This window comes from Planomonospora antibiotica (genome assembly GCF_014647955.1).
Lineage (GTDB): Bacteria > Actinomycetota > Actinomycetes > Streptosporangiales > Streptosporangiaceae > Planomonospora > Planomonospora parontospora.
Genome location: NZ_BMQE01000034.1, coordinates 1 through 56441, shown reverse-complemented (window position 1 = coordinate 56441; position 56441 = coordinate 1). Strand labels below are relative to the sequence as shown.

The 56441-nt window shown below is 72.6% G+C and carries 50 protein-coding genes (1 of these 50 running past the window's edge); 30 read left to right on the top strand and 20 right to left on the bottom strand.

Going from position 1 to position 56441, the window contains the following annotated elements; genetic code table 11:
* Positions 1 to 421, top strand: partial view of an FtsX-like permease family protein gene (locus IEZ06_RS25790; RefSeq protein ID WP_229798679.1) — the 3' end only. Its footprint begins 1601 nt before the window's first position; the window shows 421 of its 2022 coding nt (coding positions 1602-2022); its start codon lies off the left edge, out of view; it ends in the stop codon at positions 419 to 421.
* A gap of 12 nt (positions 422 to 433) precedes the next feature.
* On the opposite strand, the gene IEZ06_RS25785 is transcribed toward IEZ06_RS25790, so the two are convergent.
* On the bottom strand, positions 434 to 1468 hold the full coding sequence (locus IEZ06_RS25785; RefSeq protein ID WP_189239265.1) for an LLM class F420-dependent oxidoreductase: 1035 nt from the start codon (positions 1466 to 1468) through the stop codon (positions 434 to 436).
* Between the two features lie 103 nt (positions 1469 to 1571).
* Between IEZ06_RS25785 and IEZ06_RS25780 the strand changes: the two genes are divergently transcribed.
* Positions 1572 to 3089 (top strand): sulfatase family protein, encoded by a 1518-nt coding sequence (locus tag IEZ06_RS25780; protein ID WP_203872181.1) that lies wholly within the window; start codon positions 1572 to 1574, stop codon positions 3087 to 3089.
* 90 nt (positions 3090 to 3179) lie between these two features.
* On the opposite strand, the gene IEZ06_RS25775 is transcribed toward IEZ06_RS25780, so the two are convergent.
* Entirely contained in the window at positions 3180 to 3902 is a 723-nt protein-coding gene (locus IEZ06_RS25775) for a FadR/GntR family transcriptional regulator (protein WP_189239264.1), read from the bottom strand.
* Positions 3903 to 3990: 88 nt separating this feature from the next.
* On the opposite strand from IEZ06_RS25775, the gene IEZ06_RS25770 reads away from it, so the two are divergent.
* Genes IEZ06_RS25770 through IEZ06_RS25760 form a run of 3 tightly spaced genes read left to right on the top strand, consistent with a single transcriptional unit; the run spans position 3991 to position 7137 of the window.
* Positions 3991 to 4929, top strand: coding sequence for a (Fe-S)-binding protein (locus IEZ06_RS25770; protein ID WP_189239263.1), 939 nt, complete (start codon positions 3991 to 3993; stop codon positions 4927 to 4929).
* Entirely contained in the window at positions 4926 to 6485 is a 1560-nt protein-coding gene (locus IEZ06_RS25765; protein ID WP_189239262.1) for a lactate utilization protein B, read from the top strand. The genes IEZ06_RS25770 and IEZ06_RS25765 overlap by 4 nt, the downstream gene beginning before the upstream one ends.
* 25 nt (positions 6486 to 6510) lie before the next feature.
* Complete coding sequence (locus tag IEZ06_RS25760) at positions 6511 to 7137, top strand: LutC/YkgG family protein (protein WP_189239261.1); 627 nt, start codon at positions 6511 to 6513, stop codon at positions 7135 to 7137.
* Positions 7138 to 7242: 105 nt separating this feature from the next.
* Here the strand turns inward: IEZ06_RS25760 and IEZ06_RS25755 are convergent, their stop codons facing one another.
* The gene (locus IEZ06_RS25755) at positions 7243 to 8316 is read right to left on the bottom strand and encodes a baeRF2 domain-containing protein (protein WP_189239260.1); all 1074 of its coding nucleotides are present in this window, start codon (positions 8314 to 8316) and stop codon (positions 7243 to 7245) included.
* Between the two features lie 162 nt (positions 8317 to 8478).
* A complete protein-coding gene (locus IEZ06_RS25750; RefSeq protein WP_189239259.1) occupies positions 8479 to 8901 on the bottom strand; it encodes a DUF2795 domain-containing protein in 423 nt (140 codons plus the stop codon).
* Between the two features lie 199 nt (positions 8902 to 9100).
* Here IEZ06_RS25750 and cbiE point away from each other — a divergent pair, with 199 nt between their 5' ends.
* The 11 genes from cbiE to IEZ06_RS25695 all read left to right on the top strand — a co-directional run bounded on the left by cbiE (position 9101) and on the right by IEZ06_RS25695 (position 23906).
* Entirely contained in the window at positions 9101 to 10324 is a 1224-nt protein-coding gene (gene cbiE / locus IEZ06_RS25745) for a precorrin-6y C5,15-methyltransferase (decarboxylating) subunit CbiE (RefSeq protein ID WP_189239258.1), read from the top strand.
* An 84-nt stretch (positions 10325 to 10408) separates the two neighbouring features.
* The gene (locus IEZ06_RS25740) at positions 10409 to 11236 is read left to right on the top strand and encodes a sirohydrochlorin chelatase (protein ID WP_189239257.1); all 828 of its coding nucleotides are present in this window, start codon (positions 10409 to 10411) and stop codon (positions 11234 to 11236) included.
* A 245-nt stretch (positions 11237 to 11481) separates the two neighbouring features.
* On the top strand, positions 11482 to 12651 hold the full coding sequence (locus IEZ06_RS25735) for a nicotinate-nucleotide--dimethylbenzimidazole phosphoribosyltransferase (RefSeq protein WP_189239256.1): 1170 nt from the start codon (positions 11482 to 11484) through the stop codon (positions 12649 to 12651).
* A 156-nt stretch (positions 12652 to 12807) separates the two neighbouring features.
* Complete coding sequence (cobA, locus tag IEZ06_RS25730; RefSeq protein ID WP_189239255.1) at positions 12808 to 14043, top strand: uroporphyrinogen-III C-methyltransferase; 1236 nt, start codon at positions 12808 to 12810, stop codon at positions 14041 to 14043.
* Positions 14040 to 16277 (top strand): GTPase, encoded by a 2238-nt coding sequence (locus tag IEZ06_RS25725; RefSeq protein WP_229798677.1) that lies wholly within the window; start codon positions 14040 to 14042, stop codon positions 16275 to 16277. The genes cobA and IEZ06_RS25725 overlap by 4 nt, the downstream gene beginning before the upstream one ends.
* 157 nt (positions 16278 to 16434) lie before the next feature.
* On the top strand, positions 16435 to 18081 hold the full coding sequence (locus IEZ06_RS25720; RefSeq protein WP_189239283.1) for a YfjP family GTPase: 1647 nt from the start codon (positions 16435 to 16437) through the stop codon (positions 18079 to 18081).
* A 283-nt stretch (positions 18082 to 18364) separates the two neighbouring features.
* Entirely contained in the window at positions 18365 to 19126 is a 762-nt protein-coding gene (locus tag IEZ06_RS25715) for a single-stranded DNA-binding protein (RefSeq protein WP_189239254.1), read from the top strand.
* Between the two features lie 391 nt (positions 19127 to 19517).
* On the top strand, positions 19518 to 20819 hold the full coding sequence (locus tag IEZ06_RS25710) for a GGDEF domain-containing protein (protein WP_189239253.1): 1302 nt from the start codon (positions 19518 to 19520) through the stop codon (positions 20817 to 20819).
* A gap of 26 nt (positions 20820 to 20845) precedes the next feature.
* Positions 20846 to 22510, top strand: a complete 1665-nt coding sequence (gene ettA / locus IEZ06_RS25705) for an energy-dependent translational throttle protein EttA (RefSeq protein WP_189239252.1) — start codon at positions 20846 to 20848, stop codon at positions 22508 to 22510.
* 68 nt (positions 22511 to 22578) lie between these two features.
* The gene (locus IEZ06_RS25700) at positions 22579 to 23040 is read left to right on the top strand and encodes an acyl-CoA thioesterase (protein ID WP_189239251.1); all 462 of its coding nucleotides are present in this window, start codon (positions 22579 to 22581) and stop codon (positions 23038 to 23040) included.
* 44 nt (positions 23041 to 23084) lie between these two features.
* A complete protein-coding gene (locus IEZ06_RS25695; protein WP_189239250.1) occupies positions 23085 to 23906 on the top strand; it encodes an arylamine N-acetyltransferase family protein in 822 nt (273 codons plus the stop codon).
* Between the two features lie 101 nt (positions 23907 to 24007).
* Here IEZ06_RS25695 and IEZ06_RS25690 read toward each other — a convergent pair whose 3' ends face one another.
* From IEZ06_RS25690 to IEZ06_RS25675, 4 genes are all read right to left on the bottom strand, one after another.
* Positions 24008 to 25537 carry a glycoside hydrolase family 13 protein gene (locus IEZ06_RS25690; protein WP_189239249.1) on the bottom strand — a complete coding sequence of 510 codons (1530 nt, stop codon included), beginning with the start codon at positions 25535 to 25537 and terminating at the stop codon, positions 24008 to 24010.
* 45 nt (positions 25538 to 25582) lie between these two features.
* Complete coding sequence (locus IEZ06_RS25685; protein ID WP_189239248.1) at positions 25583 to 25981, bottom strand: globin; 399 nt, start codon at positions 25979 to 25981, stop codon at positions 25583 to 25585.
* A gap of 47 nt (positions 25982 to 26028) precedes the next feature.
* Complete coding sequence (locus IEZ06_RS25680; protein WP_229798675.1) at positions 26029 to 27060, bottom strand: mechanosensitive ion channel family protein; 1032 nt, start codon at positions 27058 to 27060, stop codon at positions 26029 to 26031.
* A 386-nt stretch (positions 27061 to 27446) separates the two neighbouring features.
* Positions 27447 to 27635, bottom strand: coding sequence for a hypothetical protein (locus IEZ06_RS25675; protein ID WP_229798673.1), 189 nt, complete (start codon positions 27633 to 27635; stop codon positions 27447 to 27449).
* A 437-nt stretch (positions 27636 to 28072) separates the two neighbouring features.
* Here IEZ06_RS25675 and IEZ06_RS25670 point away from each other — a divergent pair, with 437 nt between their 5' ends.
* The 4 genes from IEZ06_RS25670 (at position 28073) to IEZ06_RS25655 (ending at position 32615) form a co-directional block, all read left to right on the top strand.
* Positions 28073 to 29635 carry an NsdA family TPR-like regulatory protein gene (locus IEZ06_RS25670; RefSeq protein WP_189239247.1) on the top strand — a complete coding sequence of 521 codons (1563 nt, stop codon included), beginning with the start codon at positions 28073 to 28075 and terminating at the stop codon, positions 29633 to 29635.
* Positions 29632 to 30123 (top strand): GNAT family N-acetyltransferase, encoded by a 492-nt coding sequence (locus IEZ06_RS25665; RefSeq protein WP_189239246.1) that lies wholly within the window; start codon positions 29632 to 29634, stop codon positions 30121 to 30123. Before IEZ06_RS25670 ends, IEZ06_RS25665 begins: the two co-directional genes overlap by 4 nt.
* A gap of 729 nt (positions 30124 to 30852) precedes the next feature.
* Positions 30853 to 31470, top strand: coding sequence for a TetR/AcrR family transcriptional regulator (locus IEZ06_RS25660; protein ID WP_189239245.1), 618 nt, complete (start codon positions 30853 to 30855; stop codon positions 31468 to 31470).
* Positions 31467 to 32615 (top strand): FAD-dependent monooxygenase, encoded by a 1149-nt coding sequence (locus tag IEZ06_RS25655; protein WP_189239244.1) that lies wholly within the window; start codon positions 31467 to 31469, stop codon positions 32613 to 32615. Before IEZ06_RS25660 ends, IEZ06_RS25655 begins: the two co-directional genes overlap by 4 nt.
* Before the next feature lie 73 nt (positions 32616 to 32688).
* Here IEZ06_RS25655 and IEZ06_RS25650 read toward each other — a convergent pair whose 3' ends face one another.
* Both IEZ06_RS25650 and IEZ06_RS25645 read right to left on the bottom strand, forming a co-directional pair.
* Positions 32689 to 33321 carry a DUF47 domain-containing protein gene (locus tag IEZ06_RS25650; protein ID WP_189239243.1) on the bottom strand — a complete coding sequence of 211 codons (633 nt, stop codon included), beginning with the start codon at positions 33319 to 33321 and terminating at the stop codon, positions 32689 to 32691.
* Positions 33318 to 34256: an inorganic phosphate transporter gene (locus tag IEZ06_RS25645; RefSeq protein WP_189239242.1), complete on the bottom strand. Its 939-nt coding sequence runs from the start codon at positions 34254 to 34256 to the stop codon at positions 33318 to 33320. The genes IEZ06_RS25650 and IEZ06_RS25645 overlap by 4 nt, the downstream gene beginning before the upstream one ends.
* A 346-nt stretch (positions 34257 to 34602) precedes the next feature.
* On the opposite strand from IEZ06_RS25645, the gene purU reads away from it, so the two are divergent.
* Positions 34603 to 35454, top strand: coding sequence for a formyltetrahydrofolate deformylase (purU, locus tag IEZ06_RS25640; RefSeq protein ID WP_189239241.1), 852 nt, complete (start codon positions 34603 to 34605; stop codon positions 35452 to 35454).
* A gap of 89 nt (positions 35455 to 35543) precedes the next feature.
* On the opposite strand, the gene IEZ06_RS25635 is transcribed toward purU, so the two are convergent.
* On the bottom strand, positions 35544 to 37616 hold the full coding sequence (locus IEZ06_RS25635; protein ID WP_189239240.1) for a prolyl oligopeptidase family serine peptidase: 2073 nt from the start codon (positions 37614 to 37616) through the stop codon (positions 35544 to 35546).
* 317 nt (positions 37617 to 37933) lie between these two features.
* On the opposite strand from IEZ06_RS25635, the gene IEZ06_RS25630 reads away from it, so the two are divergent.
* From IEZ06_RS25630 to IEZ06_RS25620, 3 genes are all read left to right on the top strand, one after another.
* Positions 37934 to 38443, top strand: a complete 510-nt coding sequence (locus tag IEZ06_RS25630) for an HNH endonuclease (protein WP_068903643.1) — start codon at positions 37934 to 37936, stop codon at positions 38441 to 38443.
* A gap of 52 nt (positions 38444 to 38495) precedes the next feature.
* Positions 38496 to 39317, top strand: coding sequence for a GNAT family N-acetyltransferase (locus IEZ06_RS25625; RefSeq protein WP_189239239.1), 822 nt, complete (start codon positions 38496 to 38498; stop codon positions 39315 to 39317).
* 98 nt (positions 39318 to 39415) lie between these two features.
* A complete protein-coding gene (locus IEZ06_RS25620) occupies positions 39416 to 39625 on the top strand; it encodes an FmdB family zinc ribbon protein (RefSeq protein WP_189239238.1) in 210 nt (69 codons plus the stop codon).
* A 153-nt stretch (positions 39626 to 39778) separates the two neighbouring features.
* On the opposite strand, the gene IEZ06_RS25615 is transcribed toward IEZ06_RS25620, so the two are convergent.
* The 5 genes from IEZ06_RS25615 to pepN form a co-directional block, all read right to left on the bottom strand.
* Positions 39779 to 40264 (bottom strand): helix-turn-helix transcriptional regulator, encoded by a 486-nt coding sequence (locus tag IEZ06_RS25615; protein WP_189239237.1) that lies wholly within the window; start codon positions 40262 to 40264, stop codon positions 39779 to 39781.
* Between the two features lie 155 nt (positions 40265 to 40419).
* Positions 40420 to 42258 (bottom strand): dihydroxy-acid dehydratase, encoded by a 1839-nt coding sequence (gene ilvD / locus IEZ06_RS25610; RefSeq protein WP_189239236.1) that lies wholly within the window; start codon positions 42256 to 42258, stop codon positions 40420 to 40422.
* 207 nt (positions 42259 to 42465) lie between these two features.
* Positions 42466 to 43278 (bottom strand): nuclease-related domain-containing protein, encoded by an 813-nt coding sequence (locus IEZ06_RS25605; protein ID WP_229798671.1) that lies wholly within the window; start codon positions 43276 to 43278, stop codon positions 42466 to 42468.
* Positions 43279 to 43409: 131 nt separating this feature from the next.
* On the bottom strand, positions 43410 to 44393 hold the full coding sequence (locus IEZ06_RS25600) for a hypothetical protein (protein ID WP_189239234.1): 984 nt from the start codon (positions 44391 to 44393) through the stop codon (positions 43410 to 43412).
* 229 nt (positions 44394 to 44622) lie between these two features.
* Positions 44623 to 47196, bottom strand: coding sequence for an aminopeptidase N (pepN, locus tag IEZ06_RS25595; protein WP_189239233.1), 2574 nt, complete (start codon positions 47194 to 47196; stop codon positions 44623 to 44625).
* A 223-nt stretch (positions 47197 to 47419) separates the two neighbouring features.
* Here pepN and IEZ06_RS25590 point away from each other — a divergent pair, with 223 nt between their 5' ends.
* Together IEZ06_RS25590 and IEZ06_RS25585 are read left to right on the top strand one after the other, a co-directional pair.
* Positions 47420 to 48040, top strand: coding sequence for a mycothiol-dependent nitroreductase Rv2466c family protein (locus IEZ06_RS25590; RefSeq protein ID WP_189239232.1), 621 nt, complete (start codon positions 47420 to 47422; stop codon positions 48038 to 48040).
* Between the two features lie 382 nt (positions 48041 to 48422).
* Positions 48423 to 49832, top strand: a complete 1410-nt coding sequence (locus IEZ06_RS25585) for an aldehyde dehydrogenase family protein (protein ID WP_189239231.1) — start codon at positions 48423 to 48425, stop codon at positions 49830 to 49832.
* Positions 49833 to 49965: 133 nt separating this feature from the next.
* Here IEZ06_RS25585 and def read toward each other — a convergent pair whose 3' ends face one another.
* On the bottom strand, positions 49966 to 50454 hold the full coding sequence (gene def / locus IEZ06_RS25580; RefSeq protein WP_189239230.1) for a peptide deformylase: 489 nt from the start codon (positions 50452 to 50454) through the stop codon (positions 49966 to 49968).
* 99 nt (positions 50455 to 50553) lie between these two features.
* Here def and IEZ06_RS25575 point away from each other — a divergent pair, with 99 nt between their 5' ends.
* A complete protein-coding gene (locus IEZ06_RS25575; RefSeq protein ID WP_189239229.1) occupies positions 50554 to 51021 on the top strand; it encodes a ribose-5-phosphate isomerase in 468 nt (155 codons plus the stop codon).
* Here IEZ06_RS25575 and IEZ06_RS25570 read toward each other — a convergent pair.
* Positions 50985 to 51203, bottom strand: a complete 219-nt coding sequence (locus tag IEZ06_RS25570; protein WP_189239228.1) for a hypothetical protein — start codon at positions 51201 to 51203, stop codon at positions 50985 to 50987. The two genes, IEZ06_RS25575 and IEZ06_RS25570, sit on opposite strands and share 37 nt — an antisense overlap.
* Before the next feature lie 80 nt (positions 51204 to 51283).
* A complete protein-coding gene (locus IEZ06_RS25565; RefSeq protein WP_189239227.1) occupies positions 51284 to 52513 on the bottom strand; it encodes a GNAT family N-acetyltransferase in 1230 nt (409 codons plus the stop codon).
* 118 nt (positions 52514 to 52631) lie between these two features.
* Here IEZ06_RS25565 and IEZ06_RS25560 point away from each other — a divergent pair, with 118 nt between their 5' ends.
* The 3 genes from IEZ06_RS25560 (at position 52632) to IEZ06_RS25550 (ending at position 55842) form a co-directional block, all read left to right on the top strand.
* A complete protein-coding gene (locus IEZ06_RS25560) occupies positions 52632 to 53747 on the top strand; it encodes a PP2C family protein-serine/threonine phosphatase (protein WP_189239226.1) in 1116 nt (371 codons plus the stop codon).
* Between the two features lie 96 nt (positions 53748 to 53843).
* The gene (locus tag IEZ06_RS25555) at positions 53844 to 55148 is read left to right on the top strand and encodes a M50 family metallopeptidase (protein WP_229798667.1); all 1305 of its coding nucleotides are present in this window, start codon (positions 53844 to 53846) and stop codon (positions 55146 to 55148) included.
* 49 nt (positions 55149 to 55197) lie between these two features.
* Positions 55198 to 55842 (top strand): MarR family winged helix-turn-helix transcriptional regulator, encoded by a 645-nt coding sequence (locus IEZ06_RS25550; protein WP_189239225.1) that lies wholly within the window; start codon positions 55198 to 55200, stop codon positions 55840 to 55842.
* Here the strand turns inward: IEZ06_RS25550 and IEZ06_RS25545 are convergent.
* Positions 55829 to 56335, bottom strand: a complete 507-nt coding sequence (locus IEZ06_RS25545; RefSeq protein ID WP_189239224.1) for a DinB family protein — start codon at positions 56333 to 56335, stop codon at positions 55829 to 55831. The two genes, IEZ06_RS25550 and IEZ06_RS25545, sit on opposite strands and share 14 nt — an antisense overlap.
* Between the last annotated feature and the right edge of the window lie 106 nt (positions 56336 to 56441).

The following is a 56441-nucleotide window of genomic DNA, read 5'->3' as shown; positions in this document are numbered from 1 at the left end:
CATCGCCGACGACGACCGGTTCGGCCACGTGCTGATCGGCGACATCGGCACCGGGACGATCGTGGTGCTCACGGTCTCGTTCCTGGTCGCGGTGGTCAGCGCCGGGATCACCGCCGTCTCCTCCGTCCTCGACCGGCGGCAGACCTACGCGCTGCTCCGCCTGGCGGGCACCCCGCTGCAGGTCCTGGACCGGGCCCGGCGCGCCGAGACGCTCATCCCGCTGGCCGTCATGGGCGGCGGCTCGATCGCGGTCGGCCTGTTCTGCGCGCTCCCGTTCGCGATCACCGGGCTGGACGCCGGCGGGCTGGCCACCCTGCTCGCCTGCGTGCTCCTCGGCTTCGCCGGGGTGGCCGGCGCCGGGGCCGCGAGCGCCCCGGTGCTCCGCTCGGTCACCGAGAACCCCGCACCGCGCCCGGACTGACCGGCTTCACCGTCAGCCCAGGACCAGGTCGCGGACCGTGCGCAGGGAGGGCTCGTCGCCGAGTCCCATGACCAGGAGGCTGGTCACCGGGCTCTTGCGCCACGCCTCCAGCCGCTCGCGGATGCGCCCGGCCGGGCCGACCAGGGAGATGCCGTCGGCCAGCTCGTCCGGGACGGCCGCGAACGCCTCGTCCCGCCGCCCGGACAGGTAGAGCTCCTGGACCTCGGCGGCGGCGTCGGCGTAGCCCATCCGGCCGATGATGTCGGCGTGGAAGTTGCGGTCGCGGGCGCCCATGCCGCCGATGTACAGGGTGAGCATCGTCTTGACCCCGTCGAGGGCCGCCCGGACGTCGTCGGTGACCAGGGTCAGGACCATGGCCGCGACGTCGAAGTCCGGTCCGGCGGCGGCCAGCGACGGCCCGTACATCTGCTCGATCTTCTCGGGGAAGGCGAACAGCGGGAGCCAGCCGTCGGCGATCTCCGCGGCCAGGGCGACGTTCCTGGGGCCCTCCGCGCCGAGGTAGAGGGGGATCTCCGGACGCAGGGGGCGGGTGATGAGCTTCAGCGGCTTGCCCAGGCCGGTGACCCCGTCGCGGGCGCCCGCGGGCAGCGGGAGCGGGTAGTGCTCGCCACCTGAGGTCACCGGCCCCTCCCGGCGCCAGATCCGGCGCATGATCTCGGCGTACTCGCGGGTGCGGGCGAGCGGGCGGGCGAACGGCACGCCGTACCAGCCCTCGACGACCTGGGGACCGGACGCGCCGATGCCGAGCAGCAGCCGGCCGCCGGTGAGGTGGTCCAGCGTCATCGCGGTCATCGCGGTCGCCGCGGGGGTCCTGGCCGCGATCTGGGCGACCGAGGTGCCCAGCTTGATGCGCGAGGTGCGCGCGCCGTACCAGGCCAGCGGGGTGAAGGCGTCGCTGCCGTAGGCCTCGGCGGTCCACACGGAGTCATAGCCCAGCCGTTCGGCGGCCCGGACGAGCTCGGTGGCGTCGGCGGGGCCGCGCTGCCAGTAGCCGAGGTTCAGGCCGAGCTTCAGGTCGGTGCTCATGGTCGGGCCTCTCGTCCGGGTGCGCCATCGTATTGGAACACGTTCTATTTCACTTTGCGAAAGGCCCGGTGTCGAGATCGGGGCTTTGGGGAAACGTGACACTGTGCTGAACGCCGCCCGTAAGGCTCTGTGCCTGTTTCCTCTGCTCATCCTGGTTTCAGCCGCGGTTCCGGCCGCGGCCGAGGCGCCCCGGCGCCCCAACGTCGTGCTGATCCTGGTCGATGATCTGGGGATGGGAGATCTGGAGAAATTTCCGAACATCTGGAACGAGTTCGTCCGATCGGGTGCCGGTTTCAGCCGGTTCTTCGTGCCCAACTCCTGGTGCTGCCCGTCCCGTGCGTCCATCCTCCGCTCCCAGTACGTGCACAGCCACGGCGTGCTGACCAACACTCTCCCCAAGGGAGGGTTCGGGAGGTTCTACCGGAAAGGTCTGGAACGTTCCACCATGGGGACCTGGATGAAGAACGCCGGCTACCGGACCGGCCTGATGGGCAAGTACCTCAACCACTATCCGGGCCCCGCCCCCGCCACCCACGTGCCCCGGGGCTGGGACGAGTGGCACGTGCCGGTGCGCAGGCTGTACGACGAGTACGGCTACACGCTGAACGAGAACGGCAGGCTCAGGGCCTACGGCTCCGCGCCCGAGGACTACCTGACCGACGTGCTCAGCGCGAAGGCGGACGCGTTCGTCTCGCGGGGGGACGACCCCTTCTTCCTCTACCTCGCGCCGGTCGCCCCGCACCTGCCGGCCAACCACGCGCTCCGGCACCGCGACGCCTTCACCGGCCACACGGCCCCGCGCCCGCCCTCCTTCGACCAGGAGGACGTCGCGGCCGAGCCGTTGTGGCTGCGCTCGCGCAAGCGGTTGACCCCCGAGCGGATCGAGCGGACCGACGAGATCTACCGCGACCGGCTGCGCGCCATGCTCGGAGTGGACGACATGGTCGGATCCCTGGTCCGGAGCCTGCGCGCCGCCGGGAAGCTGGACGACACCTATCTGTTCTTCGGCTCCGACAACGGGTTCCACCTGGGTCAGCACCGGCTCGGGCAGGGCAAGACGACCCCGTTCGACGAGAGCATCAAGGTGCCGATGTTCGTCCGGGGACCGGGGATCCAGCCCGGCCGGACCGTCACGGAGGTGGCCTCCACCGTGGACCTCGCCCCGACCTTCGCCGGACTGGCCGGCGCCCGGCTGCCCGGCTTCGTCGAGGGCCGCTCCCTGCTGCCCCTGCTGCAGGGCCGGACCCCGATCGGCTGGCGCCGGAACGTGCTGGTCGAGTTCCACCGGCCGGGGAAGGCGAAGCCCTCGGCTCCGGCCCGGATCCCCGCCTACCAGGCGATGCGCACCGCCGGCCACACCTTCGTCCGCTACGCGACCGGCGAGTACCAGCTCTACGATCTCGCCTCCGACCCCTACCAGCTGCGCAACCTGGCCGAGAGGGTGCCCCGCTCGGTGATCGACCGGTTCGAGCACCAGCTCGACGCCCTGGTCGCCTGCTCCGGCGCGTCCTGCCGCATCGCCGACGCCGCCTCCCCACCGGAGTTCGCCGTCCCGTTCCCGGAGTTCACCGTCCCGTTCCCGGAGGTCGGGGGCTCCGTCCTCCCGCGCTCCGCCCGGTGAGCCGTCCGTGAGGCGGGCTCGGGTCCCGGCGGTACGGCCCGCCGCCCGGCGCCGTGCCGCCGGGCGGGACGAGGGCCGTCCCGGCCGGGATCAGCCGGTGCGGTCCGGCCGGTCCGAGGGGTCCGGAAGGTCCGGGTAGGCGCGGGTGAGGTGGTCGGCGATCGCGGCGGCCGCCTCCTCCGAGTCGCCGGACGCGACCGCCTCGTAGATCCGCCGGTGGTCGTCCATCAGCGGGTCGGTGACGCCGAGCCGCTCGACGGCCTCGACGGCGTGGCGCTGCACCGTGGCGCGCAGGGCGTGCATCGTGGCCGCGAGCAGGCGGTTGCCGGACAGCTCGGCGATCGTGAGGTGGAACTCGGCATCGTGCAGGACGAACTCGTCGGCGCTCATGGCCCGGTCCATCCGGGCCAGCGCCGCCCGGAGCCGGTCCAGGTGGCCGGGGGTGACGTTCCCGGCCGCGTGCCGTACCCCCCACTGCTCGATCATCATCCGGGTCTCGGCGACCTCGCGCATGGAGAGGCTGGACAGGCCCACGTGCAGCCGGAGCAGGTCGGCGAGGGCTTCGGCGGGGCGGGCGGTGAGCACCGCGCCCGCGTCGGGGCCCCGGCCGACCTGCGAGGCGACCACGCCCAGCGTCTCCAGCACCCGCAGCGCCTCGCGCACCGACGAGCGGCCGACCTGGAGCTGCTCGGCGAGCTGCCGCTCACCCGGCAGCCGGTCGCCGACCGCGAGGCCGTCCTCCGCGATGCGCCGCTCGATCTGGGCGATCACGTCCTCGAACGCCCGGGTGCGCCGGACCGGCTCCCATCCCATGCCGCCTCCCTCGCCGTGGTGGGGTGGTCCTTGTCGGGACCTTTGGTCTGACCATACTATGGTCAGACCAAAGGACGGAAGGAGCGCCGTGCGCGTCGCCCTGTTCATCACCTGCGTCAACGACACCCTCTTCCCCGGCACGGGCCGGGCGGTCGTGACGCTGCTGCGCCGCCTGGGGTGCGAGGTCGACTTCCCCCGAGCCCAGACCTGCTGCGGCCAGATGCACGTCAACACCGGATACCCGCAGGAGGGGACCCGGCTGGCGCGGCACTTCGCGGACGTCTTCGCCGGCTACGACGCGGTGGTCACGCCCTCCGGATCGTGCGCCGCCATGGTCCGCGAGCAGTACCCCCGGCTCGCCCGCACCGCCGCGGCGGCCGGCCGCTCCGCCTCCTCCGGGACCGCCCGGGGCGCCGGTGGGAGGGCCGCCGGACGGACGGCGGACCCCTCCTTCGCCGAGGAGGTGGCCGCGCTCGTGCCGAAGGTCCACGACCTCTCGGAGTTCCTGGTCGACGTCCTCGGCGTCACCGACGTCGGCGCCTACTTCCCGCACCGGGTGACCTACCACCCGACCTGCCACTCCCTGCGCGGCCTCCGGCTGGGCGACCGCCCCACCCGCCTGCTGGAGCAGGTCAGGGGATTGGAGCTGGTCCCGCTCCCCGGCGCGGAGGAGTGCTGCGGGTTCGGCGGCACCTTCGCCGTCAAGAACCCGGCGGTCTCCGCGGCCATGTGCGCGGACAAGGCGCACAACGTCATGGCGACCGGGGCCGAGGTGCTCTGCGCGGCGGACAACTCCTGCCTGATGCACATCGGCGGCGCCCTGGGCCGCCAGCGCACCGGGATCCGGGTCATGCACCTGGCGGAGATCCTCGCCGCCACCGAGGGCGGCGAGACCGCCGCGGCCCTCGCCGGGCCCGCCGCCCGGACCCTCGCCGCACCCGCCGGGGCGACCTCTCCCGGGCCGGCCGCGGGCACCCCCCCGGAGCCGGGTCCGGCGGTGCACGGGCGGACGGGGGAGGAGCGATGAGCGCCACCTTCCTCGGCATGCCCGCCTTCCCCCGCAACGCCGCACGGGCCGTGGGGGACTCGCAGCTGCGCTTCAACCTCCGCAAGGCCACGCGCACGATCCGCGGCAGACGGGCCGCGGTGGTCGGCGAAGTGCCGGGCTGGGAGGGACTGCGGGCCGCGGGCAAGCAGATCAAGGACCACACCCTGCGCCATCTGGACCGCTACCTGCTCCAGATGGAGGAGGCGGTCACGCGGGCCGGCGGGCGGGTGCACTGGGCCGCCGACGCCGACGAGGCCAACCGGATCGTCGCCGGCCTCGTCGAGGCCACCGGCGAGACCAGCGTGGTCAAGGTCAAGTCGATGGCCACCCAGGAGATCGGCCTCAACGAGGCGCTCGCCGCCCGGGGGATCACCGCCTACGAGACCGACCTCGCCGAGCTGATCGTGCAGCTCGGCGACGACCTGCCCTCGCACATCCTCGTCCCCGCCATCCACCGCAACCGCTCCGAGATCCGTGAGATCTTCCGGGAGAAGATGGCCGAGTGGGGGCGGCCGGCGCCCGAGGACCTCACCGACGAGCCCCGTGCCCTGGCGGAGGCCGCCCGGCTCCACCTGCGCGAGCGCTTCCTGTCGACGAAGGTCGCGGTCTCCGGCGCCAACTTCATGATCGCGGAGACCGGCACCCTGGTGGTGCTGGAGTCCGAGGGCAACGGCCGCATGTGCCTGACCCTGCCCGAGACGCTGATCAGCGTGGTCGGCATAGAGAAGCTCCTGCCGACCTGGCAGGACCTGGAGGTCTTCCTCCAACTGCTCCCGCGCTCCTCCACCGGCGAGCGGATGAACCCCTACACCTCCACCTGGACCGGTGCGTCCGAGGGACAGGAGTTCCACCTCGTCCTGCTCGACAACGGCCGCACCAGGGTCCTCGCCGACGAGGTCGGGCGCCAGGCGCTGCGCTGCATCCGCTGCTCGGCCTGCCTGAACGTCTGCCCCGTCTACGAGCGCGCGGGCGGCCATGCCTACGGCTCCGTCTACCCCGGGCCGATCGGCGCCATCCTCACCCCGCAGCTGCGCGGCCCGGAACCCGGGGCCTCCGCACCGCCCGGCGGCGGGCCGGCCGCTGCGACCCCGGCGCCGGGCGGTCGCATGCCGGCTTCTGCGACCGCTGTGTCCCGCGGTCGCATGCCGGCTTCTGCGACCGCTGTGTCCCGCGGTCGCATGCCGGCTTCTGCGACCGCTGAGCTGGACGCCTCGCTGCCGTACGCGTCGTCCCTGTGCGGAGCCTGCTACGAGGTCTGCCCGGTCGCCATCGACATCCCCGAGGTGCTCGTCCACCTGCGGGCCAAGACGCCCCACCCGCGCGCCGAGCGTCTGGCCATGCGCGCCGCCGGTTGGGTGCTCGACCGCCCCGTACGGCTGGCCCGCGCCCAGCGCCTGTCCGGCCGCCTGCGCCGGTTCGTCCCCAGACGCCTGCCCGGCCCGGCGGCGGCCTGGACCGACACCCGCGACATCCCCGACATCCCCGCCGAGTCCTTCCGCGACTGGTGGGACCGTACCGACGGAGGCACCCGATGAGCTCCCGCACCGGTGGAGGCACCCGATGAGCTCCCGCGACCTCATCCTGTCGCGCGTCCGCGCGGCCGTCGCCGGGGCGCCCGACGTCCCGCACACCCGGCCCCGCGCCACCCCTGCCGCGGCGGGGGAGCGGACGGTGGAGCTGTTCGCCGAACGGATCGCCGACTACCGGGCCGCCGTCCACGTGGTGGAACCCGCGGAGGCCGCCGGGGTGATCACGGCGGCGCTCACCCGCCGGGCGGCCGGGCGCGTCGTCGTGCCCGGGGGCCTGCCGGAGGAGTGGGCGCACGCCGTGCGGGCGCACCTGGGCGACGGGGCCGTGGGAGACGATCCGCCGCTGTCGGCCGCCGAGCTGGACGCCGTCTGCGGGGTGGTCACGGGCTGCGCCGTGGGGATCGCGGAGACCGGCACGATCGTGCTCGACACCGGTCCGGGACAGGGCCGCAGGGCGCTGACCCTGGTGCCCGACTACCACCTGTGCCTCGTGCGGGCCGGGCAGATCGTGCCGGGGGTGCCCGAGGCGGTGGCCGCCCTCGACCCGGCCAGGCCGCTGACCTGGATCAGCGGCCCCTCGGCGACCAGCGACATCGAGCTCGACCGGGTCGAGGGCGTGCACGGCCCGCGCACGCTGGAGGTCGTCGTCGTCCGCTGACGGCCGGCCGCCGGAACCGAGGCCGGGCGGCCGCCAGGCGTCGGCGGCCGCCCGGGGAGCGCCGGACCAGGCGGCCGGACGCGGAACGGGGAAAGAGCGGCAGGGTCAGAATCGGAGCACGGCGCCGACACCGTCGGGGGCGTCGAGCTCGGGGACGAACCACAGGGCGGCGTCCGTCACGCAGACCGCCCGGGCCAGGGCGGCGTCCGCGCGGTCCTGCCAGGGCTCGGCCACGCCCCACTCCTGCATCTCGTCGCGCTCCACCGCCAGCTGCGTCCCGTCGGGGCCGACCCACAGCAGGCCGTCCGCGTCGGGCCGGTCGACGAGGAGCAGGGTGTCCACCCGGCCCTCGCGCAGTGCGCGCGCCGTGGCGGCCAGGCCGGAGACGGCCAGTTCCTTGGCGGACCCCTCCCGGTGGCGCTCCAGCAGCTCCTCCCGCCTGCGGTCCAGCCAGGAGTCGATCGCCGACTCCACGTCCTGGTTGAACGGGAGCGGATCACTGCCCGTGGCCCTGCTCCCGTGGTCCACCGTGACCAGGACGGCGGAGGCCTCCTTGCCGAGGCCGTCCTGGAGCAGCGGCCGGGACTGCGGGTCGCCCGCCACGATCACCAGCTCGGCCCCGACGCGGCGGACCTCCTCGTCCACCGCCTCGGCGACCGCCCTGGCGTTGCGCGCCCAGGTCTCCTCCACGTTGTTCTCGTAGTGCCGCTGCGACCATCCGCCCTGCGCGGTCTTCTGGTGCGGCCAGTCCTGCACCTGCACCGCCGTACGGCGGTGCGCCCCCGAACCGACGGTGATCACGTCCGCGCCCAGGTGGTCGATGACCACCCGCACATGCGGCACGTTCTCACCCCGCTGGGCGAGCAGCGGCATGACGTGGGGCAGCGCCGACCAGCGGGCGGTCGCCCTGCGGGGCGGCTCCGCCAGGGCCTCGGTGTGCAGGATCTCGCCTCCCGCGGCGAAGGCCGCGCGGCCCGGCGCCGCCGCGTTCACGTCGGTGAACAGCTTCTCCAGGGCCGACAGGGTCGCCTCGTCCGCGCCGGCCAGCTGCTCGCTCAGCGCCTCCCAGCGCAGCTGGACCTGGTCGCCGCCCTGCTCCATGGCGCGGTCGGTGTTGAGGTACGCCGAGGCGAACGGCCCCTCGCGGTCGTACAGGGATCGGAGCATGTCCAGTTTCATCAGCACTCCTCAGCGCGGATACCCCGTCCTCGGAGTCCTCGGACGGGAGAGACGGATGCGCCCGCCTTCAGCGGGGGGAGGAGCGGTGAGAGCGGGAGCCCTGGCGGGCGGATGCGGGCCTCCCCCCTCGCGAACGGGGCGGCGAGGGGGGAGGCCCGCAGGTCAGCCCTGGTCCTTGTCCTCGGTGCCGTATCCGAGCGCCTGCGCCACGTCCGCCATGTTGGTGAAGGTCGCGTTCGGCAGCGACCGGACGGCGGAGATCACCGAGTCCGGGGCGCCCTGCTCCTGGGCGCGGGCCAGCAGGGTGTCGCGGTCGGCGGGGAACACGCCGGTGCCGCTGATCCACTTGGCCAGGTTGCCGCGGCGCTCCACGTCCGCGGGGGTCATGCCGCGCGGAGCACCCGGCTCGCGGTCGGAGGGCCGGGACGCGGACCGGGACAGGCCGCCTTCGCCCGGAGCCGGCATGGGCTCGGGCTCCTTCCACTCCTCGGCGTGCGTGGTGCCTCCGCTGCGGGTCATCCCCTGGGTCTCGTGCTTCTGCTGCTCGTCCAGTCGCGAACCGTGCTTGGCGCTTCCGCGTTCCATATGGAGCCACCCCTTTCAGCTGCGGATAATCCACACCCATACCCGGCGGCTCCGGGGCAAACATCCGGGCCGCTTCCGGAGCGGCCGACTTTGACCTGGGAATTCCGCGAGAAGAGGAGAACATGACCGCCGTCCGAGAACCGCTCTGGCCTGATCACCGCGCGACCGCCACTCTGGAGGACGAGGGCGGTGAGCATCGATGATCACAGTTGTCGGGGTCGACGGACGGGCGCTGTCCCCGCTCGCGCGGGCCAGGCTGGAGGAGGCCGCCGTGCTGGCCGGGCCCGACCGGCTCCTGGAACGCGTCGGCCCGCTGCCGGGCGGGGCCCGGGTGGTCGGCGGCCCGCTCGGCCGGGCGGTGGAGGCCCACCGGGAGCACGGCGGGCGGCTGGTCGTGCTCGCCGCCGGAGACCCCGGGTTCTTCGGCGCGGTCGCGGAACTGCGCGGGCACGGCGTCGTCCCGGAGGTGCTCCCCGCCCCCTCCCTCGTCTCGCGGGCCTTCGCCGGGGCCGGGCTGGCCTGGGAGGACGCCCTGGTCGTGACCGGTGAACGGCTCGACCGGGTGGCGAACGCCTGCCGCGCCCACCACAAGGTCGCCGTGCTCGCCGCACCCGGAGCCGGCCCCGCCGAGATCGCCAGGGAGCTGGCCCCCACCACCCCCCGGGCCCTGATCGTCTGCGAGGACCTCGGCGGCCCGGACGAGCGGATCACCCACAGCCGGATGGGCGAGGCCACCACGCGGCCGTGGAAGAACCCCGAGGTGGTGCTCGTCCTGGACCCGCTGCACCGGAGCCCGGACGAACCCGTGTGGGCGGCCGGCGCCCGGCCCGGTCCCCCGGGGTGGGCGCGGGACTTCGCGGGCGCGGGTCTCGATCCCGTGGTCCGGGCGTTCGTGCTGGCCAGGCTCGGCCCCCGGCTGGGAGACCTGGTCTGGGACGTCGGCGCGGGCGGCGGGGAGATCGCCGTGGAGTGCGCCCTGCTCGGTGCGGCGGTGGTGGCGGTGGAGCCCGAGGAGGAGGCCTGCGCCCGGCTGCGCCGCAACGTCATCGCCCACGGGGTGAAGGTCGCGCTGACCCGCGGCCGGGCGCCCGCGGCCCTGGAGCCCCTGGCCGCCCCGGACGCCGTCTTCGTCGGCGGGGGCGGGGCCGAGACGGTCGCGGCGTGCGCGGCCCGCGGCCCGCGGTCCCTGGTCTGCGCGCTCAGGACGGCGGAGGAGGCCGACGCGGTGCTGGAGGTCCTCCGCGAGCACGGTTACCGGGCCGAGAGCGTGCGGATCGAGGCGTCCCGGACGGCCGGTGGGAACCGCGGGGAGACCGGGGAGGAGACCGGCGGGGGCGGCGTGGGCCACCGGGCTCCCGGTTCCGGACCGATCTTCGTCGTGTGCGCCGCCGGCCGGGACCTGGAGAAGATCATCACTCCATGACCTGTCCGGGACGAACCATCATCGGATATCCTCGCCAGTCGCCGTTGCGTAATCCCAGGTCAAGGTCATTGGAGTCCTCCTCACATGAAGCCGCCGCTGCTGCTCATCGGGCAGGGCTCACTCGATGACGGCGGATCCGCCGAGTTCGGCAGGTTCGTCCACCGGCTCCGATGCCGCCTCGACAGGACCGCCGCCGACGTCTCCGGCGGTTACATCGCCAAGGCCAGGCCGCGTCTCAGCGATTCGATCGCCTCGCTGGTCGCGCGCGGGCACCACCGCATGGTGGCGCTCCCGCTGAGCCTGGCGGGAGACCTGCGGACCGGCACCGAGATCGCCGCCGCGATGGCCCGGGAGCAGGAGCTCCACCCGACGCTCGCCTGCGACTACGGCCGCCCCCTGGGCTGCGACCCGCGACTGCTGTCGCTGCTCGCCGAGCGGCTGGCCGACGCCGCCGCCGAGGTGCCCCGGCTCCGGCTCGTCGCGGCGGGGGGCGGACTCCTCGACGAGGAACCCGAGGAGATCGGGCTCGGCGAGACCGCCGTGGTCCTGGTCGGAGACGGTTCCGGTGACCCGATGGTCAACGCCGACGTGCACGGGGTCTCGCGCCTGTTCTGGGAGACCCACGCTCCCGAGTACATGACCGTGGAGACCGCCTTCGCCTCACTGGCCCGGCCGGGCGTCCCCGGCGGGATCGAGCGCTGCCGCCGTCTCGGGGCCCGGCGGGTGATCGTACTGCCCTATCTGCTGTTCGCCGGGGGCCTGCTGGAGAAGGTCTGGGGCCAGGCCATGGCCTACGCCGCGGGCCACCCCGACCTGGACGTGCGCTGCGCGGAGGTGATCGGCGACTGCGAGTGCCTGGCCGACGTGGTCGTCGAACGCTACGAGGAGGCGCTCGAAAGAGCCTCCCGCTGACCCCCGCGAGGACTCCGCTGACCCCCGCGAGGACTCCGCCGGCTCCCGCGAGGACTCCGCCGGCTCCCGCGAGGACTCCGGGGCACCGCGGGAGTTTCGGGAGGACTCCCGCAGGGCGCCGAGGAGGCTTCGGGGGTCCCGGGAAGGCCCGGCGAGGACACCGCGAGAGCCGCATGAGGGCTTTTGCGGGACTTCGCGGGGACTTCGCGGGGACTTCGCGGGGGCTTTTCCGGGACACTGATGGCATGACCATCCTTGAGCAGACCCTCGCAGCGATCCGGCCCGCCGACCCGGAGGCCGTCGCCGAGGCGCGCGCCCACCAGGACCGGCTGACCAAACCCCGGGGTGCGCTGGGCGCGCTGGAGGAGGTGGCGGTACGGCTCGCCGGCGCCGCGGCCGCCAGCCCGCCGCCGATCCCCGCCCCCGCCGCGCTGGCCATCTTCGCCGCCGACCACGGTGTCCACGCCCAGGGCGTGAGCCCCTGGCCGCAGGAGGTCACCCAGCAGATGGTGGGCAACTTCCTGGCCGGCGGCGCCGTGGCCAACGCCTTCGCCGCCCAGGTCGGCGCCACCGTGACCGTCGTGGACGTCGGCGTCGCCGCCGACCTGCCCCCCGCGCCGAACCTGATCGTCGACAAGGTCGCGTACGGCACGGCGGACCTGTCCGAGGGCCCGGCGATGACTCCGGCGCAGGCCGTGTCCGCGCTGGAGGCCGGCATCGCGGTCGCCCGCCGTCTGGTGGACCAGGGGGCCCGCTGCCTGGTCACCGGGGACATGGGTATCGCCAACACCACCGCCTCCGCCGCCCTGATCTGCGCGTTCACCGGCCGGGACGCCGCCGAGGCGACCGGCAGGGGGACCGGGGTCGACGACGAGACCCTCACCAGGAAGGTGGAGATCGTCCGCCGGGCGCTGCTGGTCAACGGCCTGGCCGGTCCGGCGGGTGGACGGTCCGGGGACGCCGGGGAGGGGCGGATCGCGGGCGGTGACGTGGCGGCCGGGCCCGAGAGGTCCGGAGGGCTTCCCGCCGGCGACGCGCTCACCGGACCCGCGCTGAGGACGCTCGCGGCCGTCGGCGGCCTGGAGCACGCGGCGATCGCCGGGTTCATCCTGGGAGCCGCGTCGCTGCGGGTGCCGGTCATCCTGGACGGGGTGATCGCAGGCTCGGCCGCCCTGGCCGCCGCGGCGCTCGCCCCCGACGCGGTGGACCACTGCGTGGCGGGGCACCGTTCAGCCGAGCCCGGCCACGCCCTCGCGCTCGCCCACCTCGGCCTGCGCCCCCTGGTCGAGCTGGAACTCCGGCTCGGCGAGGGGACCGGCGGGCTGCTGGCCCACCCCCTCGTGTGCGCGGCGGTCCGGGTGATGCACGAGGTGGCCACCTTCGACTCGGCGGGGGTCACCGAGAAGGGCGCCTGACCTGCGGGAGCCGCCGGTCGGACGCCGACCGGCGGCGATCACACGTCCTCTTCACCGTTGTTAACAAGGTGGAAGCAAACGACGCACCGGGAGCCGGTAGGTTTACCTCCTAACGCACGCGCTTCGCCATTCGTCGTGAACGGGAGATCTGTCGTCATGTCGTCGCCCTATCTGCTCGGCCTGCGTCTCTCCGGGCGGCGGGTGCTCGTCGTGGGGGGAGGCCGCGTCGCCCAGCGGCGGGTGCCCGCCCTGCTCGACGCCGGTGCCCTGGTCACCGTCGTCTCCACGAGCGTCACGCACGCCCTCGACGACCTCATCGCGACCGGCCGCGTGACCTGGGAGTCCAGGCCGTACCAGGTGGGAGACCTGGACGGGGCCTGGCTGGTGCACGCCTGCACCGACGACAGGGCGGTGAACGCGGCGGTGGCCGCCGAGGCCGAGGCCAAGCGGATCTGGTGCGTGCGCGCCGACGACAAGGACGCGTCGGCGGCGTGGACCCCGGCCAGCGGCCGGGTGGACGAGATCGGTGTGGCGATCACCGCGGGCGGCGACCCCCGGCGGGCGGCGGGGATCCGGGACGCCGTGGTCGGAGCGCTCCGCGACGGCACCGTCGACGCCCGGCGCAACCGGACCAAGCCGGTCGGCGTCGCGCTGGTCGGAGGAGGCCCGGGCGACCCCGGCCTGATCACGGTCCGCGGGCGGCAGCTGCTCGCCCAGGCCGACGTCGTCGTGGCCGACCGGCTGGCCCCGCAGGCACTGCTCGACGAGCTCTCGCCGGACGTCGAGCTGATCGACGCGGCGAAGATCCCCTACGGCCGCTACCTGGCCCAGGAGAAGATCAACGAGCTGCTGGTCGAGCACGCCCGGAAGGGCAGGTTCGTCGTCCGGCTCAAGGGCGGCGACCCGTTCGTCTTCGGCCGGGGCGGCGAGGAGATGCTCGCCTGCGCCCGGGCGGGGATCCCGGTCGTCGTGGTCCCGGGGATCACGAGCCCGGTCGCGGTGCCCGCCGCGGCGGGCGTGCCCGTCACGCACCGCGGGGTGAGCCAGGAGTTCCACGTCATCTCGGTGCACGTCCCGCCGGGCGACGAGAGGTCCACGGTCGACTGGCCGAACCTGGCCCGATCGGCGGGAACGCTGGTGCTCATGATGGCCGTCGAGCGGATCGCGGTGATCGCCGAAACCCTGATCCGTGAGGGACGTTCGCCGGAAACTCCCGTAATGGTGGTACAGGACGGTACTCTTCCCACCCAGCGTGCTCTTCACGCCACGCTGTCCAGCGTGGCGGAGCGTGTGACCGCGGCTGGGATTCGGCCACCGGCGATCGTGATCGTCGGCGACGTCGTGAAAGTCGGCCAGGAGGTCGAGATGGTTCGAGCGGAGCGGGTTCCGTGAAACCGGCTGCCGACAAGCCCGTGCGCCCGGCCGAGGACGGCCGCCGGGACGACGCCGTCCGCGAGGAGGATCCGGAGGGTGCCTTCCCGGGCCGCGCGGAGACCCCCGGGGAGCAGACGCTGGCCTTCCAGGCGATCCGTGCCGACGAGGAGGACGCGCCCACCGGGGCCGCGGAGGCGGAGGACACCGGAGACGCGCCCGCCGCTCCCGGTGCGGACGGCGGAGAGGCCGCCGGGACGCCCTCCGCCGAGGGACGTCCCGGGGACGAGGCTCCCGGGGCCGGGCGCTCCGCGGAGGAGCGCTCCCAGCAGACGTCCCCCGGGAACGGGCCGGATTCCGCGCCGGACGACGGCGAGGCGGATCAGGTCGGCCCCGGCGGAGCGGATGACCCCGCCGACCCGGATGACCCCGCCGACCCGGACGACTCCGCCGACCCGGACGACTCCGGCGACCCGGACGGTCCGGACGACGACGCCGTGGTGGTGGTCGCGGACCTCGACGGGTCCGCAGAGGGGAGCGGCGCGGCCCCCGAGGAGCGGGTCCAGGACAAGCCGCTGCCCGACGAGGTCTCCGAGGCGCTGACCGGCGCGCTCGCGGCGCTGCGCGACAGCGTCACCGATCTCGCCTTCGGCCTGGACCTGCCCGGCGTGGAGGAGGCGAGGAAGGCCAGGGCCGAGATCCTGGCGCAGCTCGACGACTACGTGATCCCCCGGATCCACATGAGCACCGCGCCGGCGCTCATCGTCGTCGCGGGCTCCACCGGCGCCGGAAAGTCCACCCTGTTCAACACCCTGGCCAACGCCAACGTCAGCCCCACCGGCGTCCGCCGGCCGACCACCGGGACCCCCGTCCTCGCCTGCCACCCCGACGACCACGAGTGGTTCGCCGAGGGCGGTCTGCTCGGCGGCCTGGAACGGAGGGGGGCGTCCGAACCCGGGACGGGAACGGACGGGCTCGTGCTCGTCACCACCGAGCGGCTGCCTCCGGGTGTGGCACTGCTCGACACCCCCGACATCGACTCGGTGGTGGAGGCGCACCACGAGATCGCCCACCGCATGCTCGACGCGGCCGATCTGTGGATCTTCGTCACCACCGCGGCCCGGTACGCCGACGCCCCGGCCTGGCGGCTGCTCCGGCTGGCCAAGGAGCGCGGAGCCCGGCTGGCGATCGTGCTCTCCCGCGTCCCGGCCAGGTCGCGCGAGGTGGTCACCAAGCACTTCGTGCGCATGCTCACCGAGTACGGCCTCGGCCAGGTGGACCGCTTCGTCATCAACGAGAGCAAGGCCGCCGACGGGATGCTGCCCGACCACGAGGTCACCGAGCTCCGGCTCTGGCTGACCGAGCTGTCGGTGGACGACCGGCGGCGGGCGCAGGCCGTACAGGCGACGCTGGCCGGAGTGCTCGACAGCTTCCGGGCCCGGGTCCCCGCCCTGGCCAGGCAGCTGGAGGTCCAGCTGGCCCTGCGCGCCGAGCTCCGGGGCGACGTGGACGCCGCGTACGGCGGGGCGATGGCCGAGATCGACGAGGCGACGAGGAACGGCTCCCTGCTCCGCGGGGAGGTGCTCGCCCGGTGGCAGGACTTCATCGGGTCGGGAGACCTCATGCGGACCCTGCACCTGCGCAAGCCCGGCCGGTTCGCCGGGAAGGCGAGTCACCAGGGCCCCGAGCGGCTCAGCGCGCTGAAGACCGCGCTCCGGACCGGCCTGGAGTCGGTCGTGGTCTCCGCGGCCCAGCGCGCCGCCGAGGAGACCGTGGCACGCTGGCTGAACCGGCCCGGCGCGGGGGAGACCCTGGCCGCCGTACCGGGCCTCGGGGAGCCCTCCGACGACCTGCCGCGCCGGGTCGGCCGGGCCGTGGCGGCCTGGCAGGACCACCTCGTCGGACTGATCCGCACGGAGGGCGTGACCAAGCGGTCGGTGGCCAGGCTGGTCTCGTTCGACGCGGACTCCCTCGCGGTGATCCTCGCGATCGGGATGTTCGGCTACGGCACCGCCGAAGTCGAGGTCGCGGGCAAGAGCGCCCTGCCGCAGCGGCTGCTGCACGCACTGCTCGGTGCGGAGTCCCTGCGCAACATCAGCGCCAAGGCCCGCAGCGATCTCCGTACCCGGATCGGCACGCTGTTCGACGACGAGGTCTGGCGCTACGTCCAGGCCCTCGACGGCGCGGGCGTCCCCGACGAGTCCGCGGCCACCCGTCTCTACCAGGCAATGTACAACCTTGAGGTCGCCCGATGAGGAGTGAGTCCCGCGCCGCGTGCGCCGGAACCGCCGTGTGCGCATCCGTCATGACGGCCGGTGAGGCCCGCCGGGAACGCAGGGTCCGCAGGTCCGCCCGGCCGGCGGTTCCCGTGCCGGCCGCGGGCCGTACCGCGAACGAGGGGCGGTGGCGACGATGACCGGCACCATCGGCACCGTCCAGACGCGGCAGGGACTCGGCGGCCGGCTCGCCGCGGTCGCCCGGATCGTGGAGCTGGGACCGGGCAGAGTCGACCCCAAGGTCCTCACGGAGGCGGGTCAGCTGCTGCTGCGCGCCGGTGACCGGCTCAAGCTCTCCCCCGACCACACGGTGGTCGCCCTCGCCGGAGGCACCGGCAGCGGCAAGTCGTCGCTTTTCAACGCCGTATCCGGGCTGGAGCTGTCGCCCACCGGGGTGCGGCGGCCCACCACGGCGCGCACCCACGCGTGCGTCTGGGGCCTGGAGGGCGCCGGACCGCTGCTCGACTGGCTGCAGATCCAGTGGCGGCACCGCTTCGCCAGGGCCAGCGCCCTCGACAAGGGCGAGAGCGGGCTGCACGGCCTGGTCCTGCTCGACCTGCCCGACCACGACTCCATCCGGGCGCTCACCGACACCGAGGCCGACCGGCTGATCCAGGTGGCCGACCTGGTCGTCTGGGTGCTGGACCCGCAGAAGTACGCCGACGCGTCCACCCACCGCCGCTACGTGACCGAACTGGCCGGGCACGACGCGGTGACGGTCTTCGTGCTGAACCAGGTCGACCGGCTGAGTCCCGAGGACCTGGCCGAGTGCGTCGCCGACCTGGAGGACCTGCTCCGCCGCGAAGGGCTCGAGAACCCCGTCATCGTGACGACCTCCGCGACCACGGGCAGGGGCGTCGACAACCTCAAGGCCGTCCTCTCCGACGCCGTGGTCCGGCGCCGGGCCGCGATCCAGCGATTGGAGGCCGACCTCGACCGGCTGGTCCGGCGCCTGGCGAAGGCGATGCCCGCCGAAGGCGTCCCTTCCTCGCCCGCCTCCGTCGACGACGCCCGCCGGATCGGGCTGACCGACGCGCTCTGCGACGCGGTCGGCGTGCCGGCCGTCGGAGAGGCGATGGAGAACGTGTACGGCGTGCGGTCGACCGAATGGGTCGGCTGGCCGTACGCCCGCTGGATCACGAAGCTCCGCCCCGACCCGCTCGACAGCCTGCGCCTGGGCGACCTCCGGGACGAGATCCGGGGCCTGAGCGGCGGCGCGGTGAGCGCGCAGCCCGCGGAGGTGGACAACGCGGTCCAGGCCCTGTCGGACGGCCTCACCACGGGCATGCACGAAGCCTGGAGGAATGCGGTCCGGGACGCCGCGCGCTCCCGTTCGGCGCAGTTGCCGAAGGCGCTGTCGGAGGAGCTGACGGAGATCGCCCCCCGCCTGGACCGGGTGCCCGCCTGGTGGCGGGCCCTGCTCGTCTGGCAGTACACGCTGGTACTGCTCTTCGTCGCGGGTGTCGCCTGGGTCGGCACGGCCCTGGCCTACGGGGTGTTCGCGGTGGGGGAGATCCCGGAGGGCCTGGCGTTCTTCGGTGACGCCGCCGCGCTGCCGTGGGTCGTCCTGATGCTGCTCTCCGTTCTCGGCCTGGGCCTGCTCACCGCCGTGGCCAGCCGGAACTTCGTGGTGCTGGGCGCGGCGGGCGAGCGCGAGAGGCTGGAGCGCGAGATGCGCCGCAGGGTCGCGGCACTGGCCGAGAGCATGGTGATCGAGCCGGTGGAGCGCGAACTGGCCCGGTACAACGAGTTCTACGCGGCCCTGCGCGCCGTACGCGGCTGATCCCCGGCGGGTGTCGGGTGGCGCGGCTGGACGACCGCCCGGTCCCCGGTCCCCGGTCCCCGGGCGGCGCGGGCGCCGGGGCGCGCGGCCGTCCGGCAGATGGCCGCCGGGTTCCGCGGCGCCTCGTTCCCGGCGGCGGCGCGGCGCCGCCGGTCGTCCACAGGTCCGCCCGCGCCGCGTCCGCTCGTCCACAGCGCGCTCGGCGGAGGCCCGGCACCCGGGCCGCGCGGGCCATCGTGTCTTCCATGCCGCGGGCAGTCCGCCCGCTCTCATGGGAGGCACGATGAACGACATCCACGTCACGCTCACCGGCAACGTCGCGGCCCCGCCGCGCCAGCACACCTTCCCGGACGGGTCGCGGGTCACCTCGCTCAAGGTGGCCTCGACGAACCGCTACTTCGACCGGGAGAACCAGCAGTGGCGCAACGGCGAGACGACCTATTTCGGGGTCCGGTGCTTCCGAGGGCTGGCTGACAACGTTGCCCAATCGGTCCACGTGGGCCAGCCGATCGTCGTCCACGGACGGCTGCGCATCCGGGAGTTCGTCCACGAGGGGGAGCGCCGGTTCATGGCGGAGGTGGAGGCCGGTTCCCTCGGACACGACCTCCGCTGGGGCCTGGGGAGCTTCAGCAAGCCGCAGCGGGGCGGGACGGCCCCGTCGCTGGGCGCGGAGGAGCGCAGCGAGCTCGACCGGGGGACCCACGACTGGGCGCTGGGCGGGGCGTCGGCGGAAGAGCCCGTGCAGAGGCCGTCGCTGGGGGAGCCGCGGGAGCTCGCGGACGGGGCGGTGGCGCGCGGCGGGGAGGCGTCGGCCGAGACCGTCGGCGAACGGGCCGTCGGCTCCGCCGGAGAGACGGTGGCGGGGGACACCGAGGCCATCGGAGAGACGGTGGCAGGGGGCACCGAGGCCGTCGGCTCCGCCGAGGCGGGCGGCCCGGAGTCGGACGGGGTCGCCGACGGAGGGAAGGGCGAGGGTGACGGGGCGGCCGTCCCGGAGTCGAGGAGCGGCAAGCTGTGGCGCGCCGGAGCGCGCATGGCGGCCTGAGGCCGTTCCGCCGGGGTGCGGAGATCTCCCCGGTGCCCGTGCGCATGCCGACGGCGGGGAACGGGGTCCGGGAGGGGCGGGGTCCAGGAGGGGGGCGGAGAGAGAGGCATCGGCCGGACGCGGTCGGTGCCTCGCCCCTGCGGGCGCGGATCACCTGGGGGAAAACGGCCGATGGTCGGGTTCGTCTCAGACGCCGAGGCACCTGTCAGGTCCAGGTCACGCCCCGCAGCATGGCTGCTCCTTTCCCACACGTTCCGGTCGCGTAGAGAGCGATGTCCGTCGCAAGCCACCCGATATGTCGGCTCACTCCGCCCAAGGTAGCGGTTCCCATCGCACGGCGCACACTCCGCAACTATTGTGTTACACATCGTTAGCCAAAGAGGGGGACTGTATGGTGGCGCCCAGTCATACCTCGGCCAAGCCACGTGACGGCGTGGCGACCCTGGCCGGTCGGTGGCCCCTGCTGGGGCAGCGTCGCCCGCTGGTCGTCTACCTCTGCGGGGTCGTGGCCCTGGCTCTGGCCGCGATCGCATTCTCCGCCACGACCAGCGTCCTCCGCTGGTCCGACACGCTGACCTTCACCGCCTTGATGGCGTGCGGAGCGGTCTGCATCGAGGCGACCCGCAGGCTCGGGATGCCCGCCGGGGTCGCCCGCGACCTGCTGTCCGCCTGGTGGCTGCCCGTCGCCCTCCTCCTGCCGCCGGTCTACGCCCTCGTCGCTCCGATCCCGCTCCAGATCCTGCTGCAGAAACGGGTGCGCGAGACGGTCGTCTACCGGAGGGTGTTCAGCTCGGCGGCCATCGGACTGTCCGGCTGCGCGGCCTCGGTGCTGTTCCATGCGGCCGTCGGGGACCCGTCCGCGCTGAGCACCGGCCGGGGATGGCCGATCCTCGTCGCGATCGGCTGCGCGGTCCTGTTCACGGTGCTCAACACCGGGCTGATCGCCGTGGCCGCGCACACCGCCAATCCCGACAGCCGCTGGCGCGAGGTGCTGTGGGACCGGGAGAGCCTGACACTGGACATGGTCGAGCTCTGCCTCGGCGTCATCGTGGCCATCACCTGCGGGATCAACCTGACGCTGCTGGTGCTGGCGCTGCCGCCGGTGGTGCTGCTGCAGCGGAGCCTGCTCCACGCCCAGCTCCAGGCCGCGGCCCGCACCGACGCGAAGACCGGCCTGCTCAACGCCGCCGCCTGGCAGCGCGAGGCGGACACCGAGATCGTCAGGGCCAGGCGGACCGGCGACCCCCTCGCGGTGCTGATCATCGACATCGACCACTTCAAGCGGGTCAACGACAGCTACGGCCACCTGATCGGAGACCAGGTCCTGGTCGGGGTGGCCACGACGCTCCGCAGTCAGCTCCGCGAATACGACGTGGTGGGCCGGTTCGGCGGGGAGGAGTTCGTCGTGCTGCTGCCCGGAGCCGACACGACCGAGGCGCGGCGGGTGGCCGAGCGGCTGCGGTCGCGCATCGGGCGGATGGCGGTCCCGGTCGACGGGAGCATGATCAGCGTGACGATCTCGGCCGGTGTAGCGGTCATGAGCGTGCACGGCAACGATCTGATCGAGCTGCTCGCGGTGGCCGATCTGGCCCTCTACCACGCCAAGGAGCTCGGCCGTGACCGGATCTACCTGCCGGCCACGTCGTCCGTGCCGCCCGCGCAGCCGTCCGGCCCGCAGGACGCCCCTAGCTGACCTCCGCAGGGCCTAAGCTAGAAGGCATGCCGGAGTACATCTACACACTGCAGCGCGTGCGCAAGGCGCACGGTGACAAGGTCGTCCTCGATGACGTGACGCTGTCGTTCCTGCCGGGCGCGAAGATCGGCGTGCTGGGCCCCAACGGCACCGGAAAGTCGACGCTGCTGAAGATGATGGCGGGCCTGGAGCAGCCGTCCAACGGCGACGCCCGGCTCATGCCCGGCTTCACCGTCGGCATGCTGCAGCAGGAGCCCCCCCTCAACGAGTCCAAGACCGTGCTCGGCAACGTCCAGGAGGGCGTCGCCGAGACCAAGGCCATGCTCGACCGGTTCAACGAGATCGCCGAGCTGATGGCCACCGACTACAGCGACGAGCTGCTGGAGGAGATGGGCAAGCTCCAGGACGCCCTGGACCACCGCAACGGGTGGGACCTCGACAGCCAGCTGGAGCAGGCGATGGACGCGCTCCGCTGCCCGCCCCCGGACGCCGAGGTCACCCAGCTGTCGGGTGGTGAGCGCCGCCGGGTCGCGCTCTGCAAGCTGCTGCTGGAGCAGCCCGACCTGCTCCTGCTCGACGAGCCCACCAACCACCTCGACGCCGAGAGCGTGCAGTGGCTGGAGTCCCACCTGGAGAAGTACCCCGGCACCGTCCTGGCCGTCACCCACGACCGCTACTTCCTGGACAACGTGGCGACCTGGATCCTGGAGCTCGACCGCGGCCGGTGCCACCCCTACGAGGGCAACTACTCCACCTACCTGGAGGCCAAGGCCGCCCGGCTCAAGCTCGAGGGTCAGAAGGACGCCAAGCGCAAGAAGCGCCTGGAGGACGAGCTGGAGTGGGTGCGCTCCAACCCCAAGGCCCGCCAGACCAAGAGCAAGGCCCGTCTCCAGCGCTACGAGGAGATGGCCGCCGAGGCGGACAAGCACCGCAAGCTCGACTTCGAGGAGATCCAGATCCCGCCGGGCCCGCGCCTGGGCACCACGGTCATCCGCGCCGAGAAGCTCACCAAGGGCTTCGAGGACCGGCTCCTGATGGACGGTCTCACCTTCGACCTGCCCCGCAACGGCATCGTCGGCGTGATCGGCCCGAACGGCGTCGGCAAGACCACGCTCTTCCGCATGATCACCGGTGGTGAGACGCCGGACAGCGGTGAGATCGTCATCGGCGACACCGTCAAGATCTCCTACGCCGACCAGAGCCGCGGCGGCATCGACCCGAAGAAGAACGTCTGGGAGGTCGTCTCCGACGGGCTCGACCACATCAAGGTCGGCCAGGTCGAGATGCCGTCCCGCGCCTACATCGCCGCGTTCGGCTTCAAGGGCCCGGACCAGCAGAAGAAGGCCGCGGTCCTGTCCGGCGGCGAGCGCAACCGCCTCAACCTGGCGCTGACCCTCAAGCAGGGCGGCAACGTGCTCCTGCTCGACGAGCCCACCAACGACCTGGACACCGAGACGCTCTCCAGCCTGGAGAACGCGTTGCTCGACTTCCCCGGCTGCGCGGTCATCACCTCGCACGACCGGTGGTTCCTCGACCGCATCGCGACCCACATCCTGGCCTGGGAAGAGGGCTCGAACTGGTTCTGGTTCGAGGGCAACTTCGCCGACTACGAGAAGAACAAGATCGAGCGGCTGGGCGCCGACGCGGCCCGCCCGCACCGGGTGACCTACCGCAAGCTCACTCGCGACTGACCGGCCCGCCGCGGTCCCCGCAACCCCGCCGCCGGGCGGAGGCGGCGGGGACCGCTACGGTTCTCGGTGTGCTCGAACAAACCACGAACGACACGGACCGCGCGCACCGGCACGTCTTCCCCCGGGCCGTCAGGTTCGCCGACATCGACGCGCTGGGTCATGTCAACAACGTGCGGTTCTTCGACTACCTGGAGGACGCCCGCCTCGGGCTGTTCCACGTCGATCCCCACCGGGAGGGCCTCGCCCCGTTCCAGGGGCTCGTCGTGGCCAGGCACGAGATCGACTACCGGCGGCCCCTCACCTTCCGGCCCGACCCGGTCAGGGTGGAGACCTGGGTGACCGAGATCCGCCCGGTGCGCTTCACCCTCGACTACGAGATCCGCGACGACGACGAGGTCTTCGTCCGGGCCCGCTCGATCCTCGTGGCCTACGACGTGGCCAAGGGCGCCCCCCGGCGGCTGAACCAGGATGAGATCGCCTACCTGAGCAGGTTCACCGCGGAAGGCCCGCAGGACGCCGGATCCAGATGATCGAATGACATCTCCGGCATGTCGTGAAAGGTGATGATGGGGGCATGACGGAGAACACTCTCGCCTCCGAGTGGGGCGTCGAACGCGCCGACCTGACCGCCTACCTCCGGAGGATCGGCCACCAGGGCCCGCTCGACCCCACCGCGGAGACCCTGCGCACGCTGCACCGCGCCCACGTGACGGCGATCCCGTTCGAGAACCTCGACGTGATCCTGGGCCGCGGCGTCCGGCTCGACATCGCCAGCCTCCAGGGCAAACTGGTGGATTCCCGGCGTGGCGGCTACTGCTACGAGCAGAACCTGCTCTTCGCCGCAGTGCTGGAACGGCTCGGCTACCCGGTGACCCGGCTGCTGGCCAGGGTCAGGATGGGCGAGGACCGGCGGCGCCCGCGCTCGCACGCCATGCTCCTGGTCGAGGTCGAGGGCACGACCCATCTGGCCGACGTGGGATTCGGCGGAGACGGGCTGCTGGAGCCCGTGCCGCTCGCCGACGGGGCGCTCTCCTCGGTGGACGGCTGGGACTGGCGGCTCGGCAGGGACGGCGACGAGTGGGTGCTGCACGCCCTGCGCCCGGAAGGCTGGATCGCGCTGTACTCCTTCCGCGTCGAGACGCACTATCCGGCGGACTTCGAGGTGGCCAACCACTACACCTCCACCGTCCCCACCTCGCCGTTCGTCAGGCACCCGATCGTCCAGCACACGGCCGCGGGTGCCCGCCGCCGGCTGCAGGGCCTCGAACTCGACGGGGAGCGACTGGAGCCGGGGAAGCTGCACGCCGTACTGGAGGAGGTCTTCGGCATCGGCCTGGAGGTCGGCGAGGCGGAGGTCCTGGCCGGCCGCGCCCTGGCCGCTCAGGACGCGGGGTAGCACAGCCGGGGACGGGTGCCCTGGCCGCTCAGGACGCGCGTGGCCCGGCCGGGGACGGGGCGCCGGAGAGGCCGGACTCCGTCCCCGGGCGGCGCGGGGCGCTACGGCGTGTGCAGCCAGGCCGCCGTGTCCGGGAGGAGCAGGTGGCCCTCCACCGGGGCGCTGCCGATCAGGACCCGGTCGTGCGGCGGGAGCGGCACCGGCTCCGAGCCGCAGTTGACGACGCACGTCAGCGGGCCGCGGGCGAAGAAGAGCGCGTCCTCGGGGGAGTCCAGCCAGGTGACCAGGTCGGGGAGCGTGCCGCGCAGCGACCGCCGGGCCCGCAGCGCCTGCCGGTAGAAGGCGAGCGTCGAACCGGGGTCGTTCGACTGGCGCTCGGCCGTCAGCGCGGCCCACTCCGCCGGCTGGGGAAGCCACGGCGCCACACCCTCGGGGGAGAACCCGTACGGCTCGGCGGCACCGGACCACGGGAGGGGGACGCGGCATCCGTCCCGGCCGGGGAGCGTGCCCTCCGAGCGGATGAAGATGGGGTCCTGGCGGACCTCAGGGGGAAGATCCGTCACCTCCGGGAGGCCGAGTTCCTCCCCCTGGTAGAGATATGCCGACCCGGGCAGGGCGAGCATGGCCAGGAGCGCGGCCCGTCCCCGGGCGAGCCCGGTGGTCGAGGCGGGCAGTCCCTCACCGTAGCGGGTGACGTGGCGGACCACGTCGTGGTTGGAGAGCACCCAGGTGTGCGCCTCCCCCGTGGCCAGGGTGTCGTCGATGACCTTGCGGAACGCCGTAGCCGACCAGGGCGCCTGCAGCCAGGCGAAGTTGAAGCTCTGGTGCAGCTCGTCCGGGCGGACGTAGCGCGCGAGGTCCTCGGCGGAGTCGGTCCACACCTCCCCGACGGCCATCCGCTCGCCCTCGTAGGAGTCGAGCACCTTGCGCCACTCCCGGTAGACCTCGTGGACCTCCGGGCGGCTCCAGATGGGCGACTCGGACGTGAACGCCTGGCCCTCGGGCGGGGTGTCGGGCAGCCCTTCGGCCTTGTACAGGCCCATCGCCACGTCGATCCTGAACCCGTCCACCCCCCGGTCCAGCCAGAACCGCAGCACGTCGAGGAACTCGGCGTGTACCTCGGGGTTGCGCCAGTTGAAGTCCGGCTGGGAGGAGTCGAACAGGTGCAGGTACCACTGCCCGTCGGGGAGCCGGGTCCAGGCCGGGCCGCTGAAGGTCGACTGCCAGTTGTTGGGCGGCAGCTCGCCGCCGTCCCGGAAGACGTAGCGGTCGCGGCCCTCGCCCCGCAGGGCCGCCTGGAACCACGGATGTTCCGAGGAGCTGTGGTTGGGCACGATGTCCACGAGCACCCGCAGGCCGAGGCGGTGGGCCTCGGCCACCATCGCGTCGAAGTCGTCCAGGGTGCCGAACAGCGGGTCCACGTCCCTGTAGTCGGCCACGTCGTAGCCGCCGTCGGCCATGGGGGAACGGTAGAAGGGGGTCAGCCAGATCGCGTCCACGCCGAGCTCGGCGAGGTACGGCAGGCGCTGCCGGACGCCGGCCAGGTCGCCGACGCCGTCTCCCGAGGCGTCGGCGAAGCTGCGAACGTAGATCTCATAGACGACGGCATCACGCCACCAGGGGATTTCCATGTGTGGGGGTTGCCCCGGCCCGGCGGCCTTTATGCGTCGGGCGCGTCACGCGTCGGGCGCGTTGACCATGCTGTGCGCCGCATAGACGAGATAGTCCCACAGGCGCTTCTCCAGCTCCTCGGGGAGCTCCAGGGAGAGCACGGCGTCGTGCATGTGCCGCAGCCACGCGTCCCGCTCGGCGCCCCCGATCACGAACGGGTTGTGCCGCATCCTCAGCCGGGGGTGGCCGCGCCGCTCGCTGTAGGTGCCCGGCCCGCCCCAGTACTGCATCAGGAACAGGCTCAGCCGGTCCTCGGCCCCCGCCAGGTCCTCCGCGGGGTACATCGGCCACAGCAGCGGGTCGTCCACGACCCCCTGGTAGAAGCGGCGGACGAGACGGCGGAAGGTCTCCTCACCGCCGACGGCGTCGTAGAACGACTGGGATTCCTCGGTGGTACCTGACACGGTTTCAGCCTAAGGGGTCATCCGGCGGGCATCGCCCGCCGCGCGGGTCAGCCGGCGATCGTGATGGACGCCCGGTCCAGGGCGGCCTTCACCCGCAGGCGGATCTCCCGGGCGACCTCCGCCTGGCGGGACGGGATCGTCTTGGCGCTGATCCGGAAGACCACGGCGGTGTCGGAGATCTGCTCGATCCCCCAGACCTGCGGCTCCTCGACGATGACGGAGTCGCGGAAGGCGGGGTCCTCCCACATCTCCTCGGCGACCTGAGAGAGGATCTCGCGGACCGCCGGCACCTCGGCGCTGTAGGCGACCGGGACGTCCACGGTCGCGCGGGACCAGCCCTGGGACTCGTTCCCGACCCGGGTGATGGTGCCGTTGCGGACGTACCAGACGCGGCCGTCGGCGTCCCGCAGACGGGTGATGCGCAGGGTGACGGCCTCCACGGTGCCGGTCGCGGGACCGGCGTCGATCACGTCGCCCACGCCGTACTGGTCCTCCAGGAGCATGAACATGCCCGCGATGAAGTCCTTGACGAGCTCCTGGGCGCCGAAGCCGAGGGCCACGCCGATGATGCCGACGCTGGTCAGCAGGGGGGCGATCGGGACGGAGAGCCGCTCCAGGACGGTGAGGATCGCGGTGCCGATGATGACGATCGAGGAGACCGAGCGCAGCACCGAGCCGATGGTCTCCGAGCGCTGCCTGCGCCGCTCCGCGGCGACCGCGTCGAGTCCCTCCGGCTGCACCGTCTGCCGGCCCCGCAGCCGCCCGGCGATCGAGGAGTTGCCCGAGGAGGCGCGCCGTACCACCCGGGTGATCAGGCGGTGGGAGACGTTGCGCAGGACGAAGGCGACCAGCATGATCAGCGAGATGGCGATCAGGCCGCCGATCACGGGAGCCCAGGCCGCGGGCAGGACGGAGGACACGAGGTCGCAGACTATGTCGGCCTCGCCGTTGCTCTTGCACGCCCTGCTCAGTCCTTCGGTCATCTGGAGGGGGAGTTCCAGGACCGAGGTGCCGGGTGTCGATGAGGGGGCCGGGGTCGGCGACGGGGTGGGAGAAGGGCTGGGGGACAGCAGGAACACGGAGAGGATCCCTCCCGGATCGGTTCGGTCGGCAATGGGGAAGTCATCGACGCCCCCAATATTGCCGACAGAACCGGCCGCCGTCACATCACGCCGGGGAAGACGGGGGCGTCCGGTCCGGGGCCGCGGGGGGCGGATCCGGACGCTCCGGTGGCGTACGGCACGGACGGGGCACGCACCCGGAAGCGTGTCCCGTACCGCTACGCGGGAGGGATCTCTCCCCGATCACCGTCCGGGAGGACCCGGACGGCGGCTCTGTGTTCCGAAGCCGGCGGGGTGCCCAGCGTCCGAGGACGCTCCGCACCGGTCACCCCGCCGGCCCGGCCGGGCCGCGGTGGGCGCGGCGGACCGGTACGGCTGCGCTCCGTGCCGGTCCGCCGCCGTCGTCAATCCCCCACCGCGGCGAGTACGCGTGCGACCTTGGTCGCGGCACCGGCGGGGTCCTCCGCCGTGTGCATCCGCTCGCCCCAGGACCACCAGTAGTACCAGTCGGGATGGCTGGGCGCGGCTTGGGCGCGGCAGGTGACGTTCTCCGCCAGGCTGGTCGCGTTCGGGTTGATCACGCGGACGAACACGCGACCCGTCTGGCTCCGCACCACGCGGGCGTGCAACCCCCGAGCGCCCAGTTCTGACACCAATCGCTCCAGATGTGCGAAGTCGTCTCCCTGCACCTCGTCCCTCCTCCTTGGGTTCGGCCGGCACCGAATCGCATTCTTGCGATCAGGCGAATCGGTGCTGGTCGGCCAAAGATGTCTCACGGCGGCGCTGCGGTCAACGGCGTGAAACCCAAGATCAGGGTGGACGTTCTCCCAAGTAGGTTGAAAGAAGCAGTCCGGGGGGAGACGATCCTTAGCCGATGGCTCTATTCGCTGGTTCCGGATGAGTCAAAGGTGGTCCATCATTCTCAGTAGGCGCAGTGCGACGCTATGGTCACACTGAGTCATCAGGAGAGGACCGGTCAGGACATGTAAGTGTGCCAGCCCGCCCAGCTGGTCACGAGAGAGGGGCCGGTATGTCCGGCAGGCAGCACAGAGAGACAGAGCTGGCGCGGCGGATCCGAGCCCGGGGTCTGGCCACGGGACGAGGCTCGGCGCAGATAGCCGAGGAGATCCACGAGAAGTGCGGTCCGCAGTTCGGGACCACGCGGATCAAGGGTCATCGTCTCGCGCACGGCATCGCGCTCGCCGACGTGATCGAACAGGTCAGGGCGCTGTTCGAGCGCGACGGCAAGCCGGCGCCCGGCATCGGGGAGACGCTTCTGTCCGCCTACGAGAGCGGGCTGAAGCGGCCCGGCCCCGAATACCTCCACTATCTGTGCACCGTCTACCGGGTAGAACCGGTCGCCCTTGGATACGAGGGCCCGTGCATCTGCGGCCACGGCCACAAGATGCCCGGTGTCGTCCGAGGCGATCTCCAGGATGAGAAACCCGATACTTCCCCTGGGCCGCGCGAGCGGTGGATCCCACCTCAGGTCGACAGTGACCCTACGGTGGACGGGGGCGAGGAGGACGAGAACGTGCTACGGAGAACGCTTCTGGGCCTTCTGGCCGGCGGCAGTGTCGCCCTGGACGGCCAGGTGCTCGGATCGGTGGACAACATACGCAGGAGGATGGACGGCACCCTGGTGTCGGCCACGGTCTCCCCGGCGATGCTCGACCAGTGGGAGGAGGCCGCCGTCGGCTTCGGCCGGCAGTACATGAACACGCCGCCGCTCCGCCTGCTGTGCGACGTGCTGCTGGAGTTCAGCGCCGTGCGCAAGGCGATGGAGCGGCGGCAGCCGGTGGACCTGCAGGAACGGCTCTGCCGGATGGCGGCGCAGCTGTCCGGGCTCAGCGGCATGATCATGATCAATCTGGGCGACCACCGGATGGCCCGGTCCTTCTTCAGGACCGGCAGGATGGCGGCGGACGAGACCGGGGACCGCGCGCTGCGGGCCTGGGTCACGGCCCGCGAGGCGCTGGTCCCGCTCTACTACGGCGACCCGCGCGAGGCGCTCAACCTCGCCAAGAAGAGCGGTGACCTGGCCGGTCAGACCCCGTGCGCGGCTCAGGCCATGGCGCCGGTGGTCGAGGCCCGGGCGCTGGCGATGCTCTCGGGCTCGGGGAAGAAGGACGTGGTCGACCAGGCCAAGCGGGCGCTGTCCCGGGCCAGGGCGGCGTTCTCCCAGATGACCGCCGACCAGAAGGAGGACGCGGCCTTCGGCTACACCGAGCGCCAGCTCTACTTCCACCAGGGCGACGCCCTGGTCAGGCTGGGTCAGGCGATGGAGGCCGATCTCATCCTCGAGCAGGCTCTCACCAAGTACGGTCCCTCCGACTGGCTCGACCCCACATTGATCAGGCTTGACCGGGCCAGGTGCAAGCTGATGGAGGGCGACGTCGAGGAGGCGCTCACCATCGCCCAGGCGACGATCGAAGGCCTGGTCGACGGGTGCAGGCCGGACATCCTCATGCAGCGTGCGCAGGAGGTGGCGAGGGCGGTCGAGGCCAAGGCCCCCGGCCACCCCCGCCTCAAGACGTATCTGGAGGCGCTGCGCACCGCCTCGGTGACCGAGCTCGAAGTGCCGACTGCATGAGCCTCAGGGTCAGGCGCTACCGCTGGTCCGACCTCGAGGCCGTCTGCGCGCTGCACCAGATCTGCCTCGCGCAGGTCGGACTCGCCCCCGGAGACGGCGTCTGGTACGACGACGACTTCCCGCGGATCAACGAGGTCTACCTCGCGGACCGGGGGGAGTTCCTGGTGGGGGAGATCGGCGGCCGCGTGGCGGCGATGGGCGGGCTGCGCCGGATCGACGACGAAACGGCCGAGATGTGCCGGCTCCGGGTGCATCCGGAGTTCCAGCGGCGGGGGCACGGCGCCCGGATGGTCCTCTCCCTGGAGGCCCGGGCGGTCGAGCTGGGCTATGTCCGGCTCCTCTGCGACACCACGCTGAACCAGCATGCCGCGATCGGGCTCTATCGCAAGTACGGCTGGCGTGAGATCCGCAGGGAGGAGCGCGGGGGATACGTCGTACTGTATTGGGAGAAGGACCTGAAAGACGCGATGTCCGTCCTGCCTAAATAATGCCAATGCTGTACTGATCCGTTTTTCGTCATTGCGATTCCAGGAAATGTCGGAATACTTACTCTTCGTACCCATGTCGATTTTTGGGGGTGCGATGAAAAGGATCATCGTGCACAAGCCCGGTGTCGCCCGGCTGAGCGGTGCCGCCAGCGCTACGCACGTGGGCTGAGCCGGGCGCGGGTGCCGGCCGGAACGCCCCGGCGCCCGTCCGGGTGCTCCAACCTCCTGCCGGGCGGGCGCCGGTGGCCGCCGCGTGGCCGGGCCTCCCGCCGCCCGTGCGGCTGCTCCATGCCGGAGGGCAGGTCGTCCCTCCACTCCCCTCCGCCGGGACCACCCGGATGCGTCGGTGGTCCGCCTGCCGGGGCCCGGGTCGTCGACGAGCCCTGGAGCCTGGTCGTGTGGGAGCCGGAGCCCTGCCGGCGGTGAAGAGAACCGCCCTCGGGCGGGTGGAGAGAATCACTCCCGGGGGAGTCGTCCTCCCCCTCCGGAAGGGAATGCGTCCCCGGTCGCCTGCGGGATGGACCTGTGGCCATGCCGCCCCGGGTGGAGGATCCTCTCCCGTCGGGGTGGTCCTCTACCTCCTGGTTGAGGATCTTTCCTCCCGCCGCTCGGCTCGTGCCGTGCCGCGATGACCGAGAGCCGCCCGGCGGGCGCAGCTCCTCCCGGAGCCACCGCTCATGGCAGGGACGGCTCTTGCTTTGGGTTGAACGATCGTTTAGTTTATTGAACATGTGTTCAGCACGAGACGACCGTACCGCCAGGGCCGTCATCCGGGACCGGGCGCTGGAGCTGTTCGCGGCGCAGGGGCCCGCTTCGGTGACGGTCCGCCAGATCGCCTCGGCGGCGGAGGTCTCACCCGGCCTCGTCATCCATCACTTCGGTTCGAAGGACGGACTCCGCGCGATGGTGGACGACCACGTGGCGTCGGTGTTCGACGCCCTGTTCGCCGAAGCGGCGAGGGGTGAGTTCGACCTGTCCGACGGAGCGTCCATGGCGGAGGTGCTCCTGTCGGAGCTCCCACCCGATTCACCGGTCCCCGCCTACCTGCGCCGGCTGCTGCTGTCCGGCGATCCCGCAGGGACGGCCGTGTTCCGCCGGTGGTTCGCGGCCAGCAGGGCGATGACCGGGAAGCTCGCCGAGCGCGGGGTCCTCTCCCCGGGCCGGGACCCGGAGGTCCGTACGGCCTTCCTCATGGTCAACGACCTGGTGCTGCTGCTCCTGCGCGACCAGCTCGCCGACGTCCTGGGCGTCGACCCGCTCGCGCCCGAGGGGGCGACCAGGTGGGCGGAGGAGGTGCTGAGCGTCTACCGGGACGGTCTGTTCGGCAAGGGAGAGGAAACGTCATGAAGGTCCTGATCTGCGGCGCCGGAATCGCCGGGCTCACGCTGGGGTGGTGGTTGCGGCGGGCCGGAGCCGAGGTGACGGTCGTCGAGAGGGCGGCCGGGCCGCGCGACGACGGTTACATGATCGATTTCTTCGGAGCCGGCTACGACGTGGCCGAGCGGATGGGCATCCTCACGGAGCTGCACGGCACCTCCGCCGACATCGCCGAGATCGTCTACCTCGACGGGCGAGGCAGACGGGCCGGCGGCCTGAGCTACGACTCCGCCAGGGCGATGGCCGGCGGGCGCGTGCTGAGCATCATGCGCGGCGATCTGGAGAGGATCCTGCGGTCGTCGCTGGACCCCGGCACCGAGATCCGGTACGGCACCAGCGTCACCGCGATCCGGGACGTCCCCGGCGGAGTGGACGTCGAGCTGACCGACGGGGGCGTCCACCGCGCCGACCTCCTGGTGGGAGCCGACGGCCTGCACTCCGTGGTCCGGCGGCTGGTCTTCGGCCCGGAGGAGCGCTACCTGCGCCTGCTCGGCTACCACACGGCCTCCTACCTGGTCCGGGACGCCGGACTGGCGGAAGAGGTGGGCAGGAGGGCTCTCCTGGTGGGCGTGCCGGACCGGCAGGCGGGGATCTACCCGACGCGGGACGGGGACCTCGCCGCGTGGCTGGTCCACGCCTCACCCGGGACGGTCCTGCCCGCCGACACCCGGGCGGAGATCACGTCCCGCTACCGGGGCATGGGCGGCCTGGTGGACCGGGTGCTGGCGCACTGTCCGGAGGGCCCCTACTACGACCAGGTCGCCCAGATCCGGATGCCCGGGTGGACCCGGGGGCGGGTCACCCTGCTCGGCGACGCCGCCCACGCGGTCTCGCTCATGGCGGGCCAGGGGTCGTCGATGGCGATGGCGGGGGCGCACCTGCTCGCCACCGAGCTGCTCGGCGCCGGTGTCGAGGCGGCTCTGGAGCGCTACGAGCGCCGGATGCGCCCGTTCGTCCTGGGCAAGCAGCGAAGCGGCCGTGGGGCCGCCCGCTGGATGGTCCCGCACGAGGCCTGGCGGATAACGCTGCGCAACCGCCTGTTCGGCCTCGCGGACCTGCCCGGCGGCACCGCCGTCATGGGCCGCGCTTTCCGGCGGCTGAGCGCCGGCGTCTGAGCGCGGGGCCCGGGCCGGAACCGTCCACGCAGACCATCCGCGCCGCGGGCCGGTCGCTCACCTCCGCCATCGCTCAGCGCTTCATCGCGCCGTCGGCGATGGCGTCGGCGGCGTCGCCGATGGCGCTCGCGACGACCTCCAGGCGGCGTACCAGCTCGCGCTCCTTCATGGTCTCGGAGGTTATCTCGCCGGAGAAGATCTGGGCGATCTCGTACTGGTACATGCGCTGGAGGGCGCCGCTGGCCTTCTTCACCTCCAGCGCGTCGCCGGTGACCGCCGAGGGCCGGGACGCCAGGTCGTGGACGGCGGTCTCCAGGGCCTCGATCCCGGTGATCACCTGGTCCAGCATGGGCGCGAAGCGCCGCTGCTCGCGCACCCGGTAGAGGTGCGACTCGCGGACGAAGTCCCGCAGGGAGTCCAGGACGTCGTCGATCGAGCGGGACAGCCGGAACATGTCCTCCCGGTCGATCGGGGTGATCAGAGCGCCGGAGAGCTCCTCCACCAGGCGGGCGCGCTCGGTGTCGCCCCGGTGTTCGATCTCCCGCATCATCTCGTGCGCGTCGGACCTGCGGGTGTCGCCGCCGATCATCGCGACGGCCAGCCAGGCGCCCTGCTTGGTCGCCTCCAGCTGCCCGATCAGCGCGTCGGTGAGCGCGCTGTCCATGTGGCCGGTCATCAGGTCCCGGATGCGGCGTAACCGTTTCAAGCGACCACCCCTCTGACGATGAGCGCCGCCGCCGCGGCGAGCAGGCCGCTCACCGGCAACGTCAGCATCCAGGCTAGAACGATCTTCAACGTGGCGTGCCAGCGCACCCGGCCGGCGCTCCCGGTCATCCCTGCTCCGATCAGGGCGCCGGCGATGGTCTGGGTCATGCTCACCGGCGCCCCGAGCGCGGCGCAGCCGAGTACGGCGGTGCCGCTGGCCAGTTCGGCGGTCACCCCGTGCAGCGGCCGCGAGGCGATGATCTCCCGGCTGAGGGTACGGCCGGCACGCGGCAGGCCGTACACGGCGCCGGCCCCGAACATCCCGGCCATCGCGACGCAGGTGGGCAGATGCGCTTCCGAGAAGCCCTGGGCCAGCATGAAGACGGCCAGCATCTTCTGGCCGTCGTTGGCCGCGTACGCCAGGCACTGCAGGGTGAACCCGGCCCGGTGCCACCGCAGCAGCAGGCGGGTGTGGCCCAGCCGCGACAGCGCGCGGCGCACCGGGACCGCCAGCAGCGCGCCGATGAAGGGCGCCGCCAGCGCGACGGCGAGGACGAACAGCACGGTCCGGAGGGGGACGGGCACCCCCCAGCCCAGACCGGCCCCGGTGAGGGCGCCGACGATGGCGAGGGTCAGGCTGGTGGGCCGTCCCCGGTTGCTCAGGACCATGACGACGGCCAGCGCGGACAGGACCGCGACGGACATGACGATCCGCCCGGCGGGACCTCCCACGACCGTCAGGCGGGTGGCGAAGGTGGTCGCGACCCGGTGGGTCACCAGGGGGACCAGCGCGACCGCGGTCATCATCATGAGCACGCCGGTCACCGGCCGGATGCTGGGGATCTTGAGGCCGGTCGCGAGCAGCGCGCCGCCGTCGTTGACCCCGGTGACGATCGCGAACAGCGCCGCGAGCGCCGTCAGCGCGGCGAGGTCCACGGTTCCCACCCCACGTCAGCCGTCCGCGCCTCCGGCTTCCCGAGTGCGGGTCCCGTACGCGGGCTTCGCGTCTGCGTCGGTGTCGTCTCCGTCCGTATCTCGGGGGTGATCGGTCACCGGACATAGATACCCGGAGACCGCGGAACATAGCACCCGGATGCGAGACGGCCGGCGCCGGCCCGGCCGGAGAGCGGCGGGCGGGCCCGCCCCGGCGGCGGACCCGGGTAACCTCGTTCCCGCGGCCGCCGGGACGGACCGGTGCCGGCCGGACGCGGAGAACGCGGCGGCCGGGACGGACCCGGCCCCACGGCGCCCGAACGATCCGACCTGCGCGAAGGTGAAGGCCATGAGTCCTGCCGAGTACGTCCTGACGCTGTCCTGCCCGGACCGTCCCGGGGTCGTCGCCGCCGTCTCCGGGATGCTCGCCGGGTACGGGTGCAACATCACCGAGAGCCAGCAGTTCGGCGACCGGGACAGCGAGCGGTTCTTCATGCGGGTGCAGTTCTCCGCGCCGGTGCCCGAGGACGAACTGCGCGCCGCCCTGGCCGCGCTGGCCCCCGAGTTCGGCATGGAGGTCAACCTGCGCGCCGCGGCGGTCAGGCCGCGCGTGCTCATCATGGTCAGCAAGTTCGACCACTGCCTGAACGACCTGCTCCACCGGGTCCGCTCCGGCCTGCTCGACATCGAGATCGTCGCGGTCGTCTCCAACCACCCCGACCTGCGCCCGCTCACCCAGTCGCACGGCGTCGACTACCACCACCTGCCGGTCACCCCGGAGACCAAGGCCAGGCAGGAGGCGGAGGTCCTGACGCTGGTCGAGCACTACCAGGCGGATCTGGTGGTGCTCGCCCGTTACATGCAGGTGCTCTCGCAGGACCTCTGCGAGAAGCTGGCCGGGCGGGCGATCAACATCCACCACTCGTTCCTGCCGTCGTTCAAGGGCGCCAAGCCGTACCACCAGGCGCACGCCCGCGGGGTGAAGCTGATCGGGGCCACCGCCCACTACGTGACGTCCGATCTGGACGAGGGGCCGATCATCGAGCAGGAGGTGGCCCGGGTCAACCACAGCCACTCCCCGGAGGACCTGGTCGCCATCGGCCGGGACGTGGAGTGCCTCGTGCTGGCCAGGGCGGTCAAGTGGCACGCCGAGCAGCGCGTGCTGCTCGACGGCCACAAGACGATCGTCTTCCCCCGGTAGGGCCGCCCCGCCGGACGCCCCCGCCGCCGGCCCCGCCGACACGGGGGGCCGGCGGCCGTCCGGCTCCGGGGCCGGGCGGGGGAGCGGCCTCAGGCGGTCAGGCCGGTGTGGTGGGCCAGGAAGGTGAGCTGGTCGGCGGCGAGGTCGACGGTCTTGCTGACCGCGCGGGCGCCGTGACCGGTCTCGGCCTCGTTGCGCAGCAGGACCGGCCGGTCGGCCGCCTGGGCGTGCTGGAGGGCCGCGCACATCTTCCAGGCGTGCAGCGGGTGGACCCGGGTGTCGGACTGGAAGACGGTGAACAGCGTCGCCGGGTAGGAGACGCCCTCGCGGACCCGGTGGTACGGGGAGTAGGACCAGAGCCAGGCGAACTCGTCGGGCTTCTCGGCCGAGCCGTACTCCACGTTCCAGGTCGCGCCGAGGCCGAAGAGCTCGTAGCGGACCATGTCGAGCAGCGGGGCCGAGCAGGCCACCGCGGCGTAGAGGTCGGGGCGCTGGGTGAGAGCGGCGCCGACCAGCAGGCCGCCGTTGGAGCCGCCGGAGATGGCCAGCCGGTCGGAGGTCGTGACGCCGGTGGCGATCAGGTGCTCGGCCGCCGCGTGCAGGTCGTCGAAGACGTTCTGCTTGCAGGCGAGCATCCCGGCGCGGTGCCAGTCCTCCCCCTGCTCGCCTCCGCCGCGCAGCTGGGCGATGGCGTAGCTGCCGCCCGCCTCCACCCAGGCCAGGATCGAGGCCGAGTAGCCCGGGGTCATCGAGATGCCGAAGCCGCCGTAGCCGTACAGGATCGTGGGGCGGGGGCCCTCGGCGCCGGGCGGGGAGATCACCAGCATGTGGACCTCGGTGCCGTCGGCCGAGCGGTAGACGACCTGCTCGGTGGTGACCGCGGGCACCTCGACGGCGCCGGGGGAGGCGGCCCAGAGGGAGGTCTCACCGGTGCGGGCGTCGTAGCGCTGGACGGTGGGCGGCGTGGTGTTGTCGGTGTAGCCGAACCAGGCCTCGTGGCCGCCCTCCGGCCGCTCGCTGATGCCGCCGATCGTGCCCAGCCCGGGGGTGGGCACCTCGCCGGTCCGCTCGCCGGTGGCCAGGTCGTGCACGGAGATCTCGCTGATCGCGTGGCGGGTCCAGCCGGCCAGCATGACCGGCCGGTCCAGGTCGTCGAGGATCGCGAAGTCCGAGAGCACGGCCTCGGGGTCCTGCGGGATCAGGTCGCGCCAGTGCTCGGCCTGCGGGGTGGCGGGGTCGGTGACGCAGATCCGCCCGCGGGGGGCGTCGCGGTCGGTGAAGACGTAGAGCAGGCCGTCGCGGCCGAAGTGCAGGCCGGTCTGGGCGTCGACGCCCTCCTGGACGACGACGAGCTCCGGAGCATCGGGGGAGGAGGCCTCCAGGTCGGCGGTCCACAGGTCGTTGCGGGGAGCGGTGCCCCGGGAGGCGGAGATCTGCAGCCACCGGCCGTCGCGCGACACCCCGACGCCGTAGTAGTTGGTCTTCTCCATGCCGTGCCCGAAGATCAGCACGTCCTCCTCGGTGGAGGTGCCGACCCGGTGCAGGTAGACGCGGCGGTGGTACTGCTCCTCGCCGGCGGGGACCTCGGTGGCGGGCAGCCTGCGCACGTAGTAGAACGCCTCGCCGCCGGGCAGCCAGGCGATGGGGGAGTAGCGGCACCGGTCGATCGGGCCCTCGATGCGGGTCCCGGTCGCGACGTCCATGAGGTAGAGACTGGACTCCTCGTCGCCGCCGACCGAGATCTGGTAGGCGAGCAGGCGGCCCTCCTTGTCGGGCTGCCAGGCGTCCAGCGTGGTCAGCCCGGTCGGGTCCAGCGCCATCGGGTCCAGCAGCGCCCGCTCGGCGCCGGAGGGGTCCACGGTGTACAGCACGGCGTGTTCCTGCTCCGGGGTGCGCCGCATGAAGAAGCGCCGCTCGCCCCGCCAGACCGGGGCGCCCACCGAACCGGACCTCAGCAGCTCGGCGACCCGGGCCCTGAACCGCTCCCGTCCCGGGAGCTCCCCCATCCCGGCGGTGAAGAGCTTCTCCTGAGCCGCCAGCCATTCGGCGGTGGCCGGGTCGTCGGGGTCCTCCAGCCAGCGGTAGGGGTCGGGGACGGGGGTGCCGTGCAGGTCCTCGACGACGTCGTCACGGCGGGCGGGCGGGTACGGCTGTCGCGTCATGGCTGGAACCCTACGACCTCCGGCGGACAACGGGACACCGCTTGCGCGGCAGGCGTACCGAACGAGCTTCGGAGGAGTGAAGAACAGGTAATGGGGGCATAAAAGCACCAGGAGTCCCTCCAGTCGTTTATGAGTGGCGGGCACACCGGTCCAGAAGTCAAACTTGGTCCAGGACGGTGCCGTGGTGACCATCCGCTGGGCCGTCCGGCGGAGGTCCTCGTGACGGAAGCGCCCGGGCCCCAAGAGGGGCCGCCAACCGGGGCACGCGACGGCGTGCCCCCCGAGACGACGCGACGCACGGCGGGAGAGGCCCGCTGATGCGCCAGGTCCTTCTGCTCAACGCCACCTTCGAACCCCTGACCACCCTCCCCATGCACCGCGCCGTGGTGCTGGTGCTGCGGGAGAAGGCGGACGTCGTGCACCGCGACGGGCGGGGCGCCGTGCTCCGCTCGGCGAGCCGCACGGTCGACGTGCCGTCGGTGATCAGGCTTCGTCGTTACGTCCGCATCCCCTACCGGTCGCGGATCCCGCTGACCAGGACCGCGCTGATGCGCCGGGACGACTACCGGTGCGCCTACTGCGGCCAGCGGGCCGACACCATCGACCACGTGATCCCCCGCTCGCGCGGCGGCCCCCACACGTGGGAGAACTGCGTGGCCTCGTGCACGACGTGCAACCACCGCAAGGCCGACAGGCTGCTGGAGGAGCTGGGCTGGACGCTGAACGTCGCCCCGGTGGTGCCGCGCGGCGTGCACTGGCGGCTGATCGGCGCGCACGTCGTCGGCGACCCCCAGTGGGCCCCGTACCTCGCGGAGAACGCGGCCTGAGATCCGCCGTATCCGCTCGCCCCGGCGAGGTCCGTGTCGGCACAATCGGTGCATGGCATGGATTTTCACCTCCGACGTCGAGGTGTTCGCCGGGGCGGCGGAGCCGTGGCTGCTCCGCGACCCGGTCCGCAACACCGCCCCGCTCACCGTCCTGCGCGGCATCCGCGCCGGCGTGCACAGCGGGGACGTGCTGCTGGCCTGGCTGGAGGAGGACGGCCGGACCGTCGCCGCGGCGGTCCACGCCCCGCCGCGCGGGCTGCTCCTGCCCGACCTCCCAGCCTCCTCCGTGCCGTCCCTGGCCGCCGCGCTGATCGAGGCCGAGCGGGTGGTCCCCGAGATCAGCGGACCGCTGGCGCAGGTGGAGGCGTTCGCCGCCTCCTGGTGGCGGCCTGTGAAGCGGCGCATCCTTGAGCGCCTCTACCGGCTGGAATCCGTGAGCCCGCTCCGGCGCCCGGTCTCCGGGGCCGCCCGTACGGCGGGCACCGGCGACCGCGAACTGCTCGCGGCCTGGCTCGCCGACTTCCACTTCGAGGCGCTGGGAGAGCGGGCGGGTGAGCTCCTACCGGTGGTCTCCAGCCGGATCGGCCGTGAGGAACTGGTCCTGTGGGAGGACGGCGGGCGTCCCGTCGCGTGTGCGGCCTTCTCCGCGCCGATCGGGGCCATGTCGCGGATCGGCCCGGTCTACACGCCGCCGGAGTTCCGCGGGCGGGGGTACGGCGAGGCGGTCACGCGCGCGGTGACCCGCGAGGCGCTGGACGCCGGTGCCACCGAGGTGCTGCTCTTCACCGATCTGGGCAACCCGGTCTCCAACTCCGTCTACCAGGCGATCGGCTACCGGGCGATCGCCGACTACGCCGAGATCGCCTTCGGGTGAGGGGCCGCCGCGCCGGATTCCGTGACATCTTCGCGACGACCGGGTCACGACCGCTCCGGGACGGGGGAGGAACCCGGCGGCCTGAGTAATCTGGTGGCATGCCTCGCTATGATTTCCGCTGCCGTGCCTGCGGGTCCACCTTCGAACTGTCGCGCCCGATGGCCAAGTCCGACGAACCCGCGCTCTGCCCCGAGGGACACGAGGACACCGTCCGGCTGCTGTCCACGGTCGCCATGACCGGAGGCGCCGCCGCCCCCAGGCCCGCCGGCGGCGGCGGTTGCTGCGGTGGCGGTTGCTGCGGCGGCTGACCTCGGCCGGAGTCCGCGGAAAGCGGCGCCCCGGTCGCCGATCCGCACGAGAACGCCGCCCCGCGCTCGCGAGGCGGCGTTCCGGCGTCTCAGGGGCGCTCGGCGCGGCGTTTCAGCGGAGCGCCCCACGGAGGTCACGCCGCCTGCGGAGGGTCACGCCGCGCGCTTGCCCTGGAAGGGCAGGAAGCGCTCGGCCGGATGCGGCCGGGCGGGGACGAAGGTGGGCTCCGTGGCGATGATCCGGTCGAACCGGAAGGCCCGGATCGCGCCGCGCATGCGGCACATGCCCACGAGATACCAGTGCTCGCGGTGGACCATGCAGGTCACGGGATCGACGTCGCGGACGGTGATCCGGCCGGAGACGTCCCGGTAGTGCAGGCGGATCACGAGCCGGGACGTGATCGCGCCCGCGATGGTCCTGGCCCGGTCGGCGACGGCGGAGGGGAGCGGCTCGGTCAGGGTGGCGAGGGTGGTGGCGGTGACGTCGTCGTCGAGCTCCAGGTGCTCGAAGGCGTGGCGGAGGCCGTGCCGGGCGGCGGCGGCCTGCGGGCCCGACCCCAGGTGTGCCAGGGACAGGGCGAGGGCGGCGATCTCGGCGGTCGTCAGCGGGCTGGCGGGGGGCTTCATGACGGTAGCCATACCCACAGAATACGGACGAGCACCGACATTTTTCGAACAGAGTTACCGGCTTCAGGAGTGTAACCCGGGGGAAAGTCCGGGATGTCGCCGGGGCCGTACCCGGGCGGGGCCCGGAACGCGCAGGACCGCCCGTCGGCGGTCCTGCGCGGACGCGTCTACCGGGAGAGCTGGGACAGGTCGCGCGAGGCCCCGGTGGAGGCCGAGGTGGTCAGCGCGGCGTAGGCCTGGAGCGCGGCCGTCACCGGGCGGTGGCGGTCACGCGGGCGGTAGCCGCCCAGGTCGGCCAGGAGCCGCTCGCGGCGGGCGGCCAGCTCCTGCTCCGGCACCTTCAGCTCGATCGAGCGGCCCGGGATGTCGATCTCGACGAGGTCGCCGTCCTCGACCAGGGCGATGGTCCCGCCCTCGGCCGCCTCCGGGGACGCGTGGCCGATGGACAGTCCGCTGGTGCCGCCGGAGAAGCGGCCGTCGGTGATCAGCGCGCAGGCCTTGCCCAGCCCCTTGCCCTTCAGGAACGAGGTCGGGTAGAGCATCTCCTGCATGCCCGGCCCGCCCTTGGGGCCCTCGTAGCGGATGACGACGACGTCGCCCTCCTTGACGCGGTTGTTCAGGATGCCCTCGACCGCGTCCTCCTGCGACTCGAAGACCACCGCGGGCCCGGAGAACCGCCAGATCGACTCGTCGACCCCGGCGGTCTTGACGATGCAGCCCTCGGCGGCGATGTTGCCGTAGAGCACGGCCAGACCGCCGTCGCGGGTGTAGGCGTGCTCGATGTCGCGCACGCAGCCGCCCTCGCGGTCGAGGTCGAGGGAGTCCCAGCGGGCCTCCTGGGAGTACGGCTTGACGGTCCGGACGTTGCCGGGGGCGGCGTGCCACAGCTCCCGCGCCTCGGGCAGGGCGCCGGCCGACTTCGGGTCCCAGGCGTCGAGGTAGTCGCCCAGCGTGCCGCCGTTGACGGTGGGCACGTCGCGGTGGAGCAGCCCGCCCCGGTCGAGCTCGCCCAGGATGGCGGGGATGCCGCCGGCCCGGTGCACGTCCTCGATGTGGTACTTGTCCGTGGCCGGGGCGACCTTGCACAGGCACGGCACCCGCAGCGAGATCTCGTTGATCTCCTTCAGGCCGAAGTCGACCTGGGCCTCGCGGGCCGCGGCGAGGATGTGCAGGATCGTGTTGGTAGACCCGCCCATCGCCACGTCCAGCGTCATGGCGTTCTCGAACGCCTCCTTGGTGGCGATGCTGCGCGGCAGCACGCTCTCGTCGTCCTGCTCGTAGTAGCGGCGGGTGATCTCCACCAGCTGCCGGCCGGCGTCCTGGAACAGCTTCTTGCGGGCCTTGTGCGTGGCCAGGATCGTGCCGTTGCCCGGAAGCGCCAGGCCGATGGCCTCGGCGAGGCAGTTCATCGAGTTGGCGGTGAACATCCCGCTGCACGAGCCGCAGGTCGGGCAGGCGTTCTCCTCCATCTCCAGCAGCTCGGCGTCGGAGACGTCCTCGTTGGCGGCGGCGATCATCGGGTCGATCAGGTCGAGCTTCCGGCCCGCCGTCTTGCCGGCCTCCATCGGCCCGCCGGAGACGAAGACCGTGGGGATGTTGAGCCGGAACGCGGCCAGCAGCATGCCCGGGGTGATCTTGTCGCAGTTGGAGACGCAGATCAGCGCGTCCGCGCAGTGGGCGTTGACCATGTACTCGACCGCGTCGGCGATGAGCTCGCGGCTGGGCAGCGAGTAGAGCATGCCGCCGTGGCCCATGGCGATGCCGTCGTCGACCGCGATCGTGTTGAACTCCCGCGGGATGGCCCCGGCCTCGCGGATCGCCCCGGCGACGACGTCGCCGACCTCGCGCAGGTGGACGTGCCCGGGGACGAACTGGGTGAAGCTGTTGGCCACGGCGATGATCGGTTTGCCGAAGTCACCGCCGTCCACGCCCGTCGCCCGGAGCAGGGCCCGGGCTCCGGCCATGTTCCTGCCGTGAGTGACCGTACGAGACCTGAGGGCCGGCATGACGCTTCTCCCATCATCGACGCTGAGTCTTCAAATGGTACGGCCAGCGCCCGCCTGATGAGACCCGCGGTCCATGTGGCGGACGTCCCCCGCGATGCCCAGGGCGGACGTCCGGAGCGCGTCCGGTGCGGTGACCGCGGCGCCGGGGGACGCGGAACGCCCGGCGGCGGGGGCCACCGGGCGTCCGGACGGGGAACGGGGAGCGCGTCAGCTCTCGGGATAGCGGGAGGGCAGGACCCGCTCGGCGATCTCGTAGATCTTCCGGATCTCGGCGTCGGTGAGCGAGCGCTCCCGCTTGGTGATCCACTTGCGGACCCGAGAGCCGTCGAACACGTCGACCTCGCGGACGGTGAGGACCTTCCACGGGACGGGCGGCCCGTAGATCGCGAGGGAGGGGACGATGACGACCTCGCGGCCGAGCGCCTTGCCGATCAGTTCGGCGGCCCGGCTCGCCTCCCAGCGGGCCTCGTCCAGGCGCTTCTTCTGGTCGAACGGGCCGTGGAACAGCTTGCGGTGCGACTGCACCCGCACCGGGAGCCGCTTGTCCCACTTTTCGGAGTCGACGGCGTAGACCCCCGTGGGGCCGATGACCAGATGGTCGATCTGGGCCTCGCTGTCCGGGATCGCGCGGGCGTGCAGAGTGCGGTAGCCGCTGCGCTCCAGCCGTTTCAGCTGCGCCTCGGTGCGCCGCTCGGCGACCGAGGCACGCCGCCAGGCGGGCACGGTCGAGTGCGAGCGGGCGCGCACCACCGTGTCGGCGATCGCGGCCAGCACGGCGGTGGTGACCCCCCAGCGCCAGCCGGCGAGCAGGAAGCCCCCCGCCACTCCCGCGACGACCGCGATCAGCAGCCGGCGGCGGAGTGGACGGTAGCGGGGATGGCCGAGCAGGCCGCGCAGGGAGGCCCGCTCGGCGGTCGGCGCGTACGTAGACGCGGGCGCGACGGGCCGAGCCGCCGGCCTCTCCTCGGCCCGGCGATCACCGACCCGGAGCGGTGACGTGCTGTTACCGTCTTCTGGCACATGACCGGAGTCCACGTGACTCACGGTAGCCGAAGTTCAAAGAGGGTGCCTAGTAGTCCCTAACTCACACTTTTGTGACCACGGTCACCCGCATGAGGGTGCACCGCAGCGGGTATCCATACATTTCCTCTCTAGAGAACCCCCGTGCGCCCCGAGGCCCCGTCTCCGCCGGATCTCAGCAGTCCGACCAGGTGGACGGTGATGTCCTCCAGCAGCGTCGAGACGGTCACCGGGGCGGCGGCGACGGCGGAGAAGAGGCTGGGCAGACCGGGCAGCGGAAATCCGTCCTCCCGCCCGGCCGCGCCGCCCACCTCGTTCTTGGCCAGCAGGACCCGGCTGCGCTCCCACGCCTCGAGGACCTCCTCGGGCGAGGGCACGCCGAACCCGTGGCCCACCGGCGCCGCGTGGCGGAGCCGTACCAGCGGGGTCTCGGCGAAGGCCAGCGCGACCCGTGAGCGCAGGGCCAGGTCCTCGCGCGAGCTCTGGGTCACCCAGTCCATCGCGGTGCAGGGGCTGCGGCAGTCGGACACGCAGGTGGCCAGCGCGCCGGCGACCTGGCTGTGCTGGCGGTCGAAGTAGGCCCGCCAGCCCTCGGCGGGTTCCACGGCCACCCGCAGGGTCCGGTTGGCGGCCGACTGCTCGGACTTGGTGTGGTCGCACTCGCGGTCGCCGATCACGCCGAACCTGCTGCCGGGCGAGCTCAGCCCGGCGGGCCAGCGGACCGGGTCGCCCGCGTGGCCGAGCACCGACTCGAAGGCGAGCATCGGGAGGTACTCGCTGGCGATGTGCAGGGCGGCCACCATGGGGCTGAGCTCGCGCCGCTCCCAGCGGATCGCGATCACCTCCAGCAGCAGCCCGTAGGCCGGGCGCAGCGACTCCAGCGCGCCGCGCGGCTGCTCCCTGGGGGTCTGCGGCATGGTGCACGCCCGCGCGCGCCGCCGCAGGGCGGGGGGAACCCGCCGGGCCTCGGCGGCGAAGTCCTCGGCGTCGAGGGAGAGCAGCCGATGGCCGAACTCGCACACCGCGGCGACCTCGGGATCGTCGGTGAGGGCCTCGAGGTCGGCGAACGCGTGCCGCCTGGCGAGCGCGACGAGCAGGTCCTGTACCGAATCCATCGGCGGACGGCCTCACTTTTCCCGGCCCCGGCGGTTCGCGGAACCGCCGGGGCCGTCTCGGGGAGCGCGGCGGCGCCCCCGGTGGACGGAGTGTGCAGCGTGTGCGGAGCCTGGCGCGCCCGGTGCGGGGGCGCTGTGGCGCCCCGGTCCGGAGCATCCGGAGCGTTCGGAGCCGGAACGCGACGGCGCCCCCGCCGTTTCCCGCGGGGGCGCCTGCCGGTCCGGTCTCTCAGGCCGACGCGTCCCTGGCCTGGGCCCGCAGGGCGCGGCGGACGCCGTCGGCGCCCTCCAGGAGCAGGCGCCTGAGCGCGTGCGGCGGGTTGCTCTCCTCGATCAGCCGCTCGGTCCTGGCGACGGTCTCCGGGGAGACGGCCAGGGCCGGGTAGCAGCCGTTGGCGAAGTTCTGGGCGCTGTCGGAGGTCCAGGACTTCCAGATCCGGCCGATCTCCGCGAAGTACCGGTCGGCGTACGGCTCCAGCAGCTCGGGGTGGCGCGGGTCCATGAAGCCGCCGATCGTCGAGCGGAGCAGCGCGCCGCTCAGCCCGCCCTCGGTGATCGCGTTCCAGGCGCCGGCCTTGCCCTCGGCGGTCGGGAGGGCGGCGCGGGCCAGGGCGGCGGCGCGCTCACCGGTCGCGGTGGGGTCGCGCAGCAGCTCCTCGGCGATGTCGGCGTCACCGAGCACGCCGCCGGAGACCAGCGCCTGGGTGAGGGTCCAGCGCAGGTCGGTGTCGACGGTCAGGCCCGCAAGGACGGTCGTGCCGTCCAGCAGACCCGAAAGGAACGCCATGTCGTCGGCGGAGACGGCGGTGGCGGCCAGGGCGTTGACGTAGGCCAGCTGGTGGTCCGAGCCGGGCTCCGCCGCGGCGACGAGGGAGCGCAGCGCCGAGGCCAGCAGGCTCAGGCCCTCGGCGCGCCAGGCGGGGTCGGCGTACTGCTGGACGGCCAGGCGGGCCTGGCGCAGCACGGTCTGGGCGACGGTGATGTCCTCGACCGAGGCGATGCCGGAGGTGACCAGCGCCACGTAGTCGCGGGTGGCCATCTCGGCGTCGCGGGTCATGTCCCAGGCCGCCGACCAGCACAGGGCGCGCGGCAGCGACCCCGACGGCCCGGCGAACTTCGCGATGCCGCCGGAGACCAGCGTGCGCAGCGAGCGATCGTCCAGCCGGACCTTGGCGTAGGTCAGGTCGTCGTCGTTGATCAGCACCAGGTCCGGCTGGACCTCGCCGACCAGCTCGGCCACGGCCGTACGGGCGCCGACCACGTCGAGTTCGACCCGCTTGACGCGGACGAGCGCGTCACCGGAGTGGGAGTACAGGCCGATGGCGACGCGGTGCGAGCGCAGCGTCGGGTAGTCGGCCGGAGCCTCCTGCAGCACCTCGAAGCTCGTGAAGCGGCCCGCCTCGTCGACCTCGAAGGCCGGGCGCAGGGTGTTGACCCAGGAGGTCTCCAGCCACTCCTTGGACCATTCCGACAGGTTGCGGCCGCTGGTGCGCTCCAGCGCGCGCAGCAGGTCGGACAGTTCGGTGTTGCCCCAGGCGTGCTCGTTGAAGTAGTCGCGCACGCCCGCCAGGAAGTTGTCCAGGCCGACGTAGGCGACGAGCTGCTTGAGGACCGAGGCGCCCTTGGCGTAGGTGATGCCGTCGAAGTTGACCTCGACCGCGTGCATGTCGACGATGTCGGCGGCGATCGGGTGGGTGGAGGGCAGCTGGTCCTGGCGGTAGGCCCAGGCCTTCTCCACGTTGGCGAAGGTCGTCCAGGCGCCCTGGCCCCAGCGGGTGGCCTCGGCCTGGCAGAGCACCGAGGCGTAGGTGGCGAAGGACTCGTTCAGCCACAGGTCGTCCCACCAGCGCATGGTGACCAGGTCGCCGAACCACATGTGCGCCATCTCGTGCAGGATCGTCTCGGCGCGGCGCTCGATGACGGCGTCGGTGACGCGGGAGCGGAAGACGTAGTCCTCCAGGAACGTCACGCAGCCGGCGTTCTCCATCGCCCCGGCGTTGAACTCCGGCACGAACAGCTGGTCGTACTTGCCGAAGGGGTAGCGCAGGCCGAACACCTTGTGGAAGAAGTCGAAGCCCTGCCGGGTGACCTCGAAGATGTTGTCGGCGTCGAGGTGCTCGGCGAGCGAGGCCCGGCAGTACAGGCCCAGCGGGATGCCGTCGTGCTCGGAGGTCACCTTGTGGTACGGCCCGGCGCACAGCGCGGTGATGTAGGTGCTCATCACCGGGGTGGGCGGGAAGTGCCAGCGCTTGGACGCCTGCAGGGCCCCGTGCCTGCCGCGGTGCTCGGGGAGGTCCTCGATCTCGTCGGGCGCCGCGTTGGAGATCACCTCCCAGTGGGAGGGCGCGAGCACGGTCAGCTCGAAGGTCGCCTTCAGGTCGGGCTGGTCGAAGCAGGCGTACATCCGGTGGGCGTCGGCCGTCTCGAACTGGCTGTGCAGGTAGACGCTCTTGTCGACCGGGTCGACGAAACGGTGCAGGCCCTCGCCGGTGCGCATGTAGGAGCAGTCGGCGTCGATCTGCAGCTCGTTGCTCTCGGCCAGGCCCGGCAGGGGGAGCCGGCCGGTCTCGAGGTCGTAGGTGCTCACGTCGAGCTCGGCGCCGTTGAGCACGGCCTTGCGCACCTTGGCGCCGGCCAGGTCGATGAACGTCTCAGCGCCGGCCCGGGTGCTGGTGAAGCGGACCGTGGTGACGCTCTCGAAGCGCTCCTCACCCTCGGTCAGGTCGAGCTCCACCGCATACGACTGCACGCTGAGCAACCGTGCGCGCTCGCGGGCCTCGTCACGGGTCAGATTGCCTGCCACTACCGCTCCCTCGTCGCAACTTCCTCCGCTCCGTTGCTGGAGGACTGTTCTGAATCCTGCCACGAGGGGCGGCGAATCGTCGCCTGGAAGATCGGATGACGGCCCGGACTCCTCCCCGGAGGGCGGGGAGGATCTCCGGGGCGATCGCCCGCGAGCGGAATACGACCTCTTGCGTGAGGGGTTGTCGCCTGGAGGAACATCCTTTTGAGGAGAGAACTGACCGATGACCGAGCGCACACCGGTGGACCTCTGGTTCGACCCCTTCTGCCCCTTCGCGTGGATGACCTCGCGCTGGCTGCTGGAGGTGGAGAAGGTGCGGCCGATCGAGCCGCGCTGGCACATCATGAGCCTGTACGTCCTCAACGAGGGCAAGGACGTCCCCGAGGACTACCGCGAGATGATCGGCAGGGCCCTCGGCCCGGTCCGGGTGGTCACCGCGGTGCAGGAGAAGCACGACTCCGAGACGGTCGGCCGGCTCTACACCGAGCTGGGCGTCCGCTTCCACAACCAGGGCAGGGTCAAGCAGCTCGACACCCTCCGCGAGACGGTGGAGGAGGCGCTCGAGGCGGCGGGCCTGGACCGCGCGTTCGCCGACGCGATGGACTCCGACGAGTACGACGGGGCACTGCGCGCCTCGCACGCCGACGGCATCGACCGGGTCGGCCAGGAGGTCGGCACCCCGGTGATCGCGGTGGGCGACGTCGCGTTCTTCGGCCCGGTCATCTCGCCCGCGCCCAAGGGCGAGGAGGCGGGCAGGCTCTGGGACGGTGTCCGGCTGGTCGCCGGCTTCGACGGCTTCTTCGAGCTGAAGCGCTCCCGCACCCGGCCGCCGATCTTCGACTGAGCCGGTGGGCCGCGCGCCCGGGGGACCGGCCGCGCGGCCGCACTCGCGACGGGAGCCGTACGGCCCCGTATGCCGGGACCGCGTACGACGGGAGCCGTGCCGGCCGTACGTGTGACGAGACGCGACGGGAGCCGTGTCGCTCGTACGTGTGACGAGACGCGACGGAGCGGTGTCGCCCTCATGTGCGGTGAGATGCGACGGGACATGGCGAACATGCGAGATCTCGGCTATTCACCACCGACCGGGACGCTCCTCCGTATTCTTGGCGGACGAAGCGACGGACAGCATCCAGCCGCGCCTTCAGCGGTCGGTGATGTGACGAACACGCCGCGTAGCGATCGGGACTCTCGCCTTCCCCCGGTCCTCGCGCAAGGATGAGGGAATGCGTCACCTTTATCTGGACGGAGCATGGCGGCCGTCGGCGTCGGGTGCGAGCATCGACGTCGTCAACCCCGCGACCGAGGAGCTGATCGACCGGGTCCCCGCGGGGTCGCCCGCCGACGTGGAGGCGGCCGTGGCCGCCGCCCGCGCGGCCCTGCCGCGGTGGTCGGCCACGCCCCCCGCCGAGCGGGGCAAGGTCCTCGCCGCGGCGGCGGCGCTCATCCGGGAGCGCTCCGACCAGATAGCCAGGATCATCTCCACCGACATGGGCGCCCCCTACGGCATGGCGCTGAAGGTGCAGACCCTGATGCCCGCCGAGGTGCTGGACTCCTACGCCCGGCTGGCCGAGGCCTACGAGTTCGACACCCGCAGGATCGGCAACTCCTGGATCCTGCGGGAGCCGGTCGGCGTGGTCGGCGCCATCACGCCGTGGAACTACCCGCTCCACCAGATCGTGTGCAAGGTCGGGCCGGCGCTCGCCGCCGGCTGCACGGTCGTGCTGAAGCCCAGCGAGGTGGCGCCGCTGGCGGCCTTCGCGCTGGCCGGGGTCTTCGACGAGGTGGGGCTGCCCGCCGGGGTGTTCAACATGGTGAGCGGCCACGGCCCGGTCGTCGGCGAGGCCGTCGCCGCCCACCCCGGCGTGGACATGGTCTCCTTCACCGGCTCCACCGCGGCCGGGCGCCGGGTCGCCGCGCTCGCCGCCGAGACGGTCAAGCGGGTGGCGCTGGAGCTCGGCGGCAAGTCGGCGAGCGTGATCCTGCCGGACGCCGACCTGCCGACGGCGGTCAAGACGACGGTGGCCAACGCCTTCCTCAACTCCGGCCAGACCTGCTCCGCCTGGACCCGCATGATCGTCCACCGCGACCAGTACGACGAGGCCGTCAGGCTCGCCGTGGCGGCCGCCGGCAAGTACACCGTCGGCGACCCCTTCGACGAGGCCACCCGGCTCGGCCCGCTGGTCTCCGCCGCGCAGCGCGACCGCGTCGTCCGCTACATCAACCGGGGCCAGGAGGAGGGCGCCCGGCTGGTCGCCGGAGGCGCCGACCGCCCTGCGGGCAGGGGCTTCTACGTGGAGCCCACGGTCTTCGCCGGGGTGGAGCCCGGCATGGTCATCGAGCAGGAGGAGATCTTCGGCCCCGTCCTGACGATCGTCCCCTACAGCCGGGGGGAGGACGAGGCGGTCGCCATCGCCGACGGCACGCCGTACGGCCTGGCGGGCGCGGTGTGGGCGGGCAGCGAGAACCGGGCCGTCTCCTTGGCGCGGCGGCTGCGCACCGGCCAGGTGGCGATCAACGGCGGCCGGTTCAACCCGCTGGCCCCCTTCGGGGGCTACAAGCAGTCCGGTCTCGGGCGCGAGCTGGGGGAGTTCGGCCTGGAGGAGTATCTGGAGACCAAGTCGCTCCAGCTCTGACCCCTCTCCGGGAGGGGCGCGGGCTCCGGCCTCTCCGGGAGGGGCGCAGGTCCAGGGCCGCGGACGTGCGGACCGCCCGCCCCGGGGACTCCGCGGCGGGCGCGCGCTCCCGGCCGCGGCGGGCGGGACCGGGTCAGGGCGTCTGGAGCAGGACCTTGCGGGCGGCGTCCTTGGCCAGCCGGTCGACGTAGAGCATGCCGTTCAGGTGGTCGGTCTCGTGCTGGAAGCACCGGGCGAGCATGCCGCGCGCCCGGACCCGCACCGGGCGGCCGAGGCGGTCGACCCCGGTGACGGTGACCCCCGAGGCGCGCGGGGTCCTGGCGTAGAGGGGCTTGCCCGTCTCGCGGCTCGGGACCGACAGGCAGCCCTCCTCGTCGACCATCTCGGCGTCGTCGTCGACCGTCAGCTCGGGGTTGATCACATGGCCCTTGCGGTTGCTGCAGTCGTAGACGAAGATCCGCTTCGACACGCCGATCTGCGGACCCGCCAGGCCGACGCCCTGCGCGGAGTACATCGCGGCGAACATCTCGTCGACCAGGCGGCGCAGATCGCGGTCGAAGTCCACGACCGTCTCGGCGGGCGTGCGCAGGACCGGATCCCCGATCACTCGGATGTCGCGCATGGAGGGCTCCCGGATGTAAGGGTTCTTGTAGCAGACCGGTCATTACTCTAGCGGGGGGTGGGGGTCCGGCCGGACATCTTCACCTGCCACACTGGGCCCGTGCGTGTCTACATCGGTGCCGACCATGCCGGCTATGAGCTCAAGAACCACCTCGTCTCCTGGCTGAAGGAGCACGGCCACGAGGTCGTCGACTGCGGTCCGTCCGTCTACGACGCCGAGGACGACTATCCGCCGTTCGTCCTGCGCGCGGCCGAGGGCGTCGCGGGTGACCCCGGCAGCCTCGGGGTCGTCATCGGCGGCTCGGGCAACGGCGAGCAGATCGCGGCCAACAAGGTGCGCGGCATCCGCGCGGCCCTGGCCTGGAGCGAGGACACCGCCAAACTGGCCCGCGAGCACAACGACGCCAACGTGATCAGCATCGGCGGGCGCATGCATCCGCAGGAGGAGTCGACCAGGTTCGTCGAGCTCTTCCTGTCGACCCCCTACTCGGGCGCCGAGCGGCACAGCCGCCGCATCGAGCAGCTCGCCTCCTACGAGACGACCGGGGAGCTCCCGCCGCTGCCGTAGCCGCCCGGCCCCGGCTCCGCCCGTCCCTGCCTGTCCCGGCCCCTGCGCGCCGGCTCCCTGCGGGGGGTCTCGTCGCGCAGGGGCCGCCGGTCGGCGGCCTCCTGCTGCTCCTTGGAGGGCCGGGAGACGTCCCGGGCCCGCATCGCGGTGATCGCCGTGATCTGCAAGCTCTGCAGTGCCATGCCGTCACGATAACCCGCCGACCGTGCCGCGCCGACGGGCCGGGCTCCGCCGGCGGCCGGGCTCCCGGGGAGCCGGGGTCTCAGAAGACCAGGCCCGCCCAGGGGGCCGGCTCCCACGACAGGGCCGCGGACAGCTCCCGTACGGCTCCCGCCCGCGCCTCGCGCACGACGCCGGCCGCCTGCAGCGCCGTGAGCGACCGGCCGCCCAGGTAGGCGGCGCCCAGCGCGGTGACCGGCAGCACCAGGTCGGCGGCCTCCCCGGTGGGCGCGCACCGGGCCGCCTCGGTGTCGGCGGTCAGCCGCCAGCGGCCGGCGTTCCACGGGCAGACGGCGTCCTCGACCTCGACCACCACGTCCACCGGCGCGGCGTACCGGCGCGCGGGGAGGGCCCGCCCGACGTCCACGATCCGGACCCACAGGTCGTCGAGCCAGCCCGCGCGCAGTCGGCGCGGCTCGGCCAGCAGGTGGATCAGCGGGTCGTCGGAGGGGCGGCTCCAGGCCTTCACCCGGGCGACCAGGTCGCGGTCGAGCAGGTGCCGCCAGAGCAGCGCGTAGGCGGCCGGGTCCAGGCCGAAGAGCTCCTTCAGCCGCAGCTCGCCGTCCGGCTCGTCGTGCTCGGTGACGCCCGCCTTGATCCGGAACAGCGCGTAGCCGCGCGGGCCGCCGTCGTCCTCGGCGACGACCGCCCGGAGCGGGCCGGCGCCGTTCTGGTCGGCCTCGTGGTCGGACAGGACCGCGTCCCAGCGCGCGGACGTGCGGGCGTAGAGGCCGGGACGGCTGTCGAGCGCGGCCTCGAAGACCTTCTCGAAGACCTCCCTGCTCTCGGCGGGCCTGACGATCCGCAGGCGCAGCGCGGGATCGGCCGGGGCGTGCGGGGCCAGGGCCGTGCCGCGGGTGGGGATGTCGAAGAACAGGCTGTCGGCGGCCCTGCCGTACCCGAACCGCCCGTAGATCGCCGCCTCGGAGGCGTAGAGCGCGGCGACGGCCTCACCCCGCTCGTGCAGGTCCGCCAGCTGGCGGGTCATCAGGGCGGTCAGCACGCCCCGGCGGCGGTGCGAGGGGAGCACGCCGACGGCGGTGACCCCGCCGACCGGGATCGGGCCGCCGGGGACCGTCATGGTGAAGCTGCACACCGCGGTGACGCCCACCAGCAGACCGCCTTCGAAGGCGCCCAGCGAGCGGTCGAACTCGGTGTTGTTCCGGAACAGTTCGACGCGGTGCGCAGGGAAGGCGTTGCCGAACGCCTCCTCGTCGACGGCGATCCATTCGGGCCAGTCGGATTCTGTCATCGGCCGCAGGGTGAGACTCATTCCTCCCACGGTAGGCAGAACGGCCGTTTCCGGCCATCGAATATACGTGCTTAATGATCAAGGTGTTGGTCAAGTGGGCTGCCCAAAAGGCGGGCGGCCCGCTACAGTCGAGCGCATCATGAGTTCCCGACCGGCGCCGTTGATCCCCGCAGGGCTCCGCGCGTTCCTGGTGCGGGTCCCCTTCCTGGTGCCCATCGTGCGGTTCCTCCGCCGGGGGCCGCTGGCCCGCGACCGCAACCTGCTCATCACGCTGATCGTGCTGACGCTGGTGATCGGCGGGCTGGCCGCGCGCGTCTCGGTCGAGTGGTTCTCCCCGGCGCTCGTGATCCCCGTCATCCTGGTCGGCGGGCTGCAGCTCCGGCTGCGGAGCCTGGCCAAGCTGCTCGGCGCGGCCGTGGTCGCGCTGGCCTACGTCGGCTTCGCCGCCGGCCCGGCGCACATCGGTCCCGGACTGCTGGCGGCCTTCGGCTTCACCGCCGTGCTGGCCGCCCTCATGTCCCGCACCCGGGGGCAGCTCGGCGTGCAGGGACTGCGCGGCGACGTGATGCTGCTGGAGCTGCGCGACCGGCTCAAGAAGCAGAGCGAGCTGCCCCCGCTGCCCAAGGACTGGGGCTCGAAGGTGGTGCTCAAGCAGGCCGGAGGCTCCTCCTTCGGGGGCGACTTCCTGGTCTCCGCGCGCGACGGCGACATGCTGGAGCTGGCCCTGGTCGACGTGTCGGGCAAGGGCGTCGACGCGGGCACCCGGGCCCTGATGCTGTCGGGGACCTTCGGCGGCCTGCTCGGCTCGGTCTCCGACTTCCTGCCCGCCTGCAACGCCTACCTGCACCGCCAGCGGGAGGCCGAGGGCTTCGTCACCGCCGTCCACGTCCGGATCGACCTGGCCACGGGCGAGTACGAGATCACCTCGGCCGGGCACCCGCCGGTGGTCACGTTCGAGGCGGGGACGGGCACCTGGCGGGTCTCCTCCGCCAAGGGGGTGGTCCTGGGGGTCGTCCCGGACCTGCACTGCGAGCCCGACCGGGGGACCCTCCGCAAGGGCGACGCGCTCATGCTCTACACCGACGGGCTGATCGAGCAGCCGGGCCGCGACATCGACGCCGGTCTCGACCGGCTGCTGGGCGAGGCCGAGCGGCTGCTGCCCTCGGGCTTCGCGGGCGGGGCGCGCAACCTGGTCACCTCCATGTCGTCGGGGCACAACGACGACTGCGCGCTGATCCTCATCTGGCGGCCCTGACCCGCTCGCGATCCCGGAGCGCGGTCCCGGTGGCAGGGGCTTCGGCTAGTCTCTTATGGGGCATTGCTGGTAAATCCGCGACCAGGGGGAACCTCTGTGGACCTGCTTTTCCTGATCGGCATCGTCCTCTTCCTTCTGGGACTGATGGCCTCGATCGGACTGCACGAGATCGGCCACCTCGTGCCGGCGAAGCTGTTCGGCGTCAGGGTCACGCAGTACATGGTCGGTTTCGGGCCGACGATGTGGTCGCGCCGCCGCGGCGAGACCGAGTACGGCGTCAAGTGGATCCCCCTCGGCGGATACATCCGCATGATCGGCATGCTGCCGCCCCGCGCCGGCGACGAACCGGGCAAGGTGCGCTCGGTCTCCACCGGCCCCTGGCAGGGCCTGATCGAGAACGCCCGCGAGGTCGCGCTGGAGGAGGTCCGCCCGGGGGACGAGGACCGCGTCTTCTACCGCAAGCCCTGGTGGCAGAAGGTCATCATCATGACGGGCGGCCCGGCGATGAACTTCGTGCTGGCCTTCGTCCTGTTCGCCATCGTGCTCATGGGATTCGGCACCACGGTGCTGAAGACGGAGGTCGCCTCGGTCCCGGAGTGCGTGAAGACCGCCGCCCAGTACGCCGCCAACCCCGAGTGCACCGCCGCCGACGCGGCCAGCCCCGCCGCCGCGGCGGGACTGCGGCCCGGCGACGTCATCGTCTCGGTGGCCGGCAGGCCCGTCGTCACCTGGGAGGCGGCGACCCGCGCCATCCGCGGCAGCGGCGCCGGGCCGGTGCAGATCGGCATCACCCGGGGCGGGCAGCCGATGACCGTCACGGCCACCCTCATCGCCCAGGACCGCGAGTCCCTCGACGAGCCCGGCAAGACGGAGCGGGTCGGCTACCTGGGGGTCAGCCCCAAGCAGGTCATCGAGAAGCAGAGCTTCGGCGCCGTGGTCGCGCACATGGGGGACATCACCTCCAGGACCGCCGCCGCGCTGCTGCGCTTCCCGGAGAAGATGGTCGGCGTCTGGAACGCCGCCTTCTCCGGGGAGGAGCGCGACAAGGACGGCCCCATCGGCGTCATCGGCGTCAGCCGCATCGGCGGCGAGATCGCGGCCTCCGACGCCCCGCTGGAGAACAAGGCGGCCGTCTTCGTCAGCCTGCTGGCCAGCTTCAACCTGGCGATCGGCCTGTTCAACCTGATCCCGCTGCTCCCGCTGGACGGCGGCCACATCGCCGGCGGTCTCTGGGAGGGGGTCAAGCGCGGCTTCGCCCGTGTCACCCGCAGGCCCGAGCCGGCGCACGTGGACATCGCCAAGGTGCTCCCGCTGACCTACGTGCTGGCCTTCACAATGATCATCATGGCCGGCCTGCTGATGTACGCCGACCTGGTCAACCCGATCCGCCTGGCCGGCTGACCCGGCTCCGCGCGCGGCCTGCCGCGGCGGCCGCCGATAGGGTGGGGCCGTGGAGGACGGGACGCCCGGAGCGGTGATCGACGTGGCCCTGTTCCGGTTGCGCCGGATATGGTCGCGGCCGCTGCGTGCGCGCAAGGCCGCCGATCCGCAGCGGCCGGTGCAGATGTCCAACGTGATGGTCGTGCACGCCGTGCACAAGCTGAGCCTGGACGTCGCCGAGGTGACCGTGGGGGCCGTCGCCGAGCAGCTCGACGTCGACCCGTCCACGGCGAGCAGGCTGGTCAACGACGCGATCGGCGCGGGCCTGGTGACCCGCGAGGAGTCCGAGGTCGACGCCCGGCGGGCCCGGCTGGTGCTGAGCGCGACCGGGCGCAGGGTCCTGGAGGCGGTGGTCCGCTACCGGAGGGCCTACCTCGACGGCCTGATGGCCGGCTGGGACCGGACGGACCGGGAGGCGTTCGCCCGGCTGCTCACCCGGTTCGCCGAGGCGGCCACGGCCCGTCCGGCGGATGCGGTCGCCCTCGACCACCTGATCGCCGAGGCGCTGGAGGGCGGCGGGACCGGCGGGCCGGTGGCGTCCGGTACGGCCCCGGAGCCCGGAGGCCCGGCGGAGCCCGCTCCGGGCGGGGAACCCGGCACGGTCCCGGACGGCGGGCCCGCCGATCCGGCCCGGGGCGTGACTACTCGCCCGTGACGCCGTCGATGTGCTCGCGGATGATGTCGGCGTGGCCGTTGTGCCGGGCGTACTCCTCGATCATGTGGACCAGGATCCAGCGGAGCGAGACCTCCCCGCCCCTGCGCAGGGTCTTGCCCGCGGTCTCCAGCGGCAGTCCGGCGGAGATGCGCCGGGCGTCCTCGATCGCGGTCCGCCAGTGGGCGAACGCCTCCTCGGCCGAGGCGGTCTCCACGTTGTCGAAGTCCCCGTCGGGGTCCTCCCGGGTGCAGAAGAGGTCGGGCACGTCCTCGCCCATCAAGATCTCGCGGAACCAGTAGCGCTCCACCTCGGCCAGGTGCCGGACCAGGCCCAGCAGCGAGAGCGCGGACGGCGCGGCGGCTCGCAGCCGAAGCTGCTCCTCGGTCAGGCCGGCGCACTTGACGGCGAGGGTCTCGCGGTGCCAGTCCAGCCAGCTGTGCAGCATGGACGTCTCGTCGGCGATGAAGGGGGGATTGACCCGGTTGTCAGTCATGGGCCCCCATCCTGCCCGCATGCCCGATCACTGTCATACCGTTTTGGATCTGGCCCACATTTCGTGATCGTTACGACCCCTGGCTCAGGTGAGAAGCACGCGCTTT

Excerpts from the sequence above, each read along its gene's own strand:
- IEZ06_RS25785 (WP_189239265.1), bottom strand. The coding sequence starts at position 1,468 with ATGAGCACCGACCTGAAGCTCGGCCTGAACCTCGGCTACTGGCAGCGC.
- IEZ06_RS25775 (WP_189239264.1), bottom strand. The coding sequence starts at position 3,902 with ATGGGATGGGAGCCGGTCCGGCGCACCCGGGCGTTCGAGGACGTGATC.
- IEZ06_RS25765 (WP_189239262.1), top strand. The coding sequence starts at position 4,926 with ATGAGCGCCACCTTCCTCGGCATGCCCGCCTTCCCCCGCAACGCCGCA.
- IEZ06_RS25760 (WP_189239261.1), top strand. The coding sequence starts at position 6,511 with ATGAGCTCCCGCGACCTCATCCTGTCGCGCGTCCGCGCGGCCGTCGCC.
- IEZ06_RS25755 (WP_189239260.1), bottom strand. The coding sequence starts at position 8,316 with ATGAAACTGGACATGCTCCGATCCCTGTACGACCGCGAGGGGCCGTTC.
- IEZ06_RS25750 (WP_189239259.1), bottom strand. The coding sequence starts at position 8,901 with ATGGAACGCGGAAGCGCCAAGCACGGTTCGCGACTGGACGAGCAGCAG.
- cbiE (WP_189239258.1), top strand. The coding sequence starts at position 9,101 with ATGATCACAGTTGTCGGGGTCGACGGACGGGCGCTGTCCCCGCTCGCG.
- IEZ06_RS25740 (WP_189239257.1), top strand. The coding sequence starts at position 10,409 with ATGAAGCCGCCGCTGCTGCTCATCGGGCAGGGCTCACTCGATGACGGC.
- IEZ06_RS25735 (WP_189239256.1), top strand. The coding sequence starts at position 11,482 with ATGACCATCCTTGAGCAGACCCTCGCAGCGATCCGGCCCGCCGACCCG.
- cobA (WP_189239255.1), top strand. The coding sequence starts at position 12,808 with ATGTCGTCGCCCTATCTGCTCGGCCTGCGTCTCTCCGGGCGGCGGGTG.
- IEZ06_RS25720 (WP_189239283.1), top strand. The coding sequence starts at position 16,435 with ATGACCGGCACCATCGGCACCGTCCAGACGCGGCAGGGACTCGGCGGC.
- IEZ06_RS25715 (WP_189239254.1), top strand. The coding sequence starts at position 18,365 with ATGAACGACATCCACGTCACGCTCACCGGCAACGTCGCGGCCCCGCCG.
- IEZ06_RS25710 (WP_189239253.1), top strand. The coding sequence starts at position 19,518 with ATGGTGGCGCCCAGTCATACCTCGGCCAAGCCACGTGACGGCGTGGCG.
- ettA (WP_189239252.1), top strand. The coding sequence starts at position 20,846 with ATGCCGGAGTACATCTACACACTGCAGCGCGTGCGCAAGGCGCACGGT.
- IEZ06_RS25695 (WP_189239250.1), top strand. The coding sequence starts at position 23,085 with ATGACGGAGAACACTCTCGCCTCCGAGTGGGGCGTCGAACGCGCCGAC.
- IEZ06_RS25690 (WP_189239249.1), bottom strand. The coding sequence starts at position 25,537 with ATGGAAATCCCCTGGTGGCGTGATGCCGTCGTCTATGAGATCTACGTT.
- IEZ06_RS25670 (WP_189239247.1), top strand. The coding sequence starts at position 28,073 with ATGTCCGGCAGGCAGCACAGAGAGACAGAGCTGGCGCGGCGGATCCGA.
- IEZ06_RS25665 (WP_189239246.1), top strand. The coding sequence starts at position 29,632 with ATGAGCCTCAGGGTCAGGCGCTACCGCTGGTCCGACCTCGAGGCCGTC.
- IEZ06_RS25660 (WP_189239245.1), top strand. The coding sequence starts at position 30,853 with ATGTGTTCAGCACGAGACGACCGTACCGCCAGGGCCGTCATCCGGGAC.
- IEZ06_RS25655 (WP_189239244.1), top strand. The coding sequence starts at position 31,467 with ATGAAGGTCCTGATCTGCGGCGCCGGAATCGCCGGGCTCACGCTGGGG.
- purU (WP_189239241.1), top strand. The coding sequence starts at position 34,603 with ATGAGTCCTGCCGAGTACGTCCTGACGCTGTCCTGCCCGGACCGTCCC.
- IEZ06_RS25635 (WP_189239240.1), bottom strand. The coding sequence starts at position 37,616 with ATGACGCGACAGCCGTACCCGCCCGCCCGCCGTGACGACGTCGTCGAG.
- IEZ06_RS25630 (WP_068903643.1), top strand. The coding sequence starts at position 37,934 with ATGCGCCAGGTCCTTCTGCTCAACGCCACCTTCGAACCCCTGACCACC.
- IEZ06_RS25625 (WP_189239239.1), top strand. The coding sequence starts at position 38,496 with ATGGCATGGATTTTCACCTCCGACGTCGAGGTGTTCGCCGGGGCGGCG.
- IEZ06_RS25620 (WP_189239238.1), top strand. The coding sequence starts at position 39,416 with ATGCCTCGCTATGATTTCCGCTGCCGTGCCTGCGGGTCCACCTTCGAA.
- IEZ06_RS25615 (WP_189239237.1), bottom strand. The coding sequence starts at position 40,264 with ATGGCTACCGTCATGAAGCCCCCCGCCAGCCCGCTGACGACCGCCGAG.
- ilvD (WP_189239236.1), bottom strand. The coding sequence starts at position 42,258 with ATGCCGGCCCTCAGGTCTCGTACGGTCACTCACGGCAGGAACATGGCC.
- IEZ06_RS25600 (WP_189239234.1), bottom strand. The coding sequence starts at position 44,393 with ATGGATTCGGTACAGGACCTGCTCGTCGCGCTCGCCAGGCGGCACGCG.
- IEZ06_RS25590 (WP_189239232.1), top strand. The coding sequence starts at position 47,420 with ATGACCGAGCGCACACCGGTGGACCTCTGGTTCGACCCCTTCTGCCCC.
- IEZ06_RS25585 (WP_189239231.1), top strand. The coding sequence starts at position 48,423 with ATGCGTCACCTTTATCTGGACGGAGCATGGCGGCCGTCGGCGTCGGGT.
- def (WP_189239230.1), bottom strand. The coding sequence starts at position 50,454 with ATGCGCGACATCCGAGTGATCGGGGATCCGGTCCTGCGCACGCCCGCC.
- IEZ06_RS25570 (WP_189239228.1), bottom strand. The coding sequence starts at position 51,203 with ATGGCACTGCAGAGCTTGCAGATCACGGCGATCACCGCGATGCGGGCC.
- IEZ06_RS25565 (WP_189239227.1), bottom strand. The coding sequence starts at position 52,513 with ATGAGTCTCACCCTGCGGCCGATGACAGAATCCGACTGGCCCGAATGG.
- IEZ06_RS25560 (WP_189239226.1), top strand. The coding sequence starts at position 52,632 with ATGAGTTCCCGACCGGCGCCGTTGATCCCCGCAGGGCTCCGCGCGTTC.
- IEZ06_RS25545 (WP_189239224.1), bottom strand. The coding sequence starts at position 56,335 with ATGACTGACAACCGGGTCAATCCCCCCTTCATCGCCGACGAGACGTCC.